The organism is Paeniroseomonas aquatica (assembly GCF_030409335.1).
GTDB lineage: Bacteria > Pseudomonadota > Alphaproteobacteria > Acetobacterales > Acetobacteraceae > Belnapia > Belnapia aquatica.
Map to the genome: position 1 here is coordinate 53,663 of NZ_JAUFPN010000170.1, position 53,344 is coordinate 107,006.

59 protein-coding genes (1 of these 59 only partly in view) are annotated in these 53,344 nt (G+C 72.2%); 26 read left to right on the forward strand and 33 right to left on the reverse strand.

Annotated elements, in window-relative coordinates; all coding sequences use genetic code 11:
• The 3 genes from eutC to QWZ14_RS18200 all read left to right on the forward strand — a co-directional run.
• On the forward strand, positions 1-133 hold the 3' end of the coding sequence (gene eutC / locus QWZ14_RS18190; RefSeq protein ID WP_290318218.1) for an ethanolamine ammonia-lyase subunit EutC. The gene continues 605 nt to the left of window position 1, outside the view; only the last 133 of its 738 coding nucleotides appear in the window; the start codon falls outside the window, past its left edge; its stop codon occupies positions 131-133.
• Positions 130-555, forward strand: coding sequence for an alternative ribosome rescue aminoacyl-tRNA hydrolase ArfB (arfB, locus tag QWZ14_RS18195; RefSeq protein ID WP_290318219.1), 426 nt, complete (start codon positions 130-132; stop codon positions 553-555). The genes eutC and arfB overlap by 4 nt, the downstream gene beginning before the upstream one ends.
• A 204-nt stretch (positions 556-759) precedes the next feature.
• Positions 760-981: a hypothetical protein gene (locus QWZ14_RS18200; RefSeq protein ID WP_290318220.1), complete on the forward strand. Its 222-nt coding sequence runs from the start codon at positions 760-762 to the stop codon at positions 979-981.
• A gap of 60 nt (positions 982-1,041) precedes the next feature.
• Here QWZ14_RS18200 and QWZ14_RS18205 read toward each other — a convergent pair whose 3' ends face one another.
• The 4 genes from QWZ14_RS18205 to QWZ14_RS18220 all read right to left on the reverse strand — a co-directional run bounded on the left by QWZ14_RS18205 (position 1,042) and on the right by QWZ14_RS18220 (position 5,494).
• Positions 1,042-1,791: an SDR family NAD(P)-dependent oxidoreductase gene (locus QWZ14_RS18205; RefSeq protein ID WP_290318221.1), complete on the reverse strand. Its 750-nt coding sequence runs from the start codon at positions 1,789-1,791 to the stop codon at positions 1,042-1,044.
• An 82-nt stretch (positions 1,792-1,873) separates the two neighbouring features.
• Complete coding sequence (locus QWZ14_RS18210) at positions 1,874-3,310, reverse strand: enolase-like domain-containing protein (protein WP_290318222.1); 1,437 nt, start codon at positions 3,308-3,310, stop codon at positions 1,874-1,876.
• Positions 3,307-4,128, reverse strand: a complete 822-nt coding sequence (locus QWZ14_RS18215) for a sugar phosphate isomerase/epimerase family protein (RefSeq protein ID WP_290318223.1) — start codon at positions 4,126-4,128, stop codon at positions 3,307-3,309. The genes QWZ14_RS18210 and QWZ14_RS18215 overlap by 4 nt, the downstream gene beginning before the upstream one ends.
• A 58-nt stretch (positions 4,129-4,186) precedes the next feature.
• Complete coding sequence (locus QWZ14_RS18220) at positions 4,187-5,494, reverse strand: DUF2254 domain-containing protein (protein WP_290318225.1); 1,308 nt, start codon at positions 5,492-5,494, stop codon at positions 4,187-4,189.
• Positions 5,495-5,648: 154 nt separating this feature from the next.
• On the opposite strand from QWZ14_RS18220, the gene QWZ14_RS18225 reads away from it, so the two are divergent.
• From QWZ14_RS18225 to QWZ14_RS18245, 5 genes are all read left to right on the forward strand, one after another.
• Entirely contained in the window at positions 5,649-6,728 is a 1,080-nt protein-coding gene (locus QWZ14_RS18225) for a DUF808 domain-containing protein (RefSeq protein WP_290318226.1), read from the forward strand.
• 93 nt (positions 6,729-6,821) lie between these two features.
• Positions 6,822-7,181: a hypothetical protein gene (locus tag QWZ14_RS18230; protein ID WP_290318227.1), complete on the forward strand. Its 360-nt coding sequence runs from the start codon at positions 6,822-6,824 to the stop codon at positions 7,179-7,181.
• A 111-nt stretch (positions 7,182-7,292) separates the two neighbouring features.
• Positions 7,293-8,228, forward strand: a complete 936-nt coding sequence (locus tag QWZ14_RS18235; RefSeq protein WP_290318228.1) for a Kelch repeat-containing protein — start codon at positions 7,293-7,295, stop codon at positions 8,226-8,228.
• On the forward strand, positions 8,229-8,402 hold the full coding sequence (locus QWZ14_RS18240) for a kelch repeat-containing protein (RefSeq protein ID WP_290318229.1): 174 nt from the start codon (positions 8,229-8,231) through the stop codon (positions 8,400-8,402).
• A complete protein-coding gene (locus QWZ14_RS18245; protein ID WP_290318230.1) occupies positions 8,399-9,574 on the forward strand; it encodes a BaiN/RdsA family NAD(P)/FAD-dependent oxidoreductase in 1,176 nt (391 codons plus the stop codon). The genes QWZ14_RS18240 and QWZ14_RS18245 overlap by 4 nt, the downstream gene beginning before the upstream one ends.
• On the opposite strand, the gene chrA is transcribed toward QWZ14_RS18245, so the two are convergent.
• The 3 genes from chrA to QWZ14_RS18260 form a co-directional block, all read right to left on the reverse strand.
• Entirely contained in the window at positions 9,569-10,897 is a 1,329-nt protein-coding gene (gene chrA / locus QWZ14_RS18250) for a chromate efflux transporter (protein WP_290318231.1), read from the reverse strand. The genes QWZ14_RS18245 and chrA overlap by 6 nt on opposite strands.
• A 25-nt stretch (positions 10,898-10,922) precedes the next feature.
• Positions 10,923-11,729 (reverse strand): sulfurtransferase/chromate resistance protein, encoded by an 807-nt coding sequence (locus tag QWZ14_RS18255; RefSeq protein WP_290318232.1) that lies wholly within the window; start codon positions 11,727-11,729, stop codon positions 10,923-10,925.
• 105 nt (positions 11,730-11,834) lie between these two features.
• Entirely contained in the window at positions 11,835-12,296 is a 462-nt protein-coding gene (locus tag QWZ14_RS18260; RefSeq protein ID WP_290318233.1) for a hypothetical protein, read from the reverse strand.
• A gap of 164 nt (positions 12,297-12,460) precedes the next feature.
• Between QWZ14_RS18260 and QWZ14_RS18265 the strand changes: the two genes are divergently transcribed.
• Positions 12,461-12,781 carry a hypothetical protein gene (locus QWZ14_RS18265; RefSeq protein ID WP_290318234.1) on the forward strand — a complete coding sequence of 107 codons (321 nt, stop codon included), beginning with the start codon at positions 12,461-12,463 and terminating at the stop codon, positions 12,779-12,781.
• Positions 12,782-12,784: 3 nt separating this feature from the next.
• On the opposite strand, the gene QWZ14_RS18270 is transcribed toward QWZ14_RS18265, so the two are convergent.
• Together QWZ14_RS18270 and QWZ14_RS18275 are read right to left on the reverse strand one after the other, a co-directional pair.
• Complete coding sequence (locus QWZ14_RS18270; RefSeq protein ID WP_290318235.1) at positions 12,785-13,735, reverse strand: aldo/keto reductase; 951 nt, start codon at positions 13,733-13,735, stop codon at positions 12,785-12,787.
• A 57-nt stretch (positions 13,736-13,792) separates the two neighbouring features.
• The gene (locus QWZ14_RS18275; protein WP_290318236.1) at positions 13,793-14,938 is read right to left on the reverse strand and encodes an extracellular catalytic domain type 1 short-chain-length polyhydroxyalkanoate depolymerase; all 1,146 of its coding nucleotides are present in this window, start codon (positions 14,936-14,938) and stop codon (positions 13,793-13,795) included.
• Between the two features lie 190 nt (positions 14,939-15,128).
• On the opposite strand from QWZ14_RS18275, the gene QWZ14_RS18280 reads away from it, so the two are divergent.
• On the forward strand, positions 15,129-15,386 hold the full coding sequence (locus QWZ14_RS18280; RefSeq protein WP_290318237.1) for a DUF3072 domain-containing protein: 258 nt from the start codon (positions 15,129-15,131) through the stop codon (positions 15,384-15,386).
• Between the two features lie 30 nt (positions 15,387-15,416).
• On the opposite strand, the gene QWZ14_RS18285 is transcribed toward QWZ14_RS18280, so the two are convergent.
• The gene (locus QWZ14_RS18285; protein ID WP_290318239.1) at positions 15,417-16,256 is read right to left on the reverse strand and encodes an NADPH-dependent oxidoreductase; all 840 of its coding nucleotides are present in this window, start codon (positions 16,254-16,256) and stop codon (positions 15,417-15,419) included.
• Between the two features lie 72 nt (positions 16,257-16,328).
• Complete coding sequence (locus tag QWZ14_RS18290; protein WP_290318241.1) at positions 16,329-17,318, reverse strand: Bug family tripartite tricarboxylate transporter substrate binding protein; 990 nt, start codon at positions 17,316-17,318, stop codon at positions 16,329-16,331.
• A gap of 177 nt (positions 17,319-17,495) precedes the next feature.
• Between QWZ14_RS18290 and QWZ14_RS18295 the strand changes: the two genes are divergently transcribed.
• Together QWZ14_RS18295 and QWZ14_RS18300 are read left to right on the forward strand one after the other, a co-directional pair.
• A complete protein-coding gene (locus tag QWZ14_RS18295; protein ID WP_290318242.1) occupies positions 17,496-18,290 on the forward strand; it encodes a transglycosylase in 795 nt (264 codons plus the stop codon).
• Positions 18,291-18,517: 227 nt separating this feature from the next.
• Positions 18,518-18,943 (forward strand): response regulator, encoded by a 426-nt coding sequence (locus tag QWZ14_RS18300; RefSeq protein ID WP_290318243.1) that lies wholly within the window; start codon positions 18,518-18,520, stop codon positions 18,941-18,943.
• Between the two features lie 237 nt (positions 18,944-19,180).
• Here the strand turns inward: QWZ14_RS18300 and QWZ14_RS18305 are convergent, their stop codons facing one another.
• Positions 19,181-19,381, reverse strand: a complete 201-nt coding sequence (locus QWZ14_RS18305) for a hypothetical protein (protein WP_290318244.1) — start codon at positions 19,379-19,381, stop codon at positions 19,181-19,183.
• A gap of 206 nt (positions 19,382-19,587) precedes the next feature.
• Between QWZ14_RS18305 and QWZ14_RS18310 the strand changes: the two genes are divergently transcribed.
• The 3 genes from QWZ14_RS18310 to QWZ14_RS18320 are packed head-to-tail and all read left to right on the forward strand — an operon-like array spanning position 19,588 to position 21,778.
• Positions 19,588-19,980 (forward strand): hypothetical protein, encoded by a 393-nt coding sequence (locus QWZ14_RS18310; protein WP_290318245.1) that lies wholly within the window; start codon positions 19,588-19,590, stop codon positions 19,978-19,980.
• Between the two features lie 38 nt (positions 19,981-20,018).
• Positions 20,019-20,825, forward strand: coding sequence for an SDR family NAD(P)-dependent oxidoreductase (locus QWZ14_RS18315; RefSeq protein ID WP_290318246.1), 807 nt, complete (start codon positions 20,019-20,021; stop codon positions 20,823-20,825).
• Complete coding sequence (locus tag QWZ14_RS18320; protein WP_290318247.1) at positions 20,822-21,778, forward strand: Bug family tripartite tricarboxylate transporter substrate binding protein; 957 nt, start codon at positions 20,822-20,824, stop codon at positions 21,776-21,778. Before QWZ14_RS18315 ends, QWZ14_RS18320 begins: the two co-directional genes overlap by 4 nt.
• Before the next feature lie 37 nt (positions 21,779-21,815).
• Here the strand turns inward: QWZ14_RS18320 and QWZ14_RS18325 are convergent, their stop codons facing one another.
• The 6 genes from QWZ14_RS18325 to QWZ14_RS18350 form a co-directional block, all read right to left on the reverse strand.
• A complete protein-coding gene (locus QWZ14_RS18325) occupies positions 21,816-22,418 on the reverse strand; it encodes a hypothetical protein (protein WP_290318248.1) in 603 nt (200 codons plus the stop codon).
• Positions 22,419-22,759: 341 nt separating this feature from the next.
• On the reverse strand, positions 22,760-24,106 hold the full coding sequence (gene pcaB / locus QWZ14_RS18330) for a 3-carboxy-cis,cis-muconate cycloisomerase (RefSeq protein WP_290318249.1): 1,347 nt from the start codon (positions 24,104-24,106) through the stop codon (positions 22,760-22,762).
• 6 nt (positions 24,107-24,112) lie between these two features.
• A complete protein-coding gene (gene pcaG / locus QWZ14_RS18335) occupies positions 24,113-24,649 on the reverse strand; it encodes a protocatechuate 3,4-dioxygenase subunit alpha (RefSeq protein ID WP_290318251.1) in 537 nt (178 codons plus the stop codon).
• Positions 24,646-25,341, reverse strand: coding sequence for a protocatechuate 3,4-dioxygenase subunit beta (pcaH, locus tag QWZ14_RS18340; protein ID WP_290318252.1), 696 nt, complete (start codon positions 25,339-25,341; stop codon positions 24,646-24,648). Before pcaH ends, pcaG begins: the two co-directional genes overlap by 4 nt.
• A complete protein-coding gene (gene pcaDC, locus QWZ14_RS18345; protein ID WP_290318253.1) occupies positions 25,338-26,489 on the reverse strand; it encodes a bifunctional 3-oxoadipate enol-lactonase/4-carboxymuconolactone decarboxylase PcaDC in 1,152 nt (383 codons plus the stop codon). Before pcaDC ends, pcaH begins: the two co-directional genes overlap by 4 nt.
• A gap of 21 nt (positions 26,490-26,510) precedes the next feature.
• Positions 26,511-26,648 (reverse strand): hypothetical protein, encoded by a 138-nt coding sequence (locus QWZ14_RS18350; RefSeq protein WP_290318254.1) that lies wholly within the window; start codon positions 26,646-26,648, stop codon positions 26,511-26,513.
• Between the two features lie 256 nt (positions 26,649-26,904).
• On the opposite strand from QWZ14_RS18350, the gene QWZ14_RS18355 reads away from it, so the two are divergent.
• The gene (locus QWZ14_RS18355; protein ID WP_290318255.1) at positions 26,905-27,633 is read left to right on the forward strand and encodes an EAL domain-containing protein; all 729 of its coding nucleotides are present in this window, start codon (positions 26,905-26,907) and stop codon (positions 27,631-27,633) included.
• On the opposite strand, the gene QWZ14_RS18360 is transcribed toward QWZ14_RS18355, so the two are convergent.
• From QWZ14_RS18360 to fliF, 12 genes are all read right to left on the reverse strand, one after another.
• Positions 27,602-28,927 carry a TRAP transporter large permease gene (locus QWZ14_RS18360; RefSeq protein WP_290318256.1) on the reverse strand — a complete coding sequence of 442 codons (1,326 nt, stop codon included), beginning with the start codon at positions 28,925-28,927 and terminating at the stop codon, positions 27,602-27,604. The two genes, QWZ14_RS18355 and QWZ14_RS18360, sit on opposite strands and share 32 nt — an antisense overlap.
• The gene (locus QWZ14_RS18365) at positions 28,927-29,421 is read right to left on the reverse strand and encodes a TRAP transporter small permease (RefSeq protein WP_290318257.1); all 495 of its coding nucleotides are present in this window, start codon (positions 29,419-29,421) and stop codon (positions 28,927-28,929) included. Before QWZ14_RS18365 ends, QWZ14_RS18360 begins: the two co-directional genes overlap by 1 nt.
• Before the next feature lie 7 nt (positions 29,422-29,428).
• Positions 29,429-30,475 (reverse strand): TRAP transporter substrate-binding protein, encoded by a 1,047-nt coding sequence (locus QWZ14_RS18370; protein WP_290318258.1) that lies wholly within the window; start codon positions 30,473-30,475, stop codon positions 29,429-29,431.
• A gap of 181 nt (positions 30,476-30,656) precedes the next feature.
• Entirely contained in the window at positions 30,657-31,736 is a 1,080-nt protein-coding gene (locus QWZ14_RS18375; protein WP_290318259.1) for an OmpA family protein, read from the reverse strand.
• 148 nt (positions 31,737-31,884) lie between these two features.
• Positions 31,885-32,643, reverse strand: a complete 759-nt coding sequence (locus QWZ14_RS18380) for a nucleotide-binding protein (RefSeq protein ID WP_290318260.1) — start codon at positions 32,641-32,643, stop codon at positions 31,885-31,887.
• On the reverse strand, positions 32,640-33,617 hold the full coding sequence (locus QWZ14_RS18385) for a flagellar biosynthesis protein FlhF (RefSeq protein ID WP_290318261.1): 978 nt from the start codon (positions 33,615-33,617) through the stop codon (positions 32,640-32,642). The genes QWZ14_RS18380 and QWZ14_RS18385 overlap by 4 nt, the downstream gene beginning before the upstream one ends.
• 10 nt (positions 33,618-33,627) lie before the next feature.
• Entirely contained in the window at positions 33,628-35,691 is a 2,064-nt protein-coding gene (gene flhA / locus QWZ14_RS18390; protein WP_290318262.1) for a flagellar biosynthesis protein FlhA, read from the reverse strand.
• A 3-nt stretch (positions 35,692-35,694) separates the two neighbouring features.
• Positions 35,695-37,089 (reverse strand): sigma-54-dependent transcriptional regulator, encoded by a 1,395-nt coding sequence (locus QWZ14_RS18395; RefSeq protein WP_290318263.1) that lies wholly within the window; start codon positions 37,087-37,089, stop codon positions 35,695-35,697.
• 3 nt (positions 37,090-37,092) lie between these two features.
• Entirely contained in the window at positions 37,093-37,416 is a 324-nt protein-coding gene (fliN, locus tag QWZ14_RS18400; protein WP_290318264.1) for a flagellar motor switch protein FliN, read from the reverse strand.
• A 2-nt stretch (positions 37,417-37,418) separates the two neighbouring features.
• Positions 37,419-38,096, reverse strand: coding sequence for a hypothetical protein (locus tag QWZ14_RS18405; protein WP_290318265.1), 678 nt, complete (start codon positions 38,094-38,096; stop codon positions 37,419-37,421).
• A complete protein-coding gene (gene fliG, locus QWZ14_RS18410; RefSeq protein WP_290318266.1) occupies positions 38,093-39,094 on the reverse strand; it encodes a flagellar motor switch protein FliG in 1,002 nt (333 codons plus the stop codon). Before fliG ends, QWZ14_RS18405 begins: the two co-directional genes overlap by 4 nt.
• Positions 39,094-40,746 carry a flagellar basal-body MS-ring/collar protein FliF gene (gene fliF, locus QWZ14_RS18415; protein ID WP_290318267.1) on the reverse strand — a complete coding sequence of 551 codons (1,653 nt, stop codon included), beginning with the start codon at positions 40,744-40,746 and terminating at the stop codon, positions 39,094-39,096. Before fliF ends, fliG begins: the two co-directional genes overlap by 1 nt.
• 316 nt (positions 40,747-41,062) lie before the next feature.
• Here fliF and QWZ14_RS18420 point away from each other — a divergent pair, with 316 nt between their 5' ends.
• Positions 41,063-41,995, forward strand: coding sequence for a ribose-phosphate pyrophosphokinase (locus QWZ14_RS18420; RefSeq protein WP_290318269.1), 933 nt, complete (start codon positions 41,063-41,065; stop codon positions 41,993-41,995).
• 40 nt (positions 41,996-42,035) lie between these two features.
• On the opposite strand, the gene QWZ14_RS18425 is transcribed toward QWZ14_RS18420, so the two are convergent.
• Positions 42,036-43,133 (reverse strand): branched-chain amino acid aminotransferase, encoded by a 1,098-nt coding sequence (locus QWZ14_RS18425; RefSeq protein WP_290318270.1) that lies wholly within the window; start codon positions 43,131-43,133, stop codon positions 42,036-42,038.
• Between the two features lie 199 nt (positions 43,134-43,332).
• Here QWZ14_RS18425 and QWZ14_RS18430 point away from each other — a divergent pair, with 199 nt between their 5' ends.
• Positions 43,333-43,950 carry a glutathione S-transferase family protein gene (locus tag QWZ14_RS18430; protein ID WP_290318271.1) on the forward strand — a complete coding sequence of 206 codons (618 nt, stop codon included), beginning with the start codon at positions 43,333-43,335 and terminating at the stop codon, positions 43,948-43,950.
• A gap of 2 nt (positions 43,951-43,952) precedes the next feature.
• Positions 43,953-44,552 (forward strand): histidine phosphatase family protein, encoded by a 600-nt coding sequence (locus QWZ14_RS18435; protein WP_290318272.1) that lies wholly within the window; start codon positions 43,953-43,955, stop codon positions 44,550-44,552.
• On the opposite strand, the gene QWZ14_RS18440 is transcribed toward QWZ14_RS18435, so the two are convergent.
• Positions 44,524-47,136 carry a DUF2339 domain-containing protein gene (locus QWZ14_RS18440; RefSeq protein WP_290318273.1) on the reverse strand — a complete coding sequence of 871 codons (2,613 nt, stop codon included), beginning with the start codon at positions 47,134-47,136 and terminating at the stop codon, positions 44,524-44,526. The genes QWZ14_RS18435 and QWZ14_RS18440 overlap by 29 nt on opposite strands.
• A 204-nt stretch (positions 47,137-47,340) precedes the next feature.
• Here QWZ14_RS18440 and QWZ14_RS18445 point away from each other — a divergent pair, with 204 nt between their 5' ends.
• From QWZ14_RS18445 to QWZ14_RS18470, 6 genes are read left to right on the forward strand one after another with little or no spacing between them, the layout of a single operon-like run.
• A complete protein-coding gene (locus QWZ14_RS18445; protein ID WP_290318274.1) occupies positions 47,341-48,027 on the forward strand; it encodes a 50S ribosomal protein L25/general stress protein Ctc in 687 nt (228 codons plus the stop codon).
• A gap of 24 nt (positions 48,028-48,051) precedes the next feature.
• On the forward strand, positions 48,052-48,627 hold the full coding sequence (gene pth / locus QWZ14_RS18450; RefSeq protein ID WP_290318276.1) for an aminoacyl-tRNA hydrolase: 576 nt from the start codon (positions 48,052-48,054) through the stop codon (positions 48,625-48,627).
• Complete coding sequence (locus QWZ14_RS18455; RefSeq protein ID WP_290318277.1) at positions 48,627-49,106, forward strand: hypothetical protein; 480 nt, start codon at positions 48,627-48,629, stop codon at positions 49,104-49,106. Before pth ends, QWZ14_RS18455 begins: the two co-directional genes overlap by 1 nt.
• Before the next feature lie 38 nt (positions 49,107-49,144).
• Positions 49,145-50,239, forward strand: coding sequence for a redox-regulated ATPase YchF (ychF, locus tag QWZ14_RS18460; RefSeq protein WP_290318278.1), 1,095 nt, complete (start codon positions 49,145-49,147; stop codon positions 50,237-50,239).
• A 3-nt stretch (positions 50,240-50,242) separates the two neighbouring features.
• A complete protein-coding gene (locus tag QWZ14_RS18465; RefSeq protein ID WP_290318279.1) occupies positions 50,243-50,683 on the forward strand; it encodes an MgtC/SapB family protein in 441 nt (146 codons plus the stop codon).
• A complete protein-coding gene (locus QWZ14_RS18470; protein ID WP_290318280.1) occupies positions 50,683-51,828 on the forward strand; it encodes an MFS transporter in 1,146 nt (381 codons plus the stop codon). The genes QWZ14_RS18465 and QWZ14_RS18470 overlap by 1 nt, the downstream gene beginning before the upstream one ends.
• A 39-nt stretch (positions 51,829-51,867) precedes the next feature.
• On the opposite strand, the gene QWZ14_RS18475 is transcribed toward QWZ14_RS18470, so the two are convergent.
• On the reverse strand, positions 51,868-52,314 hold the full coding sequence (locus tag QWZ14_RS18475; RefSeq protein WP_290318281.1) for a hypothetical protein: 447 nt from the start codon (positions 52,312-52,314) through the stop codon (positions 51,868-51,870).
• A gap of 117 nt (positions 52,315-52,431) precedes the next feature.
• Here QWZ14_RS18475 and QWZ14_RS18480 point away from each other — a divergent pair, with 117 nt between their 5' ends.
• The gene (locus QWZ14_RS18480) at positions 52,432-53,310 is read left to right on the forward strand and encodes an NAD(P)-dependent oxidoreductase (RefSeq protein WP_290318282.1); all 879 of its coding nucleotides are present in this window, start codon (positions 52,432-52,434) and stop codon (positions 53,308-53,310) included.
• The last annotated feature ends 34 nt before the right edge of the window (positions 53,311-53,344 follow it).

Consider the following 53,344-nt stretch of genomic DNA (forward strand, 5'->3'; position numbering starts at 1 on the left):
CCGCCCCGGCGGGCTGGATGCGGCGGCCGCGGCCGAGAAGCTGCTCTGGCTCACCGGCGCGGCGCGGCGGCTGGGCGCCACCGGCGTCGAGCTGAAGGACGAACAGCCGGCCACGGCGTTGCTGGCGCCATGAAGATCCCCGTCACCCCCCGCATCGCCCTCGACGAGGAGGAGCTGAGCGAGGATTTCATCCGCTCCTCCGGCCCCGGCGGGCAGAACGTGAACAAGGTCGAGACCGCGGTCCAGCTGCGCTTCAACGCCCGGCTCTCGCCCAACCTGCCGGATGCGGTGCGCCATCGGCTGGAGAAGCTGGCCGGCCACCGGCTGACCCAGGACGGCGTAATCATCATCACCGCCCAGCGGCACCGCACGCGGGAGCGCAACCGGGAGGATGCCTTGGCGCGGCTGCTGGAACTGATCCGCGAGGCCGCGGTGCCGCCGCCGCCGCCGCGCCGCCCGACCAAGCCGACGCTCGGCTCCAAGCTGCGCCGGCTGGAGGGCAAGACCCGCCGGGCCGATGTGAAAAAGGGCAGGGGCCGGCAGGACGGCGACTGACCGCGCTCTCACGGAAGCGTTCCCGGCGGCACCATGGTTGTTGCGCCTGATCAACCACCCGGCGGGATGCCTGCGGGATAAGCGATCGGCCCGGGGACAACCCGGGGGATCCGCACGGGGGGAAATGCGATAAAGATTCGTTCCGCCCTGGCCATCCTTGCGGCGACCGTCGCGCTGGCAGGCTGCGCGACCGGCAGGAGCCCGATGGAGGGCAGCGTGGCCGGTTCGGCGGCCGACCCGCTCTCGACCGCCGCCCGGGAGCGCGCCGGCGCGGGATGCCCGGCCACCTCGGCCGGCATGCCGGTCATCGCCGGCACGAAAGGCGACGAACCGCTGATCGTCCGGACGTCGCCGGGGCGCGGCAGCGCCGGCCAGACCGGCATCTATGCCATCCCGCCCGGCGGCGAGGCCAATGGCTGCAACTGATCGCCGCCTCCGCGGCCCAGGTCTGGCCAGGCTCCCGCCTGGCCAGCGGCGGGCGGCGCCTCAGCTCAGCAGCTGGCCGCCATCCACCACCACCGTCTGCCCGGTGACCCAGCCCGCCAGCGGGCTGGCCAGGAAGAGCGCGACATTCGCCACCTCCTCCGGCGTGCCCAGCCGGCCGAAGGGGATGCCCTCGAGGATGCGGCCATAGAGCGCCGGGTCGGAGGCCTTCCGCGCCTCCCAGGACCCGCCGGGGAACTCGATCGAGCCCGGCGCCACCGCATTCACCCGGATGCCCTTCGGCGCGTACATCGCCGCCTGGGACTGGGTGTAGTTGATCAGCAGCGCCTTCACCGCGGCATAGGCCGGCGTCCGCAGCGAGGGCCGGTAGCCCGAGATGGAGGAGACGTTGATGATGCTGCCGCTGCCGCAGGCCTCCAGGAAGGGCAGGGCGGCATGGGTGGCCCGCACCGTCGCCATGACGTCGACCGAGAGCCCCTTCTCCCAGCCCTCCTCGGTGTCCGGTGCACCGAAGCCGCTGGCGTTGTTCACCAGGATGTCGACGCCGCCCAGCGCCGCGGCCGCCTCAGTCACATAGGCCTTCACCGCGGGACCGTCGCCCAGGTTGCAGGACGCGGAATGAGCCCTGTTGCCGAAGGCGGCAAGCTCCGCCTCGGCGGCCGCCAGCGGGCCGGCGCTGCGGGCGCAGATGGACACCGCGGCGCCGGCCCGGGCGAAGCCCAGTGCGATCGACCGGCCGATGCCGCGGCTGCCGCCGCACACGATGACGCGTCTGCCCTTGAACTCGAACATGCCGAAAGCCCCCGTCCCCTGCCTCGGCGTCCAGGCTGGCCGAGGCGTCGTGGAACAGCAAGACCCGCCCCGCGCCGCGGGGTCAGTCCCCGGGGCGTGGCCAGGCGGCCCTGGGCATCGGCTGCATCGCCGCGTAGTCGGGCTCCTCCGTGGCGCCGAGGCCGGGAACCCTGAGGCCTGCCAGGTTCAGCTGGCCGGCCTTGATCGCCAGCCGCGGACCGCGCGGCGTATCGGCATAGAGGCCGGGATGGGCTTCCAGAAAGCGCATCGCCTCCGCCTTGGGGCGGCCGGCGAAGCCATCGACGAAGTGGTGGCCGTTGCGCTCGACATGCGTCAGGCCCAGCAGCGCCACGAGGGCCAGGTCCTGTTGCACGCAGACGCCGGCCAGCGTCGTCAGGTCCTCGCCGGACATGAAGTGGTCCACCTCCTCGTCGGCGGCATTCCAGGCCTCGCAGCGGGCCCGGTTGATCAGGGAGCGCCAGACGCCCTTGCAGGCCTTGGAGGAGACGCCGGTATAGGCCAGCGCGCGGGCGGTGACGAAGGCATCCAGCGCGCCGTCGCTCTCGTCGATGATGACGGGGCGCTCGCGGGCCAGGGCGCGCATGCTGGTCTTGAGCGCGCGGGCCCGCTTCACCGGCTGCTCGATGTAGAGGACCGAGGCGCACAGCCGGGCCAGCCGCGGCTCGGCCTTCATCGCCCGCCAGAGCGCGGCGGCGCCTTCCGCATCCTCGTACTGCTCGTTGCCGTCGAGCGAGACATGGTAGGTCGCCATGCTGTCGATGACCGCGGCGATGCGGCAGAGCCGGTCCACGTCCTGCGCGACATCGCCCATGACCTTCAGCTTCCAGAAGCTGTGGCCATAGGTGGCGGCGACCTCCTCCAGCGTCTCCGGCAGGCCGTCGCCGACGCGATCGGTCTGGTCGGCGGCGGTGATCGGGTCCACCAGGCCGACGGTATGGCGGGCGGCGATCCGGGCGGCGGGCTTCAGCCCGGCGAGGAGCGCCGGGAAGTCGAATCCGGCAAGGTCGGGGATGATGGCATGCGGCGCCATGCCGCCGATATTGCCCCGCATGCCGGCAAAGAGGCTGGCGCCCCGCAGCTTCAGCAAGGCATCCAGCGCGGCGCGGTCCACCAAGGCGCGGCCGTAGCTGGCCACCAGCGGGTTCAGCGCCTCCCGCCCGCAGGCGGCGACCTGGGCCGCGTAGGTATCGGCGAAATGACCGAAGCCGGTGTTCGGGCCGGCGGCCAGGGAGGCCGCGCCGGCCAGTTCGATCGACCGGCGGAGCTGGTGCTCGTTGTCGGCATCGGTCAGCGTCGGGTCCTTGTCGAACCATTTGGCGGCCAGCGTCTCTGCGGCGACGCCCCAGCCCTCGCCGCCGGACTCGTCGCGGATGCGGACCCGCACCACGGCCTGGCGGCCCTGCGTCACGGTGATGACGCCGAAGCGGAAGGGCAGCCGCAGGGTGAAGGGCCACTCGCGGCATTCGATGGCGGTGATGGCGAAGCGGGGCGCGGTCATGCGGCGGCCTCCAGCGCGCCCCGGAGGTACCCGGCGGCGAAGGCGGCGCTGCCGGGGCCGTCGGGGAGATACTCGAAGGGCTCGACGCCGCAGACCCCGGCGTAGCCGTGCCGGCGCAGGGTGGCGAGGATGGGGGCGAAGCGGTCGCTGCCCTGGCCCGGGGCGCGGCGGTTGCGGTCGTTCAGGTGGATATGGGCGAGGCGGCCGGTCGGCAGCCAGCGGTCGAGCAGGGCGGTGACCGCCTCGGCCTCGCCGTTTCCGGCGGCGCAGACATCCAGCATGGTGCGCAGCGCCGGGTTGCCGATGCGGTCGATGATGGCGACCGCCTCCGCCACCGTGGTGGCCCAGTTGGTCTCCCGCGCCGCCAGCGGCTCCAGGCAATAGGTGACGCCGGCGGCGGCGGACCATGCGGCGATCCGCGCCATGGTGGCCTCGGCGCGGCCGGCATCGCCATCGGTCACGACCTGGCGCTGGGCCGGCGAGCCATGGACGAGATATTGGGCGCCGAGGTCGGCGGCGAGGCCGATCAGCCGCTCGATCACCTCGAGCGTCCGGGCGCGCACCGCCGGGTCGGCGCTGGTGATGGAGAGGCCGGCGGGGGCGATCAGCAGCCAGTGCAGGCCGGTGATCGACGTCCCGGCTTCGGCGGCGGCGCGGCGGAAGCCGGCCCGGCGGCTGGCCGGGAGCAGGTGCGGCGCCTCGGCATCCAGGGTGAAGGGGGCGACCTCCAGCCCGGCATAGCCGAGGCTGGACGCCAGGGCGCATTGGGCCGGGAAGGACAGGTCGCGCACCACCTCGTTGCAGAGGGCAAATCGCATGATCGGGTCTCCGCCAGGAGCGCAGGCTGCGCGGAACGGCAGGCTGCGTCCAGCGCGGTCAATCGTCCCGCCGTGGTGCGGCATCTTCGTCCCGCCGCGGCACGGCAAGGTGCTGCCGTCGCAGGTCGCCGAGGTCGGCCGGGTTGGCGATGCTGCGCTCGGCGTCCTCCAGCACCAGGCCGGCGTGGCGCCGCAACGTCGCCCGACGCTCCGGGTCGCCCTCCACGCTCAGCACGGCCGCCAGCGTCCCGAGCAGATGGATCAGCACGGCGGCATTGCCGGCGGCGCTCTGGCGGATGAGATGGAACATGGCATCCGCCAGCCCGTCGTAGTCGAAGGGGGGCACCGCCAGGGCGACCCGCTCCTCCCGCCACTGGGTGCCCCCCGGCAGGTGCAGCGGTGCCAGCTCGCACAGCGCGGTGGCCAGCCGGTCGAGCACGCTGATGGCGGTATGCGGGTCGTTGATGCCGGGGGACAGGGCGCGGACCGCCACCTCGACCAACTGCCGCACCGCGTACTCCAGGTCGTCGGTGCTGGTCCGCTGCGGGCCGAGGGCGGTGGCCCGGCGGATCGCCGCGGCGACGCCGGCCACCGGCCGGGTCACCAGCGCGATGGGCGCGCCGGGGAAGACGTGATCGCCCGGCCGGACCAGCAGCCGGATCGCGGTACCCTTCGCCGCCGCCCAGTCGGCCAGGCCGGTCTCGTCCAGATGCTGCAGGTAGCCGCGCCGCGGGTCGGTGACCGGCGTGGCGTCCCGCCAGAAGCCCGGCGGCGGCGGGGGCGGGGCGGGCTCGGGCCGGGCCAGCCGGCCGACCGTCTCGCGCACGTCGTCGGCGACAAGCTCGATCACCGTATCGACGTTGATCCGCCCGGCCATGTGGCCGACGAAGAAGACCAGCAGGCCGACGCAGAGAAAGGCCAGCAGGATGCTCACGCTCAGCGCGAGATGCGGGATGAAGGCGCCCTCGCTTTCGGTGCGGACGCTGCGCAGCACCACCAGCGCGTAGCAGAAGGTGCCGAGAAATGCCCCCAGCGTAACCTGGTTGCTGCGGTCCCTGGTGAAGTTGCGCAGCAGGCGCGGGCCCATCTGCCCGGCCGCCAGCGACAGGGCGGCGATGGTGATGGAGAAGACCGTGCCGGCGACGCCGATGGTGGAGGAGGCGACGGCGCCGAGCAGGGTGCGGGCACCGGTCGCGCCGCCATCATAGAGCCAGCCGCTGTCGAGCAACCCGGCCCCGACCAGCCCGCGCCGGTCGAGCATGACCAAGCCGAGCGCTCCACCGATGCCGGCCAGCACCAGAAGCCCGGGCAGCAGCCAGAAGGTCTCGGCGAGGTCGTTGAACAGCTTGCGCAGGCGTGCGGACATGACGCTCCGATCCGGTGGCGGTGGGACCCCAACGCGGGCGCGGCCGGTCGGTCCCGGTGTCCGCCCTGCTCCGGCATCGAACCAAATGCCGCGCCGGTTGTTCACGCAGCGGTCCGGTCGCAGATTAGCGGCCGCTATCCCCCAGGAGAATTCCGTGAGCACCGGGTTGATCGCATTGCTGGATGACGTGGCGGCCCTGGCCAAGGTGGCAGCGGCCTCGCTCGACGATGTCGTGGGCCAGGCCGGCAAGGCCGGCACCAAGGCGCTCGGCGTGGTCATCGACGATGCGGCGGTGACGCCGCGCTACGTCACCGGCTTCGCCGCGGCGCGGGAAGTGCCGATCGTGGCGCGGATCGCCCTCGGCTCGGTGAAGAACAAGCTGCTGTTCCTGCTCCCCGGGGCCCTGTTGCTGAGTGCCTTCGCGCCCTGGACCATCACGCCCCTGCTGATGCTGGGCGGCGCCTACCTCTGCTACGAAGGGGCGGAGAAGGTGCTTCACGCCCTTTGGCCCGGCCCGGCGGCGAAGCATGAGGCCAAGGTCGGCATCGCCCCGCCGGACCCGCAGGCGCTGGAGCAGCAGCGTGTTTCCAGCGCCATCCAGACCGATTTCATCCTGTCGGCCGAGATCATGGCGCTGACCCTGGCGACCCTGCCGGCGAGCTCCGTGGTCACCCAGGCGGCGATCCTGGCGGTGGTCGGCATCGGCATCACGCTGCTGGTCTATGGCGCGGTGGCGCTGATCGTGAAGGCGGACGACCTCGGCGTGGCGCTGGCCGGCAATCCGCATCCGGCCTCCAGCCTGCTCGGGCTGCGGGAGGTGGCGGCCGCGGCCCCGGTCTCGGGCGCCGACCGGATGCTGCGGCCGGTCACCCAGGGCCTCGGCCGCGGCCTGGTGGTCGGGATGCCGCATTTCCTGCGGCTGCTGGGCATCGTCGGGACGGCGGCCATGCTCTGGGTCGGCGGCGGGATCATCCTGCACGGGCTGGAGGAGTTCGGCGTCACCGCGCCCGGGCATTGGGTGCATGACGCGGCGGCCTGGGCCGCGGCGGCGCTGCCGGCCGTCGCCGGTGCCGCCGGATGGCTGGTGACCGCGGTGTTGTCCGGGCTGATCGGGCTGGCGGTGGGGGCGGCGGTGATCCCGCTGGCGCAGGGCGTGCTCGTGCCGGTGGCGCGCTGGGTGAAGTCCCTGTTGCCGCGCCGGTCGCGGCCGGTGTCAGTGCCCCAGCCGGACTGACGGCAGCCGGCCGCGACGACGGCTTGCGCCAGGGTTCCGACTTGGCCAGCCTGCCTCCGGCACAGGCCGCACGGCGCCTGCGGAGGAAGCCCGATGACCAGGCTGGCGACAGGACTGCTGGCGGCGACGGTGGCGCTGGGTGTGATCCTCGGCATCCTGTACCTCGGCCGGGTCCGGAAACCGCTGCTCATCATCCTGCACCTGCTGCTCGGGGCGGCCGGGATCGAGTCGCTCTTCGTGCTGCTGCACTGGACGCCGGCCGGGCTGGTGCTGCCGGCGGGTGCCGCGGGTCCCTGGGCGGGCGGTCTGCTTGCCGCGGCCATGTTCCTCGGGCTGGTCGCCCGGCTCTGGGGACGGCGGGCGCCGGCGAAGGCGGAACTCCTGCTGGCGACGCATGCTGTCGCCGGGGTGGCGGGGTTGCTGGTGTTCCTCTCCTGGGCGGCGCGGCTATAAGGGCCGGAGTCCCGCCAGTGTCGTTATCCCGGGGCTTCGGTGGCAGGGAACTCCCAGCTCGGCCCGTCCGGCCCATCCATAGAACAGGGTCAGACCGGCCCGGAGCCCTCGATGCATCGTCGCCACCTGATCGCCGCCGCCGCCCTGCTGGCCCCGACTGCCCGGGCCCAGCAGGCCCACCCGGCGCTTCAGCCGGCGTCCCCGGCGGCGGATGCCTACCACCGCCTGCAGGGGGGCACCCCACACCACCTGACGGCGGAGCAGGAAGCCCAGCGCTTCACCGCCAGCACCGCCCCCGCCGGCCCGCCCGGCCGCTGGGCCCCGCGCGCCGCCCTGCCCATCCCGCGTAGCGAAATGGCCTGGGCCACCGCCCTCGACGGCCGGATGCACGTCGTCGGCGGCTATGGCGAAGGCCGGGTCGACCGCGGCTACCACCACATCTACGACCCCGCCGCCGACCGCTGGCTGATCGGCGCCACCCTGCCGCGCGGCGCCAACCACGTCGCCGTCGTGGCCCATGCCGGCCGCGTCTATGCCTTCGGCGGCTTCATCGAGCAGAACCGCAACCCCGACGAGCGCGCCTATGCCTGGGACCCCGCCGCCGACCGCTGGACCAACATCCGCCCGCTGCCCCGCCCGCGCGGCGCCGCCGCCGCCGTCTCGCTCGACGGCCGCATCCACCTGATCGGCGGCGCCGGCGCCCCGACCATGGAACGCGCCAGCGTCGGCTGGCACGAGGTCTACGACCCCCAGGCCGACCAGTGGAGCACCCGCAAGGCGCTGCCCGCCGCCCGCGACCACGTCGGGGTCATGGCGCATGAGGGCCGGATCCACGTCATCGGCGGCCGCTTCAACACCTTCGAGTACAACACCGATATGCACCACGTGTACCTGCCCACCCGCGACACCTGGGAGCTGCGCGCGCCGCTGCCGACCGCGCGGTCCGGGCACGGGCTGGTCGCCTACCGCGGCCGCTTCTTCGCCATGGGCGGGGAGGGCGGCTCGCTGGAGGGCGGGGTGCCGCGCCAGGCCAGGGTCTTCGGCTAGATGGAAAGCTACGACCCCGCCGCCGACACCTGGCAGCAGCACGCGCCGATGCCGACCCCGCGCCACGCCGTCGCCGCCGTCTCGATCGATGACTGGGTCTACGTCGCCGGCGGCGGCGCGGTGCTCGGCGGCGGCGTGCAGTCCTCGGTGCATGAGGCGTTTACCCTGGCGTGACCCAGTTCGACGCGATCATCCTCGGCGCCGGCGCCGCCGGGCTGATGGCCGCCATCAGCGCCGGCCGCCGTGGCCGCCGGGTGCTGCTGCTCGACCACGCGGAGGAGCCGGGGAAGAAGATCCTCATCTCCGGCGGCGGCCGCTGCAATTTCACCAACCTGCATTGCGCGCCGGATCGCTTCGTCTCGGCCAACCCGCATTTCGCCAAGTCGGCGCTGTCCCGCTACACCCAGCACGACTTCATCGGGATGGTGCGGAAGCACGGCATCCCCTTCCATGAGAAGACGCTGGGCCAGCTCTTCTGCGACGGCTCGGCGCGGGCCATCGTCGCCATGCTGCTGGCCGAGGCCGAGGCCGTGGGCGTCGACCTCCGCTGCGGCCAGCGCATCTCGGCGGTGGAGAAGCCCGACGGCTTCCGCGTCACCACCCAGTCCGGCGCCTTCACCGCCCCGGCGCTGGTGCTGGCCACCGGCGGCCTCTCCATCCCGAAGATGGGCGCGACGGGCCTGGCGCATGAGATCGCCCGCCGCTTCTCCCTGCCCCTGGTCGCGCCGCGCCCCGGGCTGGTGCCCTTCACCTTCCAGGGCGCCCCGCTCGAGCTCATGCGCGGGCTCTCCGGCGTCGCCCTGCCGGCCATCGCCCGCTGCGGCAAGCGCGCCTTCCCCGAGGCGATGCTCTTCACCCACCGCGGCCTCTCCGGCCCCGCCATCCTGCAGATCTCCTCCTATTGGCAGGAGGGCACGCCGATCGCCCTCGACCTTCTGCCCGGCCTCGACGCCGCCACGGTGCTGCGCGAACGCAAGCGCGCCCGCCCCAAGGCCGAACCCAAGACCATCCTCGCCGAGCTGCTGCCGCAGCGCCTGGCCCAGGCCATGGCCGAGGCGCACCTGCCGCTGCCCCGCATGGCCGACCTGCCCGACCGCGCGCTGGATGCGCTGGCCGCCCAGCTCAAGCGCTGGGAGCTGCTGCCCGCCGGGACCGAGGGCTATGCCAAGGCCGAGGTCACCCTCGGCGGCATCGATACCGATGCCCTCTCCTCCCGCAGCCTGGAGGCCAAGGCGGTGCCCGGGCTGTTCGCGGTGGGGGAGGCGGTGGACGTCACCGGCTGGCTCGGCGGCTACAATTTCCAATGGGCCTGGGCCAGCGGCTGGGTGGCGGGCGAGGCGCTATAGCAGGCTCTTCACCACCAGCCCCGCCACCGCCGCCACCGCCAGGGTCCGCACCACGCCGAGCTTCAGCCGGAACAGGCAGACCGCCGCCAGCACCGCCAGCCCGAGCGCCACCGGGTCGAGGCTGGCGGCCACCGGCACCTCCAGCACCATCGGCCCGAAGGGCACCGCCCGCACCTCCCCGAACAGCACCCGCAGGCCGAACCAGACCGCCAGATTGGCGATCACCCCGACCACCGCCGCGGTGACCCCGGCCAGCGCCCCCTTCAGCCGCGGTGCGTCATGCAGCCGCTCCACATAGGGCGCGCCGAGGAAGATCAGCGCGAAGCAGGGCGCGAAGGTCACATACAGCGTCACCGCCGAGCCCAGCACCCCGCCCCACAGGCCGCCCCAGGCATGGCCGGCGAGGTAGCCGACGAATTGCAGCACCAGGATGAGCGGCCCCGGCGTCGTCTCCGCCAGGCCGAGGCCGGTCAGCATCTGCCCCGCGGTGAGCCAGCGGTAATGCTCCACCGCCTCCTGCGCGACATAGGCCAGCACCGCATAGGCGCCGCCGAAGGTGACGACGGCCATCTTGGAGAAGAACCAGGCGAGGTCGCCGAACAGCCCGCCCTGGTCCATCAGCAGCACCACCGGCCAGACCCACATCGCCAGCGCGATCAGCCCCGCCCGCCGCGCCGCGCCGCCCATCCGGTCGATGCGCCCGGGATCGGCCAGCAGCAGCGCATCCAGCAGCGCCGGCGGGCCGGATTTCGCCTTGCCATGCCCACCCCCGGCGAAGGCCGCCGGGAAGGCCAGCCCGACCAGCGCCGCGCCCAGCACCACCACCGGGAAGGGCAGGGCGAAGAGGAACAGCGCGACGAAGGCCGCCGCCGCCAGCGCCCAGGCGATGCGCCCCTTCAGCGCCCGCCGCGCCACCCGCAGCAGGGCTTCCACCACCAGCACCAGCACGGCGCATTTCAGTCCGAAGAACAGCGCCGCGATCAGCGGCACCGCGCCGAAGGCCACGTAGATCGCCGACAGCGCCAGCATGACCAGCGCGCCGGGGAGGATGAACAGCAGCCCGGCGGCGAGCCCGCCGCGCACCCCATGCATCAGCCAGCCGAGGTAGGTGGCGAGCTGCTGCGCCTCCGGCCCCGGCAGCAGGGTGCAGAAGTTCAGCGCATGCAGGAAGCGCGTGTCGGAGATCCAGTGGCGCTCATCCACCACCTCCCGGTGCAGCAGGGCGATCTGCCCGGCCGGGCCGCCGAAGGACAGGCAGCCGATGCGGAACCAGACGCGCAGCGCCTGGGCAAGCGTGGGGAAGCTGGGCGGCATGGCCGTCATCGCGGGGAATCCATCATGTGCCGCATCATGCCGGCTTTCCCGCCGGCCAGTTATGGGTCTCGGCCGTCGCATCCCGCGCCCAGCGATGGAAGGCGTCATAGAGGCCCATCCCCGCCTCGAGCTGCGCCAGGTCGTCCCGATACATCCGGGACAGGCCGAGCGAGGCGGCCAGCAGCCCTGCCGCCTCCGGCGCCAACTCCGGCCGCGCGGTATCGGCCGCCCGCACGATCAGCGCCAGCCGGTCCAGCGCCGGGGAGCGCAGGCCGAATTCCTCCAGCATCACGTCGAAGGTGCAGCGCTCGCCGCGATGGCTCCAGAAGGTGTCGTCCACGTCGAAGGGCGTGGCGCCGAAGCGCTCGGCGACCGCCAGGGTCTCGGCCGGCGCCACGAACAGGAAGACCGCGCCGGGATCGACGAAGCGGCGGATCAGCCAGGGGCAGGCGATGCGGTCCACCTTGGGCCGCGCCCGGGTGACCCAGTGGGTGCGGCCCAGCGCATCGCGCGGCGGCAGGTGGTCCGGGCGCAGCAGCATCCCGCCGCCGTCGCGCCAAGCCTCGAAGCCGCCCTCCAGCGTCTCCGCCGCGGCGCCGGCATGGCGCAGCCAGGCGGCGGTGCCCTCGCTGAGCTTCAGCCCGCGCTGGCAGAAGACGACGGCGGCCCGGCCGACGCATTCACCGGCCCAGTCGGCAACCTCGGCGAAGTCCCGCCGGAGGGACCCGGGCAGGCTGCGCGGGTCGGCGGCGACATCCGCGGCGGTGCGGACATCGATGAGGCAAGGGGCATCCGGCAGGCCGATGCGGCGGGCAAGCTGGGCGGGGGTAATGCTGGGCATGGGCGTCCACTCCGGGAGAGCTGGACGCGATGCTTGGGCCGAAGCCTCGTGGGGTGATCGCGGCCGGACCCCAGGGCCCCAGTCAGCCGTGGCCGGGCTTCGTTGTCAACTCCGCCTGGTCATCTCGATGGCATAGTGGCAGCGCCGCCCGGCTCCGCCCGCTTCCATGATGCCGGTGAAGCTGCCGCCGGCGAACCGCCCGTACAGCAGCGTCGCCTCGCTGTTCGAGGCGCGCAGCATGACCCGGCCATCAGGCTGGATCTCGCCGGTCGCGGTGCTGTTGCGGGAGCGGTCGTCGGTGACGGCGGCAACGCCGTTCTGCACCACCATGCCCCGCCGGTGCGTGCCGGCGCAGCCGCGGGCGGAGCTGCTGCCGAGGGTGAACCGGCCGATCCAGCGGCCATCGAAGCGACTGGCCGGCTCCGGCTGCACCAGGCTCGACACTTGGTTAGACCCTTGGGCCGGCGCGCGAGCGTGCTGGTCCAGCGTCGGCTCGTTGTTGCCGCAGCCCGCCAGCACGAGCGCCAGGATCAGCGCGCAGGGCGTGCCGTGGTAGGCCAGTCCCATGATGAAAACTCTCCGGTGAATGCGCCGGAGCTTTATGCGCGGAACGGGTGGGGGGACTATTCAAGGGAAAGTGCCTCGCGTCACGTTCCGCGGAAGCCGCGGCCCCTGGTGCGGCGGCGGCCGATCCGGCCTATGGCTGCATCCCGCAGCAGGGAGTGCGCCGGATGACCAAGGAAGAACTGACCGCCTGGGCCATGACCAATGGCTGGGTGATGATCGCCGGCATGCCGAGCCTGACCAAGCCGTCCTCGCCGAAGGAGGCCATCGTGCGCATGGTCCTGAAGGCGACCGTCGTGCACATCGAGGTCAAGAAGCCGGCCGGCAAATGGGAGAAATTCACCGGCGAGAATTACGCGAAGGTCACCGAGGATACCGAGACCGGCGTGCCGCTCGGCCTCGGCCTCGACACGATCCCGGGCTTCCGCATGCTGATGCAGGAGAACCGGGACCGTGCCGTCTTCGCGAAGATGACCGGGAAGGGCTGAGCCTTACTCGGCGCTGGCCGCGTCCAGCGCCGCGACCTGGGCGGCGCTGAGCCTCAGGCTCGCCGCCTTCACCAGGTCGTCGAGCTGCTCGAGGCTGGTGGCGCTGGCGATGGGGGCGGTGACGGCGGGCTTGGCCAGCAGCCAGGCGATGGCGACCTGGGCCGAGGTCGCGCCCGCCTCCCCGGCCACCGCCGCCAGCGCATCCACCACCGCGAGGCCGCGCGGGTTGAGGTACTTCGCCATGCTGGGGCCGCGCTTGCTTTTGCCGAAGTCGGCCTCCGAGCGGTACTTGCCGCTGAGGAAGCCGGAGGCGAGCGCATAGAAGTTGATCACCCCGATCCCCTCCGCCCGGCAGAGCGCGGCGAGCTCGTCCTCGAAGACCTTGCGGTCCATGAGGTTGTAGAGCGGCTGCAGCGTCTCGTAGCGCGGCAGGCCGAGCTTCGCGCTGGTCTCGAGCGCGAGCTTCAGCCGCGGCGCGCTGTAGTTGGAGGCGCCGATGGCGCGCACCTTGCCGGCCTTGATGAGATCGGCGAAGGCGCCGAGCGTCTCCTCGAGCGGGGTATCGGCATCGTCCTTGTGCGCCTGGTAGAGGTCGATGACGTCGGTCTGCAGCCGCGCCAGGCTGGCATCCACTTCCTTCATGATCCAGGCGCGGGAGAGGCCCTGCTCGCCCGAGCCCATCTTCATGCCGACCTTGGTGGCGATCATCACCTTGGAGCGGTTGCCGCGCGCGGCCAGCCATTCGCCGATGATGGTCTCGCTCTCGCCGCCCATGTGGCCGGGTACCCAGTAGGAGTAGACATCCGCCGTATCGATGGCGTTCAGCCCGACCTCGACCAGCCGGTCAAGCATCCGGTGGGAGGCGGGTTTGTCCAGGGTCCAGCCGAAGACATTGCCGCCGAACATCAAGGGCGGGACCGAGATGCCGGACCGCCCCAGGCTGCGCTGTTCCATGACCCGTCTCCCGCTGGTGTGGCGGGAGGATGCGGCAGCCCGGGCGCCCCGGCAATCTCAGCTCTTGATCAGCCCCGCCGCGGTCAGCGCCTTGCGGATGACCCCGCCGGGATCGATGCTGGTCAGCTTGATCCCGCCCAAAGCGAAGCCGTCATCGGCTTCCGTCTCCGCCTTCGGCACCGGGTTGCCGTCCTGGTCGATGGTGCTGGCCCTGCCCGCCGTGGCGGCTGCCGGCACGGTCACCGGCAGGCCGAAGAAGCCGGCGATCTCAAGCGTCGAGGCGACGCCGACCGGCAGGAAATACGGCCCGGCCTGGCCCAGCACCGCCGGGTCGACCGGCACGCCATGCGACATGCCGGCGATGGCGTGATGTTCCAGCACCACCGCGCCATCCCGGCCGCGCCAGACCATGCTGCGGCGGGCGCCGCTGCCGGATTCCTCCGGCGTGCCGCTGGTGCCATGCAGCGCCGCCCATTGCCGCAGGATCTGCTCGGCATTGGCCGGGCGGACGGTGGTATCGGCATCGCCCTGCCAGACCGAGACCCGCGGCCATGGCCCCTGGTGCGGCGAGGCGGCGCGCACCAGCGCGGCCCAGTCGGCGGCCGGGCGCGGCCGGCCGGTGCCCATGGCCTCAAAGGCCTCGGGCATGCTGGTCGCGGCGCCATGCGGCAGGCCGGCGATGATGGCGCCGGCGGCGAAGACCTCCGGGTAGGTGGCGAGCAGGCTGGAGGCCATGCCGCCGCCGGCCGACAGCCCGGTGACGAAGACCCGGCCGGGGTCGATCCCATGGCTGGCGATGAGGTGGAGGATGGCGGCATGGACCGAGGCCACCTCGCCCTGGCCACGGCGGGTATCGCCCGGCTCGAACCAGTTGAAGCAGCGGTTCGGATTGTTGGCCTGGCGCTGCTCGGGCAGCAGCACGGCGAACTGGCCTTCGGCGGCCAGCCGGCCCCAGCCGCTGCCCTGGGCATAGCCGGCCGCGGTCTGGGTGCAGCCATGCAGCGCCACCACCAGCGGCGCGCCGCGGGGCAGGCCCGGCGGCAGGCAGGCCAGCATGCGGAGGGCGCCGGGATTGGCGCCGAAATCGATGAGCTCGGTGAGCGCGCCATCGCCCATGCCGCCGCCCATGCCGGTTGCGGTGGCATTCATCCGTTCACGCTGCTGGCGGACGAGGTCGGCGAGGCGGCTGCGGATCTGGTTCAAGGCAGCGTCCTTTCAAAGGGTGCGCGCGGAGAGCCTCCACGGCGCTCTCCTCCAGCGTGCCAAGGCCCTCGGGGTTTCGCTGCAGTGCAGCATAAGCCTTGAATGGGCGCTCTGCGGGAAATAATCGGGGGCCGGGAAACGTCATGCCACCATGAACGTTAAGGGAACATCTCCAACGAGGATCCCTGCCATGGCCAAGACCCCCGCGAACCAGCCCCCCGACGCCGAGGCGCCGGAGAACCCGAAGCGCGATCCCGAGCCGGGCTCCAACACCATCAAGGATCCCGATGACTGGACCACGGGCGAGGAGCGCATGACCGGCGCCCAGGCCAGCTACCTGAAGACGCTGTCCGAGGAAGCCGGCGAGGAATTCGATCCGTCGCTCAACAAGGCCGATGCCTCGCGCCGGATCGACGAGCTGCAGGCCCAGACCGGCCGCGGCCGGTGACCTGCCGCTGCGGTGGCGGCGCCTCCGCCGCTACCGCAGCGGGAAGCCGAGCGAGCGGATCGCCGCCGACAGGCGGTCCCGTCCGCGCAGCGCCTTCATCGTGCCGATGCGGTTGATGACCCGGGCGGTCCAGGTATCGGCCGCCATCTCGTTCCGCCGCGAGAAGTCGTTCATCAGTACGTCATAGGCGGCCCGCTGCGCCGGTTCGGCGCCGTGGTCGTAGGTGTCGTGGTGGAGCACGGTGGCCTGCGGCAGGCGCGGCTTCACCTCGGCCTTGGCCGCGTCGGCGGCATAGCCGACGCATAGGCCGAAGACTCCGACCACGCCGGGCGGCAGGCCGAGGGTTTCGGCCACCCGAACCACGTCGTTGCGCAGCGCCCCGATATAGACGGTCGAGAGGCCGAGGGACTCCGCCGCGACCACCGCGTTCTGCGAGGCCAGCGCCGCATCGATGGCGGCGACGAGGAAGGTCTCCAGATAGGGCATGCCCTCCAGGACGGTCCCCTCGTCCTGGCCCAGGCGTTCGTTGCGGGAGACGTCGGCCAGCCATACCAGGAAGATCGGGCATTGCTGGATGTGCTTCTGGCCGCCGGCGATCTCGGCCAGCACCGCCAGCTTGGCCGGGTCCCGCACCGAGATCACCGACCAGGTCTGCAGGTTGGAAGAGGTGGCGGCCGAGGAGGCGGCGGCGACCAGTGTCTCCAGCGTTCCCTCGGGCGGTGCATCGGGCCGGTAGCCGCGGACCGAGCGGTGGTCCAGCAGGCTGGCGATGATCGGGTTCCAGGGGCCCGCGGGGGGGATCTCGGCGGTGCCGTAGCGCGCGGCCAGCGCCTCGGTCTTGCTGAGAGTGACGGGGGTCAGGCTGTCCATGGGCGGCGTCTCCGGAGTGGAGCCCAGGCTAGTGCAATCCCGGATGGACCCGCAATTCGCCGACCAGCTCGCTCAGACCAGCCCCAGCCGCTTCGCCAAGTCGCGGTAGAGCATCACCTGCGCCCGGACATAGTCCAGCGTCTCGGCCGGACCCAGCAGCCGCGGGATGGAGCCGACCTGGCGGGTGGCGGCGACCCAGGCGGCATCCTGCCGCAGCTTCGCCAAGGCCGTCGACCAAGCCTCGGTCACGCTGTCGGACAGCCCGGCGGGACCGAAGAGCGCATTCCAGCCGCTGATCCGCGCCAGCGGCTCCACCTCCGCCTCGCGCGCCGTCGGCACGCCGGGCAGGGCCGCCAGGCGTTCCGCCGTGCCGACCACCAGGGCCCGGAGCTGGCCACCCTTGATGGCGCCCAGCATGTCGCTGAGGTTGTTGCCGATGAAATGCGCCTGGCCGCCGAGCAGGGCCATGACCGCCTCGCCGCCGCCGCGGAAGGGGATGGCGACCCCGGCATCGATCGGCAGGCCGAGGCTGGCGAACATGTGCCGCACCCCGAGGTCGAGGATGGTGGCCGGGCCGGTGGTGGCGAAGTTCAGCCGCCCCGGACCGTCGCGGAGGGCGGTGCTCAACTCGGCCAGGCTGGCCCAGGGCGCATCGGCCCGGACGCAGACGACGAAGGGATTCTCGTCCAGCAGGCCGAGCATGCTGAATTCGTCCCAGGCATACGGGGTGCGCGGGTCGGTCGCCGGCAGGATGGCGGAGGAAGCGACCCGGGCCAGCAGCAGCATCTGCCCATCCGGCCGGGCCCGCGCGACCAAGCCGGTGCCGACCGCGCCGGAGGCGCCGGTGCGGTTGTCCACCACTAGGCTGGCCTGCGGATTCGGCAGGTGGCGCGGCACATGCGCGGCGAGGACCCGGGCGGCTATGTCGGCGGCGCCGCCGGCCGAGAAGGGCACCACCAGCGTCACCGGCCGGTCCGGATAGGCTGCCTGCGCGGATGCCGGCACGGCTCCGGCGAGAGCGGGCAGGCTTGCCAGAAACACGCGGCGCGGCAGGGGCTTCATCCAACGGTATCTCCCGGCAAGGGACGCCGTTACCCGGCAAATGGGGCAGGCGCAGGGCTGCAACCACCCCTGACCGCAGATCACAGGATGTTGCGCCATTATTCCGGCCCATGCTAACGCGTGAGCATGACATCCGCGAACGGCACGCCGGCAGGCAACTTCCGGCGACCCTCAGCGGTGTTCCCGCGCATCGCGCGGGGCGCCCTCCCTTCGGGGGACACCACCTGCACCGCAATGGCGGCGCGGGCCTTCTTCGCTGGTCTGCTGGCGACCGGCCTCCTCCTGTCGGCCCTCTCCGGCAAGGCCGCGGCGGCGCCGCAGGATAGCGCGGCGACGCGGCGCCCGGCCGCATCCGCCCCAGCGCCGCGGTTGCCGGATGCCCCGATGGAGCTGTTGCCGGCCCCGCGGCCGCCCGCCGAACTGGCGCGGGACCAGGGCTCGCCGCGGGCTGCCTGCCTCGCCGCCGCCCGCCGGGCGGAGCAGGTGCATGGCCTGCCGCCTGGGCTGCTGGTGGCGATCGCCCTGTCCGAGAGCGGGCTGCATGCGCATGCGCTCAGCATCGGCGGCCGGGCCCATTACCCGGAGGACCTCGCGGCCGCCCGGCAGCTGCTGCGCCAGGCGGGGACGGGGCGGTCCGTCATGGCGGGCTGCGTGCAGGTCAATGCCCAGGTGCATGCCCGCGGGTCCGACTGGCCGTTGGACCCGGTCCGCTCGACCGACTGGGCCGGGGGAATCCTGCGGCGCTGGTACATGGAGACCGGCACCTGGGATGAAGCGCTGCGGCGCTGGCACGGCGGGTCTGCCGCGAGTACCCAGCGGGTCATGTGCCGGGTGCGCGCCAAGCTCGAGGTCACCGCGCCGGGATCGGGGCTGCTGCGGACCGGCGGGTGCAGCGATGCCGAGACGGTGCAGGCGCGCCGCAACGGCCTCGCCTTGCTCGAGGTGGCGGAGATGCGGGATCCCACCCCTTAACGGGGGAGGACGCGCCGCCATCCGGAGCCCGGGGTGGGGCCGGAGCCGGACGGCCCGCGACCACACGGGGCTGGGAGACGAGCCCCGCAGGTTACCCTGGGCGTGGAGGGCACGACCCCAGGGTGTCTGTTCCCGAAGTTATTCGGCATGTAACGTGGACGTCACAGCGGACGGGGCAACGCTGATCCGCGTCGGGGCTTGGTCATCAGGGGTAAGGAACCTTGACCATGCACAGTCACCGGCCTGTATTACTGATTGTCGAAGATGATTTCCTCGTAAGACTAACCCTGGTTGATGCCCTCAGCGAACTCGGGTTTGAAATTCTCGAGGCCGAAGATGCCAGGAATGCGTTATCGCTACTTTGCGATCGACCTGATATCGAATTGATGTTGAGCGACATCAACCTTCCTGGAGAGGCAGATGGCTTCGCCCTGGCCAAGGCCGCCCGGGTCATACGGCCGCGCCTTCCGGTGATCTACGCTTCAGGCCGCTACAGCCGGGCCGAGGCGCATCAGCAGGTCGAGGGCGCGCGGTTCCTGGCGAAACCCTTCACCCCGACCCTGGCCGCGGTGGTGATCCATGAGCTTCTTGAGAAAGTGGAGCGGCCAGTGGTGCCGAAGCAGCGTTCGTCGCATGCCGCGAACCATGCCTGAACGATTTGCATGATCAGGCTCTGGATGGGCGACCCGCATGGCGGATTGGACCTCGATCCGGAGCCCTCGTGGTACAGAGGCTCCTACCCCGCGTAAGCCCTGAAGACCTCAACCGTCCCACCGATACGGTGCTGACCGTTGCGGGCAATCTGGTTTCGCAGTCGGCCGCAGACGTCGGATGCTTCCCGGCATCGGGCTGCTCCTCCCGGAGGGATGAAGCAACCCGGCCGGTGGCCACTAGTTGACGGCGCGATCCACCGAACGCCCCAGCCGCTCGACCGGGCCCTTCGGCGGGTCGACGGTATCGCGCAGGTTCTCGCCCGCCCGGTCCAGGCTACGGCCAGCCCGCTCGGCCGGTCCTTGGCGCTCGCAGGCAGCCAGACCCAAGCCCGCGATCACCAGGGCGGGCAGCAGCAAAAGACGCAGGGAAGCCAGCATCACAATCCTCTTTCAGCGTGGAGATGGGTTCACAGCGCCTGTTGCACGCGTGGGTTCACCAGTCTTCGATCACGAAAGACGCCGGCACCGGCAGATGGCGCGGAACAGGGGCCGTCACCCATGTTTGCCGGGCGATCCCGATGCTCCCACGATAGGCCTCGGTGCGGGGCCAGGGCCGGCCCCCGGGAAGCAAGGAGGGTCGTCATATGTTGGAGGCCAGGCCGGAGACGCCCGAGGCGGCGGCCATCGCCGTGCTCGACCGCTTCATGGCGGCGTTGAACGCCGGCGACCAGCCGGCCATGGCCGCAACCCTGCATTTCCCGCATTACCGCCTCACCCAGGGTCGGCTGCAGATCTGGCAGCGGCCGGAGGACTATACCCTGGACGGCTTCCGCAGCCGTGCCGGCGAGGGCTGGGCGCGCAGCGCCTGGGACTTCCGTACCGTGGTGGGCGCCGGGCCGGAGAAGGTGCATCTCGACGTGCAATTCACCCGCTACCGCGCCGATGGATCGGTGCTGGGCCGGTTCCGCTCGCTCTGGGTGGTGGCTTGCCTGGATGGGAGATGGGGTGCCCAACTACGCTCGAGCTTCGCCGCCTAGCCCTGGACCCGATCAGGCGGCACACGGGGGAAACGAGAATGCTGGATCTGACAGGCAAGGTGGCGCTGGTGACCGGGGCGGGCTCGGTCGGGCCGGGCTGGGGCAACGGCAAGGCGACCGCGGTGCTGCTGGCGCGCCAGGGCGCCTCGGTCTTCGCCCTCGACAACGTCGCCGAGGCCGTCGCCGAGACCGCCGCGTTGATCGCCGCCGAGGGCGGCACCTGCGTCACCCATACCTGCGACATGCTGCTGGCCGAGCAGGTCGAAGCCGCGGTCGCCGCCTGCCTGGCGCGCTTCGGGCAGATCGACATCCTGGTGAACAACGTCGGCGGATCGCATCCCGGCGACCCCGCGACCATGCCGGAGGAAGTCTGGGACCGGCAGATCGACCTGAACCTGAAGACGCCCTTCCTCGGGTGCAAATACGTGCTTCCCATCATGGAGGCGCAGGGCCGCGGCGCGATCGTCAACATCTCCTCGGTGGCCGGGCTGCGCATGGCGACGGGGCGGGTGCATTCGGCCTATTCGGCCAGCAAGGCGGGGGTCATCGCCTTCTCCAAGTCGGTCGCCATGGGCTATGCGCGCAAGGGCATCCGCTGCAACACGGTGGTGCCGGGGCTGATGCATACGCCGCTGGTCGAGCACCGGCTGGTCCGCCAGCTCGGCGCCAACGACGCCGAGGCGCTGATCGCCAAGCGCCACGCCAGCGTGCCCATGGGCCACATGGGCACCGGCTGGGACATCGCCCATGCGGTGCTCTTCCTCGTCTCGGACGAGGCCAAATTCATCACCGCCACCGAAATCGTGGTGGACGGCGGCTTCACCGCGAGCGGCCCCATCGGATGATCCGCGCGGCGCTGACCGGGCTGGTGCTGCTGGCCGCCCCAGCCGCGGCGCAGGAGTACCCCAGCCGCCCCGTCACCATCATCGTCGCGTCGCCGGCGGGCGGCGGCACCGACTTCTCCGCCCGGCTGATCGCCGAGCCGCTGGCCCAGCGCCTCGGCCAGCCGGTGGTGGTGGAGAACCGCGCGGGCGGCAACGGCAGCATCGGGCTGCTGGCCACCGCCCGGGCGCGGCCGGACGGGCATACGCTGACGGTGGGCTATTCCGGGACGATGACCGGGCGCCCGGCGGTGGAGGGCATCGCCGACCTCGACCCGCAGAAGGACTTCGTCCCGATCGCCCTGCTGACGGATACGCCGCAGGTGATGATGGTCCATCCCTCGCTGCCGGTGCGGACGCTGGCCGAGTTCGTCACCTACGCCAAGGCGCGGCCGGGGCAGCTCAACTACGCCTCGGCCGGCAATGGCTCGCTGCACCACCTGGGGACGGAGCTGCTGAAGCTGCGCACCGGGATCGACCTGGTGCACGTGCCTTATCGCGGCACCGGGGAGACGGTCAGCGACCTGATCGCCGGGCGGATCCAGTTCTACATGAACAGCCCGCCGCCGGTGATCGGCTTCATCCGGGACGGCCGGCTGCGCGCCATCGCCACCACCGGGCCGGAGCGGCATCCGGCCCTGCCCGATGTGCCCAACCTGCGGGAATCCGGGATCGAGGACATGCCGATCAATGTCTGGTACGCGCTCTATGCGCCGGCGCGGACCCCGGCCCCGGTGCTGGAGCGGCTGACCCGCGAGGTCCGGGCGGTACTGGCCGATGGCGAGGTCCGCCGCCGGGCGCAGGAGGCCGGGACCTTCGCCACCTTCGCGCCGCCGGAGGCGGTGGCGGCGCGGCTGGGGCGGGAAACGGCGGCCTGGTTCGCGGTGGTCAAGGCCGCCGGCATCAGGCCGGATTGACCCCCAACCGCCCGAGGCGGCGCCCCGCGACGGGCCCTTAGGGGCGCAACGCCTCGGCGGCCGGCCAGCCGCGCTCCAAGCGCTTGCAGAGCCGCCGGTAGTCGATGCCGGTGGCGGCCGCGGCATCGCCGAGGCTCATCATCCGGCCGCGGTACTCGACGAAGTGCCGCGGCGTGCCGCGCCGGGGCGGCGCATGTTCCCAGGCGCAGTTGCCGGGCGAATAGGCCCTGGCGGCATTGCGCCGGACCAGGCGGTGGTCCGCATCCGGCCGCGGCCCGACATCGGCCAGGAACGCGGCGTAGCCGCGCCCGTTGGCGGCCTGCCAGCGGCGGCAGACGGGGGCCTCCTGCTGGCGATGCAGCAGGGATTGCCATACCTGGTATTCCGGTGTCGCCCGGCCGCCGGACTTGCCGCCGTGGCGGTACTGCCTTTCGCGGGAGGCGTCATCGCGCAAGCAGCCGCAGCTCAGCGTGGTTTCCGCCTTCAGCCGGTCCTCGCGTACGGTGGCGCTGCCGCCGCAGTCGCAGTCGCAGCTCCAGCGCCGCCGGGCGAAACGCCCGCGCCAGAAATAGGGCGTGTCCTCGTGAGACACCACGAGGCGGCCGAACCGGAGCCCTTCGCGCACCATTGCCGTTGCCATCACCGATGTTCCCACGAAACCGCAGCGCCAGCTTGACCCAAGACCGTAGCATCAGGCGATTTACATGCCAGCAAGGTTTGTAGTCTCAAGCAGGGTTGATGAAGGCTTAACCGTCTGGTCAGAGCCAACCGGTGCCGATCACCTTCCTGGCAAAAGCAGCCATCGCGAGTACCGATGACATGGTTGCCTGTGATCAACCTTCGCGTGCTTTCCCATTCGGCGACCCGGCAGGATCGCAACATGGCTGCAGCGGTTTGTACTTGGGCGATGGGACCGAGCGCCCGCCAGTCACCAAGCCGACCCCGTGCCGGGGTCGGCTGCGTCGCGCCGGTCGTCCAGGGTCAGCCCAGCCGCGCCAGCACCCGGTCGATGAAGGCCTGGGTGCTGCCGAGATAGGCGGAAGGGTCGGTCAGCCGCGCCACCTCGGCGGCCGAGAGACGTGCCGAGACCTGCGGGTCGGCCATCAGGACCTGGGCCAACGGCGCGCCCTGCTGCAGGGCCAGGTCGCAGGCGTGGTTGACGACGTGATGGGCCTCCCCCCGGCCGAGGGCCGGCGCCAGGCCCATCATCACCTGTTCCGCCACGATCAGCCCGCCGGTGCTGTCGAGGTTGCGCTGCATCCGGGCAACATCCACCGTCAGCCCTTCGGCCAGCACCCGGGCCTGGGCCAGGGCGCCATGCGCCAGCAGGAAGGCCTGGCCGACCGCGAGCGGTTCGGTCTGCCACGGCCCGGTGCCGCGTTCCTGGTCCTGCGCCATGGCGGCCAGCATCTGCGGCACCAGGGCGTGCACGCCGCGGCTTTGCGCGATGATGTATTCGCAGGAGATCGGGTTGCGCTTCTGCGGCATGGTCGAGGAGCCGCCGCGACCCTCCTGGTGCGGCTCCGCCACTTCCGCCACCTCGGTCTGCATCATCAGGATGACGTCGGTGGCGATCTTGGACAGCGCGCCGCAGAGCAGGCCGAGGAAGCCGACCGCCTCGGCGATGCCGTCGCGCGCGACGTGCCAGGGGATGTCCGGGGAGGCGAGGCCGAGCTCCTTCGCCAGCGCATCCTGCACCGCCAGCCCTTGGTCGCCGAGCGAGGCAAGGGTGCCGGCGGCGCCGCCGAACTGCAGCTTCTCGACCCGCGGGCGGAGTTGGTCCAGCCGCTCCAGCATGGTGAGGAGGGGGGAGAGCCAGACCGCGACCTTGTAGCCGAAGGTGACCGGCAGCGCATGCTGGAGGTGGGTGCGCCCGGCCATGACGGTGGCGCGGTGGGTGCGGGCCATCTGGGCGAAGCCAGCGTTCACCGCCAGCAGCTCCGCCCGGATGAGCGCCAGGCCCTCGCGCACCTGCAGCACCACGGCGGTATCCATGATGTCCTGGGTGGTGGCGCCCCAATGGGTCCAGCGCCCGGCGTCCGGCCCGGCGAGCTGCGAGAGCTGGCGGACCAGCCCGACCACGGGGTAGCCGGTGTTGCGGGTGGCGGCGGCGAGCGCCGGCAGGTTCAGCTTCTCGGCCAGGGCCGCATCGGTGATGGCCTGGGCGGCCGCGGGCGGGACGATGCCGAGGCGGGCCTGGGCGCGGGCCAGGGCGGCCTCCACGTCCAGCATGCGCTGGAGATAGGCCATCTCCCCCATGCAGGCGCGCATGGCATCGGTGCCGTAGAGGGCGCCGAAGACGGGGCTGTCGGCGGGATTGACGGGCATGCGGGATCAGACCTCGAGAAATACGGTTTCGTCGTCGCCCTGGAGGCGGATGTCGAGCCGCCAGGTGCCGGCATCCTCCGGCCGGGCGATCAGCGTGCCGCGGCGGGCGGGCGGCACCGACGCGAGGATGGGGTCCTGCTCGTTCAGCGGCTCCTCGGCGAAATACAGCCGGGTGACGAGCTGTTGCAGCAGGCCGCGGGCGAAGATGGATAGGGCCACGTGCGGCGCCTGGAAGCTGTTGCCCTGGCCGCGCACCGGGCCGGGCTTCAGCGTGGTGAAACGGAAGCCGCCCGCGGCATCGGTGGCGCAGCGGCCGAAGCCGTGGAAGGCGGCGTCGTAGCGGCCTTCGGGGTCGGCCTGCCAGATCTCCACCAGGGCATCGGGGCAGGGGGCGCCGTCGCCGTCGGTGATTCGGCCCACCAGGGTGATGCGCTCCCCGGCGATGCCGGCGTTGGGGCCACCGGCGCGCAGCAGGTCGGCCCAGGCGGGGAAGTCGATCAGGTGCCAGTAGGGGCCGGCCGTCTGGCTCGAGGTGGCGCTCATGGGGTGTTCTCCATCGGCGTCGCGTCGCGGCCGCGCAGCACGATGTCGAAGCGGTAGCCCAGCGCGTGGTCCGGCTGGGTCACGTCGAGGTCGAAGGCGGCGACCAGCCGGTTCCGCGCCGCCGCATCCGGGATGCAGTTGAAGATCGGGTCGAGCGGCAGGAGCGGGTCGCCGGGGAAGTACATCTGGGTGATCAGCCGCTGGGCGAAGCCCTGGCCGAACAGGCTGTAGTGGATATGCACCGGCCGCCAGGCATTGGCGTGGTTGCGCCAGGGATAGGCGCCGGGGCGGATGGTGGTGTAGCGGTACCAGCCCTCGGCATCGGTGAAGACCCGGCCCTCCCCCTTGAAGTTCGCATCGAGCGGGGCGTCGTGGGTGTCGCGTTCGTGGTTGTAGCGGCCGGCGGCATTGGCCTGCCAGACCTCGACCATCGCGCCCACCAGCGGCCTTCCGTCCTCGTCCAGCACGCGCCCGGCGACGATGATGCGCTCGCCTTGCGCTTCCCAGCCGGGGCCCTTGGCCAGGTTGGCCGCGGCGGGGTACAGCGCCTCGGTCATCCGCGGGGCGCTGGTCTCGGTCAGCGTCTGGCCGATCCGCAGCAGGGCCTGCTTCGGGTGGCGCTTGTGGGTGCTGCCATAGGCGGGTGCGTCATAGGGCGGCTGGGTGCCGGGGGCGGGCGGGCGGAAGCTCATCCCTCCATCTCCCGCAGCGTCTCCTTGGCGATGCGCAGCGCCGTATTGGCCGTCGGCACGCCACCATAGGCGGCGACCTGCAGCAGCACCTCGGCGATCTCCTCCGGCGTCACCCCGGTATTGGCCGTCGCGCGGACATGCAGGCGGAATTCCTCGTGATGCCCCAGCGCCGAAAGGATACCGAGGCAGAGCAGGCTGCGATCGCGGTAGGACAGGCCCGGGCGGGTCCAGACCCGGCCCCAGACACCTTCGAGGATGAACTCGCGGAAGGGCGCGTCCATCGCGGTCAGCGCCGCCTCGGAGCGGGCGACATGCGCCTCGCCGAGGATGCGCCGGCGGACCGCCATGCCGGCCTCGGCGACGTTGGCGGGCAGGGCCGTCATCAGCTTCATGTGGGCGAGGATGGCGCGGGTGAAGGCATCCTCGCGCTCGAAATTCGGGATATGCGCGGCCTCGGCCACGATGACCATGCGGCTGTCGGGGATGGCGGCGTGGATCGCCTGGGCGGCGGCGGGCGGCGTCGATTCATCGCGGTCGCCAACCACGACTGTGGTGGGGCATCTCACCTTGCCCGCCATCTCCTGCCCGCTGGTGTCGCGCAGTGCCGCGGCGCAGCCGAGCCAACCCCTGGGGTCGGTGCCCAGCAGCATCCGCCGCAGCCCCTTGGAGGAGGCCAGCGACTGGTCCAGCACCCAGCGGCCCATGGTCGCGTCGGCGATGGCGCCGAGGCCCTGCGCTGCCACGGTGTCCATCCGCGCCTGCCAATTGGCCGCGCCGCCGAAATCCAGCGCGGTGTCGCAGGGCATCAGCGACAGCACCACCTCGGGCGCCAGCGCCGCCATGCGCATTGCGATATGCCCGCCGATGGAGACCCCCGCCACATGCGCCTGACGGATGCCGAGCGCATGCAGCAGCGCCAGCGCATCGCGCGCCAGCATCTCCATGCTGTAGGGCCCCTCCGGCGCCTCGCTCAGCCCGTGCCCGCGCATGTCCATGCGGATGACGCGGTAGCGCTTCGCCAGCGCCGTAGCCTGCGGGTCCCACATATGCAGGTTGGTGCCGAGGCTGTGCAGCAACAGGATTGGTGCGCCGGACTCCGGGCCGGAGACCTCCGCATGGATGACGACATCGCCGAGCTGGACGAACATGGATCAGACCCTTCCGATGACCTAGCCGACGCCGAGGGACAGGCCCGGCGGATGGCCGAGGGCGAAGGCGCCGGGGCCATCGGCGCCGACCGGCGCAAACCCGCCGGCGTCGCGCCCGGGCGGGGTGCGGGCGGCGTCGCGGATGAAGTCCTCGGCCATGGCGGCTCCTCCCGGTGATTGGGCCGGACAGTCGCGCGGTGGCCCTCGCCGGTCAACGGTCGACTCAGTGGCCGTATGGCGGGCGAAGATCTCGGGTTACACAACTTTGAGGCGATTTATCATGCCAAGCCACAACCGATCGCTATAGTGTCGGCAGTACGGCTTAATGGGCTCCATGATGAACACTATTCCCACCCGGAAGAGCCCCGCCTGCGTCGGGTGCCGCCCGGGTATCGGCCTTGGGTTCTCCCTGGCCATGGCCTTCCAGCCCATCCTCGACCTGCGCCAGGGTGGGGCCGTCATGGCCCAGGAAGCGCTGGTGCGCGGTCCGGAGGGACAGGCGGCCGCCTGGGTCATCGACCAGGTCGCGCCAGACGCGCTTTATGCCTTCGACCAGGCATGCCGCATCGCCGCCATCGACGAGGCGAGCCGTCTCGGCATCGCCGCCACCGCGGCCAGGCTGGCGATCAACTTCCTGCCGAATGCGGTCTACAACCCGCTGGCCTGCATCCAGGCGACCTTGCTGGCAGCCGAGCGCACCGGCTTCCCGCTGGACCGGCTGATCTTCGAGGTCAGCGAGAGCGAGAAGGTCGCCGATGCCGGCCACCTGCTGCGCATCTTCCAGGCCTACCGGGCGATGGGCTTCAGCGTGGCGATCGACGACTTCGGCGCCGGCCATGCCGGGCTGACCTTGCTGGCGGACCTGCCGGTCGATATCGTCAAGCTCGACATGGGCCTGGTCCGCGGCTGCGACCGGGACCGGGCGCGCCGCGTCATCCTGGCCAGCATCGTCCGGGCCTGCGGCGAACTCGGCGTGCAGGTCATCGCCGAGGGGATCGAGACTGCGGCGGAATGCGCCACCCTGCAGGAGATCGGCGTCACCCTGTTCCAGGGCTACCTCTTCGCCCGGCCGGGCTTTCGCAGCCTGCCGGTGCCGCCGCTGCCCCGTGGCGTCAGCCCAGCAGCCGCACCAGCCACAGGCTGAGCGCGGGGAAGACGACGCAGAGCAGCAGTCGGATCAGGTCGGTCGCCAGGAAGGGCAGCACGCCGCGGTAGGTCCGGCCGATCGGCACGTCCCGCGCCAGGGAGGAGACGACGAAGACGTTGAGCCCGATCGGCGGCGCGGTCAGGCCGATGCCGACCACGATCAGCACCAGGATGCCGAACCAGATCGCGGTTTCCTCCGTGCTGGCAAGGCCGAAGTCGAGCGCCGTCACCACCGGGAAGAAGATCGGCAGGGTCAGCAGGATCATCGCCAGCTCGTCCATCACCGCGCCGAGGACGATATAGGCCGCCAGCAGCAGCGCCAGCACGCCGAAGGGCGGGAAATCCTGCTCGGCGATCCAGAGAGCCAGCAGCTCCGGGGCCGAGGTCAGCGCCAGGAAGGCGTTGAAGACCTCGGCGCCCAGCAGGATGACGAAGATCATCGCCGTGGTCTCGGCGGTGGCCAGCAGGGCTTCCCGCACCTGCCGGCCGCTCAGCGTGCCGCGGGAGACGCCGACGACCAGCGTGGCGATGCAGCCGATGGCGGCGCTTTCGGTCGGGGTGAAGATGCCGCCGTAAATGCCGCCGACGACCACCAGGGCGATCAGCAGCACGGGGATCACCTTGCGCATGGCCTCCCGCCGCACCTCGGGGGAGGCGCGGGCGGCCGCCGGGGCCAGCGCCGGCCGCAGCCGGGCGACGATCCAGATGGCGACGACGTAGAAGACCGCCGCCAGCAGCCCGGGGACGAGTGCTGCCATGAAGAGCTTGGCGATGTTCTGCTCGGTGCTGATGGCATAGACCACCAGGATGACGCTGGGCGGGATGAGGATGCCGAGCGTGCCGCCGACCGCGATGGTGCCGGTGGCGAGGCCGGCGTCGTAGCCGTAGCGCCGCAGCTCCGGCAACGCCGCGCGGCCGAAGGTGGCGGTGGTGGCGACGCTGCTGCCGCAAACCGCGCCGAAGGCGGCGCAGGCGCCGATCACGCTCATCGCCATGCCGCCGGGCTTGTGGCCGAACAGCGCATTGGCGGCGGCAAAGAGGTCCCGCGCCAGCCCGCCGCGTTCCGCCAGGGCGCCCATCAGGATGAACAGCGGAATGACCGAGAGCGTGTAGCTGGCGAAGAGGAAATACGGCGTGGTCTTCAGGTAGTTCAGCAGCGTCGCGGTATCGACGATCCAGACGTAGCCGCCGGCGCCGACCAGCAGCATGGCGAGGCCGACCGGCGCCCTTGCCGCGATCAGCGCCAGCAGCGCGGCGAAGCCGGTCGCCGCCAGCAGGAATTCGGGCGCCATCAGCCATGCCCCCGCAGCAGCCGCACCACCCAGTGGAGCGCCGCCAGCGCCGTCGCGCCGAAGCCCAGCGCCGCCAGCCCGACCGCCCACCAGGTCGGCAGGCCGAGCACCATGGTGGTGGTGCCGGTGCGCAGCGTCTCGGTCGCACCGACCAGCAGGCGTTCGGCCAGCACCGCGGCGGCGCCGGCCCAGATCAGGGTCCAGAAGGCATCCACCCCCCGTGCAAGCCGCCGCGGCACCCAGGTGGTGAAGGTATCGACCAGGATGTTGGTCCGTAGCAGCGTGCCATAGGCGAGGAAGCCCACCACCGCGAGGCCGGAGCCGAGCGAAACCAACTCGAAATCCCCCGGCACCGGCTGGCGGGTGAGCCAGCGCAGGACCACGCTGACGGTGGTCAGCAGGGCGGTGGCGAGCAGCACGGCGCCGCCGGCATAGGCGAGCGCGGTGGCCGCGGCGGCGATGGCGCCACGTGGCGGCAGCGGCTGGTCGGCCATGCTGGGCTCAGCTCACGCCCTGGCCGTACTGGGCGACCAGCGCCCGGGCTTCCTCGAGCAGCCCGCCGCCGTCGATGCCGCGGTCCTTCATGGCGGCGATCCAGGTGTCGACCACCGGCGCGGTCTGCCGCTGCCAGCGGTTCCGCTCCTCCTCCGGCAGCTCGACGATCTGGTTGCCACGGCGGCGGACCATCTCCTCGGCCTTGGGGCCTTCCTCGTCCCAGGGGCGGGCGGCCATCCGCGCCGCGGCCTGGCCGCTGTTGGCATCGATCACCGCGCGGAGGTCGGCCGGCAGGGCCGCGTATTTCGCCGGGTTCATGGCGAGGATGAAGGTGGCGACGTAGAGCGTGGGGGAGCCGGCGATCTCGGTGTGGTTCTTCACCATCTCATGCAGGCGGATGCTGGGCACCACCTCCCAGGGGACCACCGCGCCGTCGATCACGCCCTGGCTCAGCGCTTCCGGCACCTGCGGCACCGGCATGCCGACCGGCGCGGCGCCGAGCGCCTTCAGCGCCTCCCCGGTCTGCCGGGTCGGGAAGCGCAGCTTGAGGCCGGCCATGTCCTCCATCCGGCGGACCTCGCGGCGCGAATGGATCACCCCGGCGTCATGGCCCCAGGCGGTGATGAGGTGGACGTCCTTGAACTCCTCCTGCATGCGCCGCTCGACCAGCGTCTGCACCGCCTGCACGTTCACCGCGGCGCGCTTGTGGGCGACGAAGGGCAGCTCGAAGACCTCGATGCGGGGGAAGCGGCCGGGGGTGCTGCCGGGCAGGGTCCAGATGATGTCGGCCACGCCGTCGCGCGCCTGGTCGAAGAGCTGCGGCGGGGCACCGCCCAGCTGCATCGCCGGGAAGATCTGGATGCGGATGCGGTTGTTGCTCTCGGCCGCGACCTTCTGCGCCCAGGGCTGTAGGAAGAAGCGATGCACGTTGGACACCGCCGGCAGGAAATGGTGCAGCCGCAGCGTCACCTCCTGGGCCCGGGCGGCGCTCGGCCGCAGCAGCGCGGGCGTGGCCAGCAACGGGAGGGCGAGCAGGTGGCGGCGCTGGAGCATGGACGTTTCCCAGGGGTGGCGTGTTGTTGTGCCGGGGCGAGGCTGCACCCCCCGGACGGTTTCAGCGTAAACCGCCGCCGAGCGCCAGATGTTTCGCCGGCCCTGGGCAGGCGCCACGCCGGACACGGAAAAGCCCGGGGGATCGCTCCCCCGGGCCCGATGACGGCGCCGCCGCCTGGCCTCAGCGCACGACGATCTCGACCCGGCGGTTCTGCGGTTCGCGCACGCCGTCGGCGGTCGGCACCAGCGGCCGGCTCTCGCCGAAGGCGGTGATGCCGATCTCGCTGCGCTGCACGCCCTGCCGCTCCAGCTCGGAGGCCACCACCTGGGCGCGGCGTTCCGACAGGCGCTGGTTGTAGGCGGGGGTGCCGGAGCGGTCGGCGTGGCCGGCCACATCGATGCGGGTCGCGGCCAGGCGCCGGGCATTGCCGGCGGCCTCGGCGATGATCTGCCGGGCCCGTTCGGTCAGCTCGGCCCTGTCCCAGTCGAAGAAGACCAGGTAGCTGCGGGCGACCGTCGGCGGCGGCGGGGCCACCGGCGCCTCGGCCACCGCCGGGGGTGGCGCCGGCGGGTTGAAGGCGTAGCGCAGGCCGAGCAGCAGGCTGTGGTTCTCGCCCTCCGGCTTCCACTTGCCCGGCACGTTGGCCTGGGCCGGGCCGCTGGTGCGGCTGATCTCGAGGCTCGGCGAGAGCACGTTGAAGTACCGGTACTCCACGGTCATGGCGAGGCCTGGGGCCAAGCCGAAGGCGCCGCCGACGATCGCCTGGTAGGCGAAGGACCCGGCAGTGTCGTCGACCGCGTAGGTGCTGGTGCCGGCGCCCTGCAGCCGGGCCTTGCTGACATCGGTCCAGGCATAGCCGGCACCGCCGCCGAGATAAGGCATGTAGACCGCGGGTGCGATGCCGAAGCTGCTGAGGTCGAAGTCGAACAACGCGTTCGCCATCACGCCGTAGCGCTCGACATAGCCGGAATGGCCGAGCAGCCGGTTCGGCAGCACCAGCGTCCGGATCTCGTGATTGCGGTAATTGCCTTCCACCTCGGCCCGGAAGCCATTGCCGAAGCCCCATCCCAGCGACCCGACCCCGGCGAAGCCGATGTCATTGTCGTGGATGGAAATCCCGCGGCTGGAATTGTCCTTCCAGTTGTTGATGCCGGCACCGGCGCCGAGATACAGCCCGGACACCGGCTGGGCGCTGCCGGTCGCGGGGAATGCTGCGGCGGCCAGGAGCGCGGTGGCGAGGAGGGTCTGGCGGAAGGTCATCGGATGCTCCGGAAGCACGGGTGCAGGGTGGGGTGGACTCCGAAACACCGGGCCGGTTCCAACACAAGCATTAAACATCCTCTGGCTGCAATGCTGCGCCGCAATGGACACGCTGGGGTGAAGGCGGCCCAGGCCCCTTCACCCGAATTCACAGGCCAAGCTGCCGCGCCAGGGTGGTAACGTCCAGCGCCGCGGCGCTGCCGGCGTGGCGGGTCAGCAGCGGGGTCTGCCGCCGGATCGCCTCCGGCACCTTGGCATCGCGCCGGATGATGCCGGCCAGCGGCACGCCGGTGCCGAGGAAGCGGGTGCAGGCGGTATCGAGGCTGCGCCAGGTGCGCTCCCCCTGCGCCCGGTCCGGGGCCATGTTCACCACCACCCGCGCATCCCCGCCCGGCCGGTCCCGCCGGTGCAGCTTCAGCACCGCATAGGCATCGGTCAGGCTGGTCGGCTCCGCGGTGGCGACCACCAGCAGGGTATCCGCCACGGCCGCCAGCTGCCGCACCGCCGGCTCCAGCCCGGCCCCGAGGTCGAGCAGCACCACCTGCCAGAGGGCCGCCGCCTCCCGCAGCAGGTCGGGCAGCCGGGTCAGCGCCACCGGCCCGAGCCCGGCGAGGGACCCGCAGCCGGAGCGGCCGGGCAGCAGGTCGAAGCCTGCCGGATGCCGCTGTGCCGCCGCCGGCAGGGCCACCCGCCCGGCCAGCACGGCGCCCAGGTCCTGGGCCGGATCGAGCCCGAGCTGAACGTCCACGTTGGCGAGGCCGAAATCGGCATCCACCAGCAGCACCCGGCCCGCCGGTGCCAGGTCCTGGGCCAGCGCATGGGCCAGGGTGATGGCCAGCCAGGTCTTCCCGACGCCGCCCTTGCCGGAGGCGACGGCGATGATCCGGCCGGGGGACGGCATGCTCATGCGAGAGGCTCCGCAGCGAAGGGGGATTGCAGGCGGCGCGCCAGCCAGGTCGCGTCGATCGGGGTCAACCCATCGGCGGCGCCGGGACCGGTGCCTGCCTCGGCCAGGGCAAGCCCGGCCGCCGCGGCCGCCAGGACGCCGCCGAGCCGCCGGGCGCCGTCCAGCCGGGTCGGCAGCAGATGGCGCGCCCCGAGCGCCACGAAGGCCGCCGCCATCTCGCCCGCCTCATCCGGGTCCAGCCCGGCCGGCAGCACAACGACGATCGCGGCCTCCGCAGCCTGCGCCAGGGCCCGCAGCCGGGAGGCCTGGGCGGCATCGAAGGGGTCGCAGCCGGCAGTGTCGATCCAGGTCGGCTGGCCCGGCTGCCGCCGGGCCATCGCCCGGGCGAGCACGGTGGGCTCCGGCGCCACCGCCAGGGTGAGGCCCAGCAGCCGGGTGAAGGCGGCCAGCTGCTCCGGGGCGCCGGCCCGGGCGTTGTCGGTGGTGACCACGAGGGGCGCGGCGCCGGCCAGTACGCCCCGGGTGGCCAGCTTGGCGCAGCTCAGCGTCTTGCCGGCACCGGGCGGCCCGGCCAGCAGCACCGGCCGGTCCAGCCCATCCGGCAGCGGCGCGAAGCCGAGGGCGGCGGCGAGGCCCTCGGCCAGCGGGGCGGGGCCAAGCCTCGCGGCAAGCGCCCGCGGCAGGTTGTGCCGCCTCCATCTGGGCGCCGGCGCCGGCGACGTCGGCGGATCGGGCAGGGGCCGAGCGGGCGGGCGCGGTGGGATGAGCCACAGCTCATCCGCCTCCGGCGCACCGGGCGGCTCGGCCGCGGGCTGTTCGGGCGGCGCCGGATCGCGGTCCAGCGCTGCCGTCACCTCGACGCCGCCGCCCGGGATCCGCCTGCTGTCGAGGATCACCGCATCGGGGCCCAATGCGGCCCGGAGCTGGGCCATGGCTTCCGCCATGCCGGCGGCGCGGAACAGCCTCAGGCGCATCGGCGGTCCTTCACAGGCTGCCCACGGTGCGGATGCGGCTCCGCGGATGGATCTCGCCCTGGCTCAGCACGGTGGTCGAGGGCCGGAACCGCTCGACGATCGCCCGCACATGGCCGCGGATGCCGGCCGAGCAGACCAGCACCGGCGTTTCCCCGGCGGCGGCGGCGGCATCGAAGACCTCCCGCACCCGCTGCATGAACTCCTGCAGGCGGGAGGGGGCCATGGCGAGCTGGCGCTCCTCCGGCGGGCCGGCCAGGCTCTCGGCGAAGGCCAGTTCCCAGTCGGGCGACAGGGCGATCAGCGGCACGTAGCCCTGCGGCCCGCGTGCCGCATCCGAGAGCTGCCGCGCCAGCCGGCCGCGCACCACGGTGAGGATGGTGGACATCCCGCGGGCGCCGCCCGCCGTCGCCTCCTGCACGCCCTCGAGGATGGTCGGCAGGTCGCGGATCGAGACGCGTTCCGCCAGCAGCGCCTGCAGCACCCGCTGCAGCGCGCCGACGCCAATCTGCGAGGGGATGACGTCGGCGATCAGCTTCTGGTGCTCCTTGGGGAGTTCATCCAGCAGCTTCTGGGTCTCGGCGAAGGAGAGCAGCTCGGCCATGTTCTCCCGGACCGTCTCGGTCAGATGCGTCGCCAGCACGCCGGCGCAATCGACCACGGTGCAGCCCCGTGCCAGGGCCTCGTCGCGCAGCGCTTCCTCGATCCAGAGGGCGGGCAGGCCGAAGGTGGGCTCGGTCGTGCGTTCCCCGGCCATGGCGGGCACCTGGCCGGAGGGGTCGATGGCTAGGTGCAGCGGCGGCCGCAGCCGGCCGCGCGCCGCCTCGATCTCCTTCACCCGCAGGATGTAGTGGTCGGGCGGCAGTTCCAGGTTGTCCTGGATGCGGACGCTGGGCAGGACGAAGCCCATCTCGCTGGCCATGGAGCGGCGGAGCGCGCGGATCTGCTCGGTCAGCCGGGGGGCGTCGCCGGCGGCGAGTGCCAGCAGCCCATAGCCCAGTTCCAGCCGCAGCAGGTCGAGCCGCAGCGCCTCCGCGACCGGGGGCTCGCCGGGCGGCGGCGGGGCCGGCGGCGGCGCTTCGGCCGCGGCGGCATCGGCGGCGCGCCTGGTCCAGGCCAGGGCGCCGCCACCGGCCGCCAGGGCGACGAAGGGGAGCAGCGGCATCCCCGGCATCAGCGCCATCAGCCCGGCCACGCCCGAGGCCAGCGCCATGGGCTTCCAGCCGCCGCCGAGCTGGCGGCTCATCATCTCGTCGGCACGCTCCCGCCCGGAGCCCTTGGTGACCACGATGCCGGCGGCGACCGAGATCAGCAGCGCCGGGATCTGGCTGATGAGCCCATCGCCCACCGTCAGCGTGGCGAAGGTGGTGGCCGCCTCGCCGACCGGCATCCCATGCCGCAGCACGCCGATGGCGAGGCCGCCGAGCAGGTTCACCACGGTGACGATCAGCCCGGCGATGGCATCGCCGCGGACGAATTTCGCCGCGCCGTCCATGGCGCCATGGAAGGCGCTTTCCTGTTCCAGCTCGCTGCGGCGCCGGCGCGCCTCCGCCTCATCGATGATGCCGGCCGAGAGGTCGGCGTCGATCGCCATCTGCTTGCCCGGCATGGCATCCAGGCTGAAGCGGGCGGCGACCTCGGCGATGCGGCCGGAGCCCTTGGTGACGACCATGAAATTGACGATGAGCAGGATGGCGAAGACGATCATCCCGACCATCACGTCGCCGCCCATCAGGAAGCCGCCGAAGGCCGCGACCACCTGGCCGGCCGATTCCGGTCCCTCATGCCCATGGCTGAGGATGGTGCGGGTGGTGGCGACGTTCAGCGCGAGGCGCAGCAGGGTGGTCAGCAGCAGCAGCTGCGGGAAGGCGGTGAAGTCGAGCGGCGTGCGTAGGAACAGCGCCACCATCAGCACCAGCACGGCGAGGGTGATCGACAGGGCCAGGCCGGCATCGAGCAGCAGGGTCGGCAGCGGCACCACCAGCACCGCCAGCAGCACGCCGACGCCGACCGCGAGGGTGACGTCGCCGCCCGGCTGCAGCCGCCGCAGCCAGCCGGGGACCGCGATGCCGCCCATGCCTCAGGCTTCCGCCGGCCAGGAGGTGCCGGGATAGCCGGCCGCATGCACCGCCGGGACCGGCATGCCCTGGGCGCGGTACTCGTGCAGCTTGTTCCTCAGCGTGCGGATGGAGATGCCGAGGATCTCGGCCGCCCGGGTGCGGTTGCCCAGGCAATGGGTCAGCGTCTCGAGGATCAGGTCGCGCTCCACCTCCTCGACCTTGCGGCCGACCAGGCCGCTGACGCTGCGGGCAGGCGGGGCCGGGATTGCGGCGGGCGCCGGCGCAGCGGCGCTCGCGGCCTCCGGCGGTGGTGGCGGCAGCCGGGCCAGCTCGATCGCCTCCGGCCCGATGCTGCCGCCGCGGGCCAGCAGCACGGCCCGGTGCAGCGCGTTCTCCAGCTCCCGGACATTGCCGGGCCAGGGATGCGCCAGCAACAGGGCCTCCGCCGCCGGTGTCACCGCGCGCCGGGGCAGGCCATTGGCCTCGGCGAAGCGGTCGGCGAAATGTGCGGCAAGGGCGCTGATGTCCAGCGGCCGCTCGCGCAGCGGCGGGATATGCAGGGCGACGACGTTCAGCCGGAAGTACAGGTCGGCGCGGAACCGCCCGGCCTGCACCTCGGCGGCGAGGTCCCGGTTGGTCGCGGCCAGCAGCCGTACGTCCACCTTGGTCGGCGCGCCGCCGCCCAGCCGGTCCACCTCGCGTTCCTGGATGACGCGCAGGATCTTGGCCTGCAGGCGCAGATCCATCTCGCCGATCTCGTCGAGCAGCAGCGTGCCGCCGTCGGCCTGCTCGAACTTGCCGCGGCGGGCCGCGACGGCGCCGCTGAAGGCACCCTTCTCATGCCCGAACAATTCGGATTCCAGCAGCGCTTCCGGCAGGGCGGCGCAGTTCAGCGCGACGAAGGGGCCGCCGGAGCGGCGGCTGCTGCGATGGATGTGCCGCGCCAGCACCTCCTTGCCGGTGCCGCTCTCGCCGGTGATCAGCACGCTGGCCTGGGCGGTGGCGAGCTGCGTCGCCCGGGCCAGCAGCGCCACCATCGCCGCATCGCGGGTGACCGGCGCCTCGGCATCGCCGGCGGCGGCGGTCAGCATGGCCGCGATGAGGTCCGCATCCGGCGGCAGGGGAAGGAATTCCTTGGCCCCGGCGCGGATGGCGCGCACCACCGCGGCGGGATCGGGGTTGCGGCCGCAGGCGATCACCGGGCAGGCGATGCGTTCGGCCGCCAGCTGCTCGACCAGCCAGCCGATGTCATAACTGACGTCGCACAGGACGAGATCGGCGCCGTCCGCCCGCATCCGGGCCAGGCCGGAGGCCACGCCGTCGGCCTGGGTCAGGCGCGCGCCGCGCGCCGTGGCGATGCGCGCCGCCTGCCCCAGCTCCGCATCCAGCGCGCCGATGATGAGGACCCGTGCCATGCGCTAGATCCCCCTGTCGCCCTTCACGATTTCGGTCATGGTCACCCCGAGCCGGTTGTCCTCGACCATCACCACCTCGCCGCGCGCGACCAGGCGGTTGTTGACGTAGATGTCGACCGCCTCGCCCAGCTTGCGGTCGAGCTCGACCACCGCGCCGCGGCCGAGCTTGAGCAGCTGGGAGACCTGCATGGTCGCCCGGCCGAGCACCGCGCTGACCTGCACCGGGATGTCGTAGACCGCCTCCAGGTCGCGGCCGGAGGGGGCGGCGGGGCGCGGCGCCGTCGCCTCCGTCGGGCCCAAAGTCTCGAAGCCGCCGGGCTCGGCCATGATCAGATCTCCTTGGTCGGGGTTTGCAGTCCGTAGCTCTCGAGCAGCGCCGCCACCGCCTGGCGCTGCGCCACGGGCGAGAAGCCCGCCGCCCCGCCACGCCAGCTGGCGCGGGCCGCGCCCGCGGGCAGGGCCGGGTCTTCCAGCACCTCCAGCCGCGGGTCGCCGATGCGGGCTGCCGCCGCGGCCGCGCAGCCGGGCGGCACATGCAGGGTGACGGCGACCGAGTCCGCCAGCAGCGGCGCCAGATGGGCCGCGAGCAGCGCCGCGGACTCCGGCGCCAGCCGGGCGGCGGCGGCGGGCAGGGCGGCGTCCAGCGCCGCAAGCAGCAATCCGGCGAGCGCGCCGGCGGCTTCTTCCGCCGCCTGCGCCGCCGCTTCGCCGGCCTGCGCCAGCGCGGCGCCGATGGCGGTGAGCGCGGTGGCCAGCGTCGCGGCCTGGCTGGCGGCCGCCGCAGCCTGGCCGGCCAGCTCGCCGGCCGCGAAGCCACGGTCATGCTCGGCGGCGAGCAGCGCGGACTGGGCCGCGGCGGCAGAGGCGGCCTCGGCGGCGGCGAGGGCGGCCGGGTCCGGCGCCTCGGGGGGCGGCGCATCCAGGTCCGGCACGGTGAAGCGGGCGCTGGACGGCGCGCCGGGCCGCGGCCGCTGCAGCACCAGGACCGGCTCGAAGCCGGAACTCATGGCACCATCTCCTCGTCACGCCCGTCCTGCAGCGTGATGGTGCCGGCCGCCGACATGTCCTTGGCGACCGCGACGATCATCGCCTGCGCCTCGTCCACGTCGCGCAGCCGCACCGGGCCGAGCCCGGCGATGTCGTCCCGCAGCAGCTTGGCGGCGCGTTCCGTGAGGTTCTTCATGAACAGCTCGCGCAGGGTCTCCGAGGCACCCTTCAGCGCCAGCGCCAGCTTGTCCTTCTCGACCGAGCGCAGCAGGGTCTGCAGCCCGGCGCCGTCGACCCGCTGCAGGTCCTCGAAGGTGAACATCAATCCGCGGATGCGCTCGGCGCTGTCGCGGTTGCGCTCCTCGAGGGCGGCGAGGATGCGGCTCTCGGCGGCCCGGTCGAGGTTGTTGAAGATCTCGGCCATCATCTCATGCGCGTCGCGCCGCGCGGCGCGGGCGAGGTTCGACATGAATTCCATCTTCAGGGTGCGCTCGACGCCCTCGAGCGCTTCTTTCTGCACCGTCTCCATCCGCAGCATGCGCATCACCACCTCCATGGCGAAGCCTTCCGGCAGCAGCGACAGCACGCGGGCGGCATGGTCGGCGCGGACCTTGGTGAGCACCACGGCGACGGTCTGCGGGTATTCGTTCTTGAGGTAGTTGGCGAGCACCGCCTCGTTCACGTTGCCCAGCTTGTCCCACATGGTGCGGCCGGCCGGGCCGCGGATCTCCTCCATGATCAGGGCGACGCGGTCGGGCGACAGGGTCTTCAGCAGCAGCCGTTCGGTGCTCTCGAAACTGCCGGTCAGCGAGCCGGCCTGGCCGAGCTGCTCGCTGAAATCCTTGCAGACATCCTCGATTGCGTTGGCGGGGACGGTGCCGAGCGTCGCCATGGCCACCGAGAGGTCGCGGATCTCATCCTCATGCATCCGGGCGAAGAGGCCGGCGGCATGTTCCTCGCCGATGGCCAGCAGCAAGGCCGCCGCCTTCTGGGGTCCGGTCAACAGGCCGCTCGCCATCAGCTCGCCCCCTCCGGTGCCAGCCAACGGCGCAGGACGGTCAGCGCCTCATCCGGATGCTGTTCCACCAATTTCACAAGGTTGTTGATCGCCGAGGCACGGAGCTGGCCCTGGACATGCGCCAGGTCGACCATGCTCTCGGCCGGAGCGAGCTGCGCCTGGTCCTCGGCGCCGCCCGCCTCGCCCGGCGGGGCAGGGGAGCCATCGGGCAGGGTGGCCGGCACCCCCTGCGGCCCGCCGAGGGCCGCGGCACCGGCGGCCACGGCCTGGCTGCCCTGCGGCGTCAGCACGGCGGTGAAGCGCCCGACCATCGGGCGGCCGAGCAGCAGGATGGCGACCAGGGCCACCAGCGCCAGCAGCCCGCTTTCGATCAGCCGCGTCGCCAGCGCCGGGGTGATGGGCAGGCCGAGGAAGCCGGCGGCGTCGGACGGGGCCTGGGCCTCCTCGACGAAGCGCATGGACACGACCTCGACCTTGTCGCCACGGCGCTCGTCGAAGCCGATGGCGCTGCGCACCAGGGCGGCGATCCGCGCCAGCTCCTCCGGCGTGCGTTCCCGCCAGGCGGCCGGGGGCTCGGCGACGCCGTCCACCAGCACGGCGACGGACAGGCGGCGGATCATGGGATGGTCCCGCACGACGTTGCGGCTGGTCCGGCCGATCTCGAAATTGGTGGTCTCTTCCTGCCGGTTCTCGGAGCTGCCGGCCCCCGCCGGGGGAGTCTCCTGGCCCGGTAGGTTGGTGGCGACGGAGGTGGGCGGGGGCTCGGCGCCGCGGCTCTGCTCGGTCACGCTCTGGGTACTGCGGGCGACCTGGTTCTCCGGGTCGAAGCGCTCCTCGCGGGTTTCGACCCGCTCGAAATCCATTTCGATGCTGGCTTCGGCGCGGACCCGGCCGGGGCCCAGGGTGCGTTCCAGCAATTCCTCGACCGCGCGCCCGGTGCGCAGCTCCTGGGCCCGGCGCAGCTCCTCCTGGCTGAGGGCTTGGGCCGGGCCGGTGAGCGCTTGGCCGCCGCGGGCCAGCAGTTCGCCGCGGCTGTCGACGATGGAGATGCTCTGCGGCTTCAGCCCCGGCACCGCCGTGGCGACCAGGTGCAGCACCGCCTGCACGCCGTCGCGGTCCAGCCGTTGGGCGCCCTGCATGGCGAGGACGACGCTCGCCTGGGCTTCCGCCCTCTCCCGGGAGAAGGCTTCCCGGCGGGGCAGCACGAGATGCACCCGGGCGGAGCGGACCCCGGCCAGGCCGCGGATGGTCCGGGCCAGTTCGCCCTCCAGCGCCCGCAGCCGGTTCACGTCCTGCTGGAAGGGGCTGGTGGTGAGGCTTTCGCCGCGGTCGAAGATTTCCCAGCCGACCCCGCCGCCGGCCGGCAGCCCGTCCCGGGCCAGCAGCAGCCGGAGCCGGGCCACCTGATCCGTGGGGGCCAGCACCTGGGTCCCGCCGCCGGCCAGGCGGAAGGGGACCCGCTGGCGCTCCAGGGCGGCGACGACAGCGGCCGCGTCGCGGGGTTCGAGCTCGCCGAAGAGCGGGCTCATCGGCGGGTCGCCGGCCCGGAAGGCCATGGCAGCCAGCAGGCCCAGGATACCCAGCCCGACCGCGGCCAGCGCCAGCAACCGGACCGGGCCCAGCGTCCTGAGGCCAGCGATCAGCCCGCCCATGCCGCCAACCGCGCCTTCAACCGCCGCACCGCCATACCAGGCCGCCGCATCACCTATCTCCCGGCCAGCGTTTTGCTAACGGGGCAGAAACTGCCGCATGCGGATTTCGGTCCGGTTAAGGCGGGCATGGAAATCGGCGGCCAGCGGCACCCACCAGGGCCCCGGCCGCGGCGCTGCCATGTCACAGCCGCGGGGTCCCGGCGATTTACAGGCCTCCATCACCTTGATATTTCCGCCCGGCCATGCGGAATGCGGGCTTCGGCGGCGTTCGGGTCGCGCACAGACACGCCTCGTGTCACATCAAGGGTCCGGCCGGATGAAGATCGTCGCCTGCAACAGCAACCGCCCCCTGGCCGAGGCGGTCGCCGCCTCCCTCGGCCTGCCGCTCACCAGCGCCTCCGTCCGGCGCTTCGCCGACATGGAGGTCTTCGTCGAGATCGACGAGAACGTCCGCGGCGAGGATGTCTTCGTGATCCAGTCCACGAGCTACCCGGCCAACGACAACCTGATGGAATTGCTCATCACGCTCGATGCGCTGCGCCGCGCCAGCGCCCGGCGGGTGACCGCGGTCATCCCCTATTTCGGCTATGCCCGGCAGGACCGGAAGTCGGGCTCGCGGACCCCGATCTCGGCCAAGCTGGTGGCCAACATCATCACCACGGCCGGGGCCAACCGGGTGCTGACCATGGATCTGCATGCCGCGCAGATCCAGGGCTTCTTCGACATTCCGGTGGACAACCTGTTCTCTGCCCCGCTGTTCTCCCGCGACATCATGGAGCGCTACAAGGGCCGCGACCTGATGGTGGTCTCGCCCGATGTCGGCGGCGTGGTGCGGGCCCGGGCCATGGCGTCCCGGCTGCACACCGATCTCGCCATCATCGACAAGCGGCGGCCGCGGGCCGGCGTCTCGGAGGTGATGAACGTGATCGGCGAGGTGGAGGGCCGGCACTGCATCCTGGTGGATGACATCGTCGATTCCGGCGGCACCCTGGTGAATGCGGCCGAGGCGCTGATCAAGAACGGCGCCAGCGGCGTCTCCGTCTATGTCACCCATGGCGTCTTCTCGGGCGGCGCGGTGGCCCGCGTCGGCGCCTCGCCGATTGAGAACATGACGGTGACCGACAGCATCCTGGCGACGGAGGCGGTGCGGGTTTCCTCCAACATCCGCCAGGTGACCATCGCCCCGCTGCTCGCCGAGGCGATGCGACGGATCTCCGAGGAAAGCTCGGTCTCCTCGCTGTTCAACTGAGGGCCGGCAGGCCCGCCTGGCGCGGGCCTGCCGTCAGGCTTCAGGCGGCGACGGGCACCGGCACGGTGCTCATCCAGCCATGTGGGTCCGGGGCACGGCCGTATTGCAGCGCGACGATCGCGTCGTAGAGCCGCTGCGTCACCGGGCCGGTCTGGCCGCCGCCGATGCGGATGGTCTCGCCCTTGTAGCCGAGCTCGCCGACCGGGGAGACCACCGCGGCGGTGCCGGTGCCCCACATCTCGGCCAGGGTGCCGTCGCGGCCGGCCTGCATGACCTCCTCGATGGCGATCTTCCGCTCGGAGACCTTCAGGCCCCAGTCGCGCATCAGGGTCAGCGCCGAGTTGCGCGTCACGCCATCGAGGATGGTGCCGGCCAGCGGCGGGGTGATCACCTCGTCGCCGATCCGCAGCATGATGTTCATGGTGCCGACCTCGTCGACGAAGCGCCGCTCGATGCCGTCGAGCCAGAGCACCTGGGTATAGCCCTGGCGCTCCGCATCCTGCTGCGCCGCCAGCGAGGCGGCGTAATTGGCCGCCGTCTTGGCCTCCCCCAGCCCGCCCTGCACCGCGCGGACGTACTTGTCCGTCGCCAGGATGCGGACCGGCTTCACCCCTTCCTTGTAGTAGGAGCCGACCGGGGAGCAGATGACGAAATAGGTATAGCTGTGCGCCGGATGGACGCCGAGCTGGACCTCCGTCGCGATGACGGTCGGGCGGATATAGAGCGAGGTGCCGGGGCTCGAGGGCACCCAGGCATGGTCGGCCGAGACGATCGCCTCGAAGGAGCGGCGGATGAGGTTCGCGTCCATGGTGGGGATGCAGAGCGCGGCGCAGGAGCGGTTCAGCCGTTCGGCATGGCGCTGGGCGCGGAACAGCCGGATGGTCCCGTCCCCGCCGCGGAAGGCCTTCAGCCCGTCGAACACCGCCTGGCCGTAGTGCAGGACGGAGGTGGCGGGGTCGAGCGTCAGCGGGGCATAGGGGACGACGCGGGGGTCGTGCCAGCCGCGGCCTTCCTCGTAGTTCATCATGAACATGTGGTCGGTCAGGACCTTGCCGAAGGACAGGGTCGAGTCCTCGGGTCGGCGCTGCGGCGTCCGGGTCTGGGTGAAGCCGATGGTGGGTTCGTTCATGGACGCCATGGCGCTGAATTCCGCATCATTGTTTCGTATGGACTCACTCTAACGAAATACATCTTCATAGGCTATCGGCCGCACCGGCATTCCAGCCATGCGCCCCCCAGACATGCGCCCCTGGCCCGGCCGTAACCGGCGGGATTTCCCCCCTTGCCCGCGGCGGCTGCCTCGGTGAGTCTGCCGCCGCAATCCGAGGAGGCCTCCCATGAAGCTGTTCTATGCGCCCGGCGCCTGTTCCATCGGCATTCATGTCCTGCTGGAAGAAATCGGCAAGCCCTATGAGCCGGTGGCGCTGAACATCCGCGAGGGTGCCCAGTTCAAGCCGGAATTCACCCAGATCAACCCGAAGTCCAAGGTGCCGACCCTGGTGAAGGACGACGGCGGCGTCGTCACCGAATACCCGGCGATCGCGCTCTGGCTTGCCAGCAGCTTCCCCGAGGCCAAGCTGCTTCCGGCCGGTGCCGACAAGCTGGCCAAGGCCCTGGAGTACACCGATTTCGCGGTGGCCACGCTGCATATGCAGGGCTTCTCCCGGATCTTCCGCCCGGCCAATTTCGCTCCGAACGAGGCCGACCACGCGGCGGTGAAGGCGAAGGGCGAGGAGATCTTCAAGAAGGGCCTCGGGGTCTTCGACGCGGCGCTGGAGGGCAAGGACTACCTGCTCGGCGAATTCTCCTTCGCCGATAGCGCGCTGTTCTATGTCTCCTTCTGGTGGAACGGCCGGCTGGGCAACGAGCTGCCGCCGAATGTCGCCGCGCATTACGCCCGGATGAAGGCCCGGCCCGCGGTGCAGCGGACGCTCGCGGCCGAAGGCCTGAGCTGAGGATGGCCGTCGTGGCAGAGCAGCTGAACCGCATTCCCTTCTGGTTCCTCCGCCACGGCGAGACGGACTGGAACGCCCAGGGCCTGTCCCAGGGCCGCAGCGACATCGCGCTGAACGGCATCGGCCAGGCGCAGGCGAAGCGGGCGGCGCAGACCCTGCTCGGCCTCGGCCCCATCGCCACCATCGTCGCCTCCCCGCTCATCCGTGCGCGGGTGACGGCGGAGGTGGCGGCGGCGGCGCTCGGCCTGCCGGTCGGCTTCGACGAGGAGCTGCAGGAGGTCTCCTTCGGCGAGCAGGAAGGCCTGCCGATGGGGGACTGGTACGACGACTGGATCGCCGGCCACTACACCCCGGCCGGCGCCGAGACCTTCGCCGGGCTGGTCGCCCGGGCCGTCGCCGCGGTGAACCGGGCCACGGCGCTGCCCGGCCCGGTGCTCATCGTCGCGCATGGCGCGCTGTTCCGCGCCCTGCGGCTGGCCTTCGGCCACGAGCCGAACGTCCGCACCCCGAATGCCCTGCCCATCTACTGCGCGCCGCCGGTCGGCGGCCCCGATGGCGGCAATATCTGGGAGGTCACGCCGGCGGCGCTGGCGCCGGAGTGACCACCACGAAACGGCGGTAGACCGCGCCCAGCGCGATGAGCGCCAGGCCGAGCCCGAGGAAGCTGAGCACCCGCCACAGCCCCTCGAGCTCGGCCATGTCGACGAGGAAGGCCTTGAGGATCGTCAGCCCGATCGCCGCCAGCGCCGCCAGCCGCAGCGCCGGCACGCCCTGGCGGATGCCAAGCGCCAGCAGCGCCGCGCCGAAGGCCAGCCAGGCGCCGCTATAGGCATAGAGCTCCGAGCCGCCGATCGGCTCCAGGTCGAGCGACATCTCGGCGGGGTGGAAATGGTGCCGCACCTCCAGCGTCACCCAGGTGAAGCCGGCGGCCAGGGCATAAAGCGCCAGCAGCTTGCCGAACCAGCGCGGGCCCGCCGCCCGCACCGCCAGAGCGGCCAGCACGGCCGGCACCGCATAGGCCAGCGCCAGCTCGTTGAGGATCGGCCAGGGCGAGAGCGCGACGCCGGCCTCCAACGCCGGATTGGCCACCACCAGCCCGGCGCCGATCGCCACCACCAGCCCCTGCAGCAGCCGCCAGCCCCAGGCCAGCACCGGCCGGCCGCCGGCCCGCCCATCCAGCCATCGGGTGACGGCGGCGAGCAGCGCCAGGGCGGTGAGCTGCAGCGCCGCCTCGCGGAAGGGCCAGCCTGCCGCCCGCATCGGCTCGCCACCGGTCAGGGCATGGCGGATCTCGAGCACCACCAGCGCGGTGGTGAAGACCAGCGCCCCGGCTTCGAGCACCGCGACCAGCAGGTCGTCGCGGCGGCGGCGGAACATCCAGGCCGCCAGGGCGAAGCTCGCCGCCGGCACGCCATAGGCGGCCAGCAGGCCATTCGCCAGCGGCGTGCTGCCGAAGGCGTAATCCGCGATGTTCCAGTTCAGCAGCAGCCGCGCCAGCACCAGGGTGGCGACCGCCAGGGCGACATGGCGCAGGGGAGTGAGGCCGCTGCGGCCTTCCACCCAGGCCAGCGGCGGCAGGAACAGCGCCACGGCCAGGGTCAGCCATTGGTCGGACAGCACCATGGCCGCCCCCAGCGCCAGCGCCGCCATGGCGCCGGCGGCGTGGGCGCCGGCACGTTGCGGCGCGGCCTCCCGTTGCGCCAGGCCCGCCAGCCCGACCAGCCCGGCGGCGAGCGCCAGCGCCGCCAGCGCCCAGCGGGCATCAAGGGCGAAGCCACGCACCCGGGCATAGGCCACCAGCAGCACCAGCACCGGCACCGCGGCCGGCAGCGCCGCCCAGGCCAGCGGGTGGGGGGCACGGCGCTCCTGCCAGATGCCCACCGCCGCATGCAGCGCGGCCAGCAACGCGGCACAGCCGAGGAAGGGGACCAGCGCCTCGGGCGGCCAGGGATGGATCGGCAGCAGCGCCTGCACCACGCCGTCGATGGTCACCGCCTCATTCGGCGGCAGCCAGGCCGGGATGGTCCAGCCGAGCAGCAGCAGCAGCCCGGCCAGCGCCGCGACCCAGGGCAGCAGCACCAGCCGCGGCTCCCGCGCCGCCCGCGCCAGGGCGATGGGCGAGAACAGCAGCACTCCCGCCGCCGGGGCCAGGCCGCTGGCGCCGGGCACCAGAACCAACCCCGCCGCCGCCAGCACCGCGAAGGGCAGGAAGGCGAGCCGGCGCCCGAGGCCGCTCTCGAGCGCCGCACCCGGCAGCAGGACGACATGCAGCGCGGCCGCGGCCGGGGCGAAGAGCGCCGGGAACCACAACTCGCCCGGGCTGGCCGCGATCATCCCGCCGGCGACCACCCAGCCCGCCGCGGCGATGGTGGCGCACCAGCCGAGCCAGGCAGCGCCGACCTGCCGCAGCACCACCAGCGCCGCCGCCGTCACCGCCAGCAGATAGAGGAACAGGCTGGGCAGGGAAGGATCCTGGGTCTCGACCAGGGCCGGGGTGACATAGGCGCCGGCGATGCCGATGGCAGCGACCACCGGGCCGAAGACCAGGGCCAGGGCGATCCCGCCCAGGGCCGCCAGCGCCAGCAGGGCGATGCCCAGCAGCGGCGGCACCAGCCCGTACATCGGCCCGGTCGCATAGGCGGCGCCGAACAGGATGGCGACGCCGCCGGCCGCGAGCGCCGCCGGCGCCTGATCCGGCCAGGGGAGGCCGGGCCGCTCCGCCGCCGGCCGCCGCCGCAGCCATTCGGCGCCGAGCACCAGCGCCAGCCCGAGCAGCGCGGCGAGGCCGCAGCGTGCCTCCGGCCCCAGCCAGCCTTCCTCCACCGCCGTCCGCACCAGGAAGACGCCCGCCAGCAACAGGGCCCCGGCCCCGAGCCAGACACCCAGGCGGAGGGTCAGCAGTTCCTCGAGCCCCGGCCGCCGCCGGGCCGGGGCGGGGAGGGGATCGGCGACCGGCTCCGGCTCCGGCGGCATCGCCTCCGGCCTGTCCGGCGCCGGTTCCTCCGGCCGGGCCCAGGGCGAGGGCGGGGCCGGCGCAGCTTCCGCGAGCGGCACGCCCCCGGCGCGCAAGGCCGCCTCCAGGGCCACCACCCGACGTTGCAGGCCGCCGGCCCGGACGTAACCGGCGATCCCCAGCCCCCAGCCGAGGAAGAAGCCGAGAATCAGCAGGATGAGCATTGCTTCCATTGGGGAACGCTCCGCTAGCGAACCCGCTTGGTCAAGGCGCCGCCCGTCGCTTCCGGGCGGCGGTGGCGCGCTGTTGCACGGCCTTCGCCGATCCGCTAACTCCCGGACCGACGCGGGCACCCCTGGAGGCCCGCGCGCTTGGCGTTGCGCCCATGTCGGTGCGCGTCGCCAGGTTCATAGTCCTTAGCAAACGGAGTACCGACCATGGTCCAAACCATTCGGATCGAGGCCGAGTCGCGTGAGCAGGCCGGTAAGGGGGCGGCGCGCGCAACTCGGAAAGGGGGCCTGGTCCCCGCAGTGATCTATGGCGCGAAGCAGGAGGCGACGCTGATCGCCCTCGACCCGCGCGACATCATGAAGGAACTGCACAAGGGCGGCTGGCAGAGCCACCTGTACGAGGTCGCGGTAAAGGGTGGCGGGACGGAGCGCACCCTGATGCGCGACATCCAGTTCCACCCGGTCAGCGACCGCCCGATCCACGTCGACTTCCAGCGCCTCGCCGCCGGCCAGAAGATCCGCGTGAAGGTGCTCGTCAGCTTCCTGAACGAGGACACCTGCCCCGGCATCAAGACCGGCGGCGTGCTGAACGTCGTCCGCCGCGACATCGAGGTCTTCGCCGACCCCGACCAGGTGCCAGAGGCCTTCGAGATCGACCTGGCCGCCGCCGAGATCGGCGACAGCCTGCGCTGGTCCGCGGTGAAGGACCAGTTCGGCACCCGGGCCGTCATCGACCGCGACTTCGTGGTGGCGACCGTCGCCGCCCCGACGGTGGTCGAGGACATCGCCCCAGTGGTCGCCGCCCCGGTCGAGCCGGCGCCCGTCAAGGGCAAGGGCGGCAAGGCCGCTGCCGCGCCGGCCGCGGCCGCCAAGGCCCCCGCCAAGAAGAAGTAGTCCACAACACCGGACGAGACGACGATGCTGCTCTGGGTCGGCCTGGGCAATCCCGAGCCGTCCCAGGCGCGGCACCGCCACAACATCGGCTTCATGGCGCTCGATGCGATCGCCCGCCGCCATGGCTTCTCGCCATGGCGGCAGCGGTTCAAGGGCCTGATCGCCGAAGGCAGCATCGCCGGCACCAAGGTGCTGGCGCTGAAGCCGCTGACCTACATGAACGGCTCCGGCGAGGCGGTGCAGCCGGCCGCGGCCTTCCACAAGATCCCGCCCGGCGAGATCTGCGCCTTCCACGACGAGCTCGACCTGGCGCCCGGCAAGGTGCGGGTGAAGCGCGGCGGCGGCGCGGCCGGGCACAACGGCCTGCGAGACATGCAGCGGGCGCTGGGTTCGCCGGACTTCTGGCGGGTCCGCCTCGGCATCGGCCATCCCGGCCACAAAGACCGGGTGACCGGCCATGTGCTGGGCAATTTCGCCAAGGTGGACGACTGGCTGGAGCCGCTGGTGGACGCCGTGGCCGATGCCGCGCCGCTGCTGGCCGGCGGCAAGCCGGAGGAGTTCATGACCCGCGTCGCCTTCCTGACCCAGGAGACCCGCTGATGCAGCCGCCGATGGATCCCGAGGAGGCTGATTTCAGCGGCGGCATGGGCGGCCCGGGGGCCGAGGATTTCGCCAATGGCGCCGCCACCCTGGCCGCGGCCATGGTGCGCGAGGCCCAGGCGCTCGCCGCCACGGCCGCCGCGCTGCGCCAGGCCGCCGCCATCAGCCCGGGCGACCCCAACGGCGGGCCGCTGTCCGATATCCGGCGCCAGCGGGTGGCGCTCGCCGCCGCCGGCGAGGCGGCGATGAAGGCGGCGCTGCTGCTGGATGCCGCCGAGATCACCGGCGGCGGCGGCAACCCCGCCGGGCTGGCCGACCGCATCGCCGCCGCCGCCCGGCGCGGCGGCACCCTGCCGGGCGTGCTGGCGGCGCTGATCCGCGCCGCCGCCCTGGCGCGCGGCACCGATGACGGCGCGGCCCGCATCGCCGCCGCCACCATCGCCCAGACCCTGGCCGAATTGCTCGGTCGCGCCCGTTAGGCTGTCCACCTCAGGCGATCACGCTCTAGGAGAGTATCGTGGGTTTCAACTGCGGCATCGTCGGCCTGCCCAATGTCGGCAAATCCACGCTGTTCAATGCGCTGACCGAAACGGCAGCGGCGCAGGCGGCGAATTATCCCTTCTGCACCATCGAGCCGAACGTCGGCCGCGTCGGCGTGCCCGACCCGCGCCTCGGTGAGCTGGCGCGCATCGGCAAGAGCCAGAAGATCGTCCCGACCACGCTGGAGTTCGTCGATATCGCCGGGCTTGTGCGCGGCGCCTCGAAGGGCGAGGGCCTGGGCAACCAGTTCCTGGCGAACATCCGGGAGGTGGACGCCATCGTCCATGTCCTCCGCTGCTTCGAGGACGGCGACGTCACCCATGTCGAGGGCAGCGTCGACCCGGTGCGGGATGCCGAGACGGTCGAGACCGAGCTGATGCTGGCCGATCTCGAGGGCCTGGAGAAGCGCCAGATCGGCCTGCAGAAGCGGGCCAAGAACGGCGACAAGGAGGCGATCTCGCAGCTGGTGCTGATCGACCCGATCGTCACCGCGCTGCAGGCCGGCCGCCCCGCCCGCACCGCGGTGCCGAAGGGCGAGGAGGAAGCGGCCAAGCGCCTGCAGCTGCTGACCACCAAGCCGGTGCTCTATGTCTGCAACGTCGAGGAAGGCTCGGCCGGCACCGGCAACGCCTTCTCCGAGCGGGTCTTCGCCATGGCCGCGGCGCAGGGCGCCCGGGCCGTGGTCGTCTCCGCCGCGATCGAGGCCGAGATCAGCCAGATGCCGCCTGCCGACCGCGGCGACTTCCTCGAGAGCCTCGGCCTGCCGGATGCCGGCCTCGATCGCGTCATCCGCGCCGGCTACGCGCTGCTCGGCCTGCTGACCTATTTCACCGTCGGCCCGAAGGAGACGCGGGCCTGGACCATCACCCGCGGGATGAAGGCGCCGCAGGCCGCCGGCGTCATCCACGGCGACTTCGAGCGCGGCTTCATCGCCTGCGAGACCATCGCCTATGACGACTACGTGGCCCTCGGCGGCGAGCAGGGCGCCAAGGAAGCCGGCCGGATGCGGGTCGAGGGCAAGGAATACCTGGTGAAGGACGGCGACGTCCTGCTGTTCCGCTTCAACGTCTAGCAGGTGCTGCCCGACTTCTCCGCCAATGCCCTGGCGGTCGGCATCGCCTTCCTGCTCGGCGCGCTGGTCGGCGCAGAGCGGGAATGGCGGCGCCACCCCGGCGGTCTGCGGTCCTGCGCGGTGGTCGCCGCCGCGGCATGCGTCTTCGCCCGCATCGCGGTGGAGCATGGCGGCAGCAATCCGGGCGCGGCGCTGGGCGCCATCGCCACCGGCGTCGGCTTCCTCGGCGCCGGGGTCATCTTGCGGCGCGGCACCACCGTCCGTGGCCTCTCGACCGCCGCCACCTTCTGGGCCGTGGCCGCCCTCGGCACCGCCGCCGGCCTGAACGAGTTCGGCATGGCGCTGGGGCTGACCGTCCTGGTGCTCTTCGCCCATGTCATGCTGCGGCGGCTCTCGGCCTGGATCGAGCACCGCGCCCCACCGCCTGAAAGTGGTCCTCGCTAGTGTCTTCGGCCCCGCGCCGGCAGCAGCGCGCCACCCGCATCGCCTTCTTCCTCGCCGGCTGCATCATGGCCGGCTGGGCACCGCTGGTGCCCTTCGCCAAGGCCCGGCTGGAGGTTTCGGACGGGGTGCTGGGGCTGCTGCTGCTCGGCCTCGGCATCGGCTCCATCCTGGCGATGCCGCTGGCGGGCGCCGCTGCGGCCCGCCTCGGGTGCCGTTTCGTGATCATCCTGGGTAGCCTGCTGGCCTGCGCGGCGCTGCCGTTGCTTGCCGTCGTCGCGCAGCCCTGGCTGCTGCTGGCCGTCCTGCTGGTCTTCGGCGCCGGGATCGGCGCGGTGGATGTCGCCATGAACATGCAGGCGATCATCGTCGAGCGGGCCAGCGGCCGGCCGCTGATGTCCGGCTTCCATGGCCTGTTCAGCCTGGGCGGCCTGGCCGGCGCGGCGGGCATGGCCGCGCTGCTGGCGGCCGGCGCCGCGCCGCTGCTGGCCGCCCTCGCCGAGGCCGCCCTGGCACTCGGCGCCCTGGCGGTCGCGGCGCCGCATCTGCTGCCGCAGGGCAGCCGCAGCGAGGGTCCCGCCTTCGCCTTGCCGCATGGGGTGGTGCTGGCCATCGGCGCGCTGTGCTGCATCGCCTTCCTGGCGGAAGGCGCGGTGCTGGACTGGGGCGCCATCTTCCTGGCCGGGGAGGGCGCGGCGGGGCGGGGGCTCGACCCGGCCTATGCCGGCCTCGGCTATGCCGCCTTCTCCCTCACCATGACCATCGGCCGGCTGACCGGGGACCGCATCGTGCAGCGGTTCGGCCCCCGGCGCGTGCTGGTCGCCGGCGGGCTGCTCGCCGCCGGCGGATTCGCCCTGGCGGTCGCCGTTCCGGCCTGGGAGGCCGGGCTGCTCGGCTTCGCGCTGGTCGGTGCCGGGGCCTCGAACATCGTGCCGGTGCTGTTTACCGCGATCGGCCGGCAGACGGCCATGCCGGAAAGCCTGGCGGTCCCGGCGGTGACCACCCTCGGCTATGCCGGCGTGCTGGCCGGGCCGGCGGCGATCGGCATCCTCGCCCAGGTCATCGGCCTATCGATGGCCCTGCTGCTGGTGGCCGGGCTGCTGCTGGCGGTCGTCGTCGGCGGCTGGAGGCTGCGCGAGCTGGGCTAGGGCCGGCGGCCCGGCCGAGGTCACCGCGCCGCCGGCCCCTCAGCTGCGCTTGGTCATGCGGACGGCATAGCTGCACAGCCCGTTGCGGTATTCGCCGATGAACACCCCATCGGCGAAGACCCCGGTGGTGGCGATGCTGCGGTCGAGCGAATCGACCATCCGGATCCCGCCTTCCTGCGCCACGATGCCGGACTGGGTCTGCCGCGTCGTCGGGTTCAGCACGAAGGTCGCCCGGCCCCGGGTCACCGTGATCTGCCGCTCCTGCGTGGGTGGGCGCGGGCATTCGCGGGTGCGGTCCGGATTGAGGGCGATGGTGCCGGCCCATTGCCCGTCGAAGGCGAGGACCGGCTGCCGCGCTGCCGCCTGCGGGCGGGGTGCGTCGGCGGCACCGGCCCGGGCTGCGGCCGGTTCCGGGATGGTGGTCTCGTTGGCGCAGCCGAGGAGGGAGAGCAGGCCAAGGGCGAGGGCGGCATATCGGGTTTGCATGGCGAGTCCTGTACGTCCTGGCCGCGACGCTGGCCATAGCGGAGACGGGGCGCGAATTTGTACAAGCTTTTGGCCGCCGCCTAGGCTGGCCCCGCAAGAACCCCGGGGGAAGCGGCGATGAAGGTCGGATTCATTGGTCTCGGTAACATGGGCGGTCCGATGTGCCGCAACCTCATCAAGGGCGTGAACCACGAGGTCGTCGTCTACGACCTCGATCCGGCGGCGATGGCGGCCTGCACCGCGGTCGGCGGCACCGCCGGCACCGGGCTGGAGGCCCTGGCGGCGGAGTGCGACGTGATCCTCACCTCGCTGCCGACGCCGAAGCATGTCGAAGCGGTCGCGGCCGTCATCGGGGCCCATGCCGGCGCCGGCACGGTGCTGATCGACCTCAGCACCAACGCCCCCGCCGTGGTCCGCCGCCTGGCCGAGGAGCTGGCGGCCAAGGGCATCGGCTTCCTCGACAGCCCGGTCACCGGCGGCGTCATCCGGGCGACCGACGGCAGCATCGTCATCATGGTCGGCGGCGAGGCGGCGACGGTCGAGGCCAACCGCGGCCTGCTCGCCTCCTTCAGCAGCCAGGTGGTGCATGTCGGGCCGGTGGGCTCCGGTTCGGTCGCCAAGCTGATCAACAACATGCTCGGCCTCTGCAACATGGCCATAGCGGCGGAGGGGCTGATGCTCGGCGCCCTCGCGGGCATCGACATGGGCATCCTGGCCGGCATCATCTCCAACGGCTCGGGCGACAGCGCCGCCTTCCGCGGCATGGCGAACCGGGCGCTGAAGGGCAATTTCAACGCCAGCTTCGCCCTCGACCTTGCCTACAAGGACGTCGGCCTGGCGGTGGATCTCGCGGCCGAGCATGGGCTGCCGGGGCTGATGGCGCCGGAGGCGCTGAACCTGATGCGGATGGGCCGCGCCATGGGGCTCGGCGGGCAGGATTCGACCTCGGTGCTGCAGGTCTATGAGAAGATCATGGGAAAGGAAGCCCGGAGCTAGTGTCCCGACCGAGAAATAGCTAGGCAGTTTTGCT

Excerpts from the sequence above, each read along its gene's own strand:
- QWZ14_RS18445 (WP_290318274.1), top strand. The coding sequence starts at position 47,341 with ATGGTCCAAACCATTCGGATCGAGGCCGAGTCGCGTGAGCAGGCCGGT.
- chrA (WP_290318231.1), bottom strand. The coding sequence starts at position 10,897 with ATGACGGCCATGCCGCCCAGCTTCCCCACGCTTGCCCAGGCGCTGCGC.
- QWZ14_RS18220 (WP_290318225.1), bottom strand. The coding sequence starts at position 5,494 with ATGTCCGCACGCCTGCGCAAGCTGTTCAACGACCTCGCCGAGACCTTC.
- QWZ14_RS18255 (WP_290318232.1), bottom strand. The coding sequence starts at position 11,729 with ATGCCCAGCATTACCCCCGCCCAGCTTGCCCGCCGCATCGGCCTGCCG.
- QWZ14_RS18265 (WP_290318234.1), top strand. The coding sequence starts at position 12,461 with ATGACCAAGGAAGAACTGACCGCCTGGGCCATGACCAATGGCTGGGTG.
- QWZ14_RS18240 (WP_290318229.1), top strand. The coding sequence starts at position 8,229 with ATGGAAAGCTACGACCCCGCCGCCGACACCTGGCAGCAGCACGCGCCG.
- QWZ14_RS18315 (WP_290318246.1), top strand. The coding sequence starts at position 20,019 with ATGCTGGATCTGACAGGCAAGGTGGCGCTGGTGACCGGGGCGGGCTCG.
- QWZ14_RS18280 (WP_290318237.1), top strand. The coding sequence starts at position 15,129 with ATGGCCAAGACCCCCGCGAACCAGCCCCCCGACGCCGAGGCGCCGGAG.
- QWZ14_RS18420 (WP_290318269.1), top strand. The coding sequence starts at position 41,063 with ATGAAGATCGTCGCCTGCAACAGCAACCGCCCCCTGGCCGAGGCGGTC.
- flhA (WP_290318262.1), bottom strand. The coding sequence starts at position 35,691 with ATGGGCGGCATCGCGGTCCCCGGCTGGCTGCGGCGGCTGCAGCCGGGC.
- fliN (WP_290318264.1), bottom strand. The coding sequence starts at position 37,416 with ATGGCCGAGCCCGGCGGCTTCGAGACTTTGGGCCCGACGGAGGCGACG.
- pcaB (WP_290318249.1), bottom strand. The coding sequence starts at position 24,106 with ATGCCCGTCAATCCCGCCGACAGCCCCGTCTTCGGCGCCCTCTACGGC.
- QWZ14_RS18350 (WP_290318254.1), bottom strand. The coding sequence starts at position 26,648 with ATGGCCGAGGACTTCATCCGCGACGCCGCCCGCACCCCGCCCGGGCGC.
- QWZ14_RS18425 (WP_290318270.1), bottom strand. The coding sequence starts at position 43,133 with ATGGCGTCCATGAACGAACCCACCATCGGCTTCACCCAGACCCGGACG.
- QWZ14_RS18260 (WP_290318233.1), bottom strand. The coding sequence starts at position 12,296 with ATGGGACTGGCCTACCACGGCACGCCCTGCGCGCTGATCCTGGCGCTC.
- QWZ14_RS18230 (WP_290318227.1), top strand. The coding sequence starts at position 6,822 with ATGACCAGGCTGGCGACAGGACTGCTGGCGGCGACGGTGGCGCTGGGT.
- QWZ14_RS18405 (WP_290318265.1), bottom strand. The coding sequence starts at position 38,096 with ATGAGTTCCGGCTTCGAGCCGGTCCTGGTGCTGCAGCGGCCGCGGCCC.
- QWZ14_RS18205 (WP_290318221.1), bottom strand. The coding sequence starts at position 1,791 with ATGTTCGAGTTCAAGGGCAGACGCGTCATCGTGTGCGGCGGCAGCCGC.
- QWZ14_RS18435 (WP_290318272.1), top strand. The coding sequence starts at position 43,953 with ATGGCCGTCGTGGCAGAGCAGCTGAACCGCATTCCCTTCTGGTTCCTC.
- QWZ14_RS18480 (WP_290318282.1), top strand. The coding sequence starts at position 52,432 with ATGAAGGTCGGATTCATTGGTCTCGGTAACATGGGCGGTCCGATGTGC.
- pth (WP_290318276.1), top strand. The coding sequence starts at position 48,052 with ATGCTGCTCTGGGTCGGCCTGGGCAATCCCGAGCCGTCCCAGGCGCGG.
- fliG (WP_290318266.1), bottom strand. The coding sequence starts at position 39,094 with ATGGCGAGCGGCCTGTTGACCGGACCCCAGAAGGCGGCGGCCTTGCTG.
- QWZ14_RS18360 (WP_290318256.1), bottom strand. The coding sequence starts at position 28,927 with ATGGCGCCCGAATTCCTGCTGGCGGCGACCGGCTTCGCCGCGCTGCTG.
- QWZ14_RS18325 (WP_290318248.1), bottom strand. The coding sequence starts at position 22,418 with ATGGCAACGGCAATGGTGCGCGAAGGGCTCCGGTTCGGCCGCCTCGTG.
- pcaDC (WP_290318253.1), bottom strand. The coding sequence starts at position 26,489 with ATGTTCGTCCAGCTCGGCGATGTCGTCATCCATGCGGAGGTCTCCGGC.
- QWZ14_RS18215 (WP_290318223.1), bottom strand. The coding sequence starts at position 4,128 with ATGCGATTTGCCCTCTGCAACGAGGTGGTGCGCGACCTGTCCTTCCCG.
- QWZ14_RS18300 (WP_290318243.1), top strand. The coding sequence starts at position 18,518 with ATGCACAGTCACCGGCCTGTATTACTGATTGTCGAAGATGATTTCCTC.
- QWZ14_RS18305 (WP_290318244.1), bottom strand. The coding sequence starts at position 19,381 with ATGCTGGCTTCCCTGCGTCTTTTGCTGCTGCCCGCCCTGGTGATCGCG.
- QWZ14_RS18430 (WP_290318271.1), top strand. The coding sequence starts at position 43,333 with ATGAAGCTGTTCTATGCGCCCGGCGCCTGTTCCATCGGCATTCATGTC.
- QWZ14_RS18355 (WP_290318255.1), top strand. The coding sequence starts at position 26,905 with ATGGCCTTCCAGCCCATCCTCGACCTGCGCCAGGGTGGGGCCGTCATG.
- QWZ14_RS18285 (WP_290318239.1), bottom strand. The coding sequence starts at position 16,256 with ATGGACAGCCTGACCCCCGTCACTCTCAGCAAGACCGAGGCGCTGGCC.
- QWZ14_RS18370 (WP_290318258.1), bottom strand. The coding sequence starts at position 30,475 with ATGCTCCAGCGCCGCCACCTGCTCGCCCTCCCGTTGCTGGCCACGCCC.
- QWZ14_RS18475 (WP_290318281.1), bottom strand. The coding sequence starts at position 52,314 with ATGCAAACCCGATATGCCGCCCTCGCCCTTGGCCTGCTCTCCCTCCTC.
- QWZ14_RS18320 (WP_290318247.1), top strand. The coding sequence starts at position 20,822 with ATGATCCGCGCGGCGCTGACCGGGCTGGTGCTGCTGGCCGCCCCAGCC.
- QWZ14_RS18290 (WP_290318241.1), bottom strand. The coding sequence starts at position 17,318 with ATGAAGCCCCTGCCGCGCCGCGTGTTTCTGGCAAGCCTGCCCGCTCTC.
- QWZ14_RS18375 (WP_290318259.1), bottom strand. The coding sequence starts at position 31,736 with ATGACCTTCCGCCAGACCCTCCTCGCCACCGCGCTCCTGGCCGCCGCA.
- QWZ14_RS18210 (WP_290318222.1), bottom strand. The coding sequence starts at position 3,310 with ATGACCGCGCCCCGCTTCGCCATCACCGCCATCGAATGCCGCGAGTGG.
- QWZ14_RS18440 (WP_290318273.1), bottom strand. The coding sequence starts at position 47,136 with ATGGAAGCAATGCTCATCCTGCTGATTCTCGGCTTCTTCCTCGGCTGG.
- QWZ14_RS18365 (WP_290318257.1), bottom strand. The coding sequence starts at position 29,421 with ATGGCCGACCAGCCGCTGCCGCCACGTGGCGCCATCGCCGCCGCGGCC.
- pcaH (WP_290318252.1), bottom strand. The coding sequence starts at position 25,341 with ATGAGCTTCCGCCCGCCCGCCCCCGGCACCCAGCCGCCCTATGACGCA.
- QWZ14_RS18455 (WP_290318277.1), top strand. The coding sequence starts at position 48,627 with ATGCAGCCGCCGATGGATCCCGAGGAGGCTGATTTCAGCGGCGGCATG.
- QWZ14_RS18385 (WP_290318261.1), bottom strand. The coding sequence starts at position 33,617 with ATGCGCCTGAGGCTGTTCCGCGCCGCCGGCATGGCGGAAGCCATGGCC.
- QWZ14_RS18235 (WP_290318228.1), top strand. The coding sequence starts at position 7,293 with ATGCATCGTCGCCACCTGATCGCCGCCGCCGCCCTGCTGGCCCCGACT.
- arfB (WP_290318219.1), top strand. The coding sequence starts at position 130 with ATGAAGATCCCCGTCACCCCCCGCATCGCCCTCGACGAGGAGGAGCTG.
- pcaG (WP_290318251.1), bottom strand. The coding sequence starts at position 24,649 with ATGAGCGCCACCTCGAGCCAGACGGCCGGCCCCTACTGGCACCTGATC.
- QWZ14_RS18200 (WP_290318220.1), top strand. The coding sequence starts at position 760 with ATGGAGGGCAGCGTGGCCGGTTCGGCGGCCGACCCGCTCTCGACCGCC.
- QWZ14_RS18395 (WP_290318263.1), bottom strand. The coding sequence starts at position 37,089 with ATGGCACGGGTCCTCATCATCGGCGCGCTGGATGCGGAGCTGGGGCAG.
- fliF (WP_290318267.1), bottom strand. The coding sequence starts at position 40,746 with ATGGGCGGGCTGATCGCTGGCCTCAGGACGCTGGGCCCGGTCCGGTTG.
- QWZ14_RS18310 (WP_290318245.1), top strand. The coding sequence starts at position 19,588 with ATGTTGGAGGCCAGGCCGGAGACGCCCGAGGCGGCGGCCATCGCCGTG.
- QWZ14_RS18270 (WP_290318235.1), bottom strand. The coding sequence starts at position 13,735 with ATGGAACAGCGCAGCCTGGGGCGGTCCGGCATCTCGGTCCCGCCCTTG.
- QWZ14_RS18380 (WP_290318260.1), bottom strand. The coding sequence starts at position 32,643 with ATGAGCATGCCGTCCCCCGGCCGGATCATCGCCGTCGCCTCCGGCAAG.